The 42,548-nt window shown below is 72.1% G+C and carries 36 protein-coding genes; 16 read left to right on the forward strand and 20 right to left on the reverse strand.

Going from position 1 to position 42,548, the window contains the following annotated elements:
• The 3 genes from V7793_RS08590 to V7793_RS08600 form a co-directional block, all read right to left on the reverse strand.
• The coding region (locus tag V7793_RS08590) for an SPFH domain-containing protein (protein WP_336003866.1) at positions 1-973 on the reverse strand (973 nt) is incomplete at its 3' end.
• Positions 974-1,150: 177 nt separating this feature from the next.
• Positions 1,151-1,351, reverse strand: coding sequence for a hypothetical protein (locus V7793_RS08595; RefSeq protein WP_336003869.1), 201 nt, complete (start codon positions 1,349-1,351; stop codon positions 1,151-1,153).
• Positions 1,352-1,373: 22 nt separating this feature from the next.
• Positions 1,374-2,870, reverse strand: coding sequence for a YibE/F family protein (locus tag V7793_RS08600; protein ID WP_336003872.1), 1,497 nt, complete (start codon positions 2,868-2,870; stop codon positions 1,374-1,376).
• Positions 2,871-3,064: 194 nt separating this feature from the next.
• Here V7793_RS08600 and thiC point away from each other — a divergent pair, with 194 nt between their 5' ends.
• A complete protein-coding gene (thiC, locus tag V7793_RS08605) occupies positions 3,065-4,825 on the forward strand; it encodes a phosphomethylpyrimidine synthase ThiC (RefSeq protein ID WP_336003876.1) in 1,761 nt (586 codons plus the stop codon).
• A 151-nt stretch (positions 4,826-4,976) separates the two neighbouring features.
• Here thiC and V7793_RS08610 read toward each other — a convergent pair whose 3' ends face one another.
• The 3 genes from V7793_RS08610 to V7793_RS08620 all read right to left on the reverse strand — a co-directional run bounded on the left by V7793_RS08610 (position 4,977) and on the right by V7793_RS08620 (position 8,652).
• Positions 4,977-5,876: a hypothetical protein gene (locus tag V7793_RS08610; RefSeq protein WP_336003879.1), complete on the reverse strand. Its 900-nt coding sequence runs from the start codon at positions 5,874-5,876 to the stop codon at positions 4,977-4,979.
• Between the two features lie 188 nt (positions 5,877-6,064).
• Positions 6,065-7,201: a metallophosphoesterase gene (locus V7793_RS08615; RefSeq protein WP_336003945.1), complete on the reverse strand. Its 1,137-nt coding sequence runs from the start codon at positions 7,199-7,201 to the stop codon at positions 6,065-6,067.
• A 341-nt stretch (positions 7,202-7,542) separates the two neighbouring features.
• On the reverse strand, positions 7,543-8,652 hold the full coding sequence (locus tag V7793_RS08620; RefSeq protein WP_168090785.1) for a LacI family DNA-binding transcriptional regulator: 1,110 nt from the start codon (positions 8,650-8,652) through the stop codon (positions 7,543-7,545).
• A gap of 379 nt (positions 8,653-9,031) precedes the next feature.
• Between V7793_RS08620 and hisC the strand changes: the two genes are divergently transcribed.
• The 6 genes from hisC (at position 9,032) to V7793_RS08650 (ending at position 19,719) form a co-directional block, all read left to right on the forward strand.
• A complete protein-coding gene (gene hisC / locus V7793_RS08625; RefSeq protein ID WP_336003886.1) occupies positions 9,032-10,111 on the forward strand; it encodes a histidinol-phosphate transaminase in 1,080 nt (359 codons plus the stop codon).
• Between the two features lie 312 nt (positions 10,112-10,423).
• The gene (locus V7793_RS08630) at positions 10,424-12,001 is read left to right on the forward strand and encodes a cytochrome ubiquinol oxidase subunit I (protein ID WP_336003888.1); all 1,578 of its coding nucleotides are present in this window, start codon (positions 10,424-10,426) and stop codon (positions 11,999-12,001) included.
• 39 nt (positions 12,002-12,040) lie between these two features.
• Positions 12,041-13,048, forward strand: a complete 1,008-nt coding sequence (gene cydB, locus V7793_RS08635) for a cytochrome d ubiquinol oxidase subunit II (RefSeq protein ID WP_336003890.1) — start codon at positions 12,041-12,043, stop codon at positions 13,046-13,048.
• A gap of 94 nt (positions 13,049-13,142) precedes the next feature.
• Positions 13,143-16,700: a thiol reductant ABC exporter subunit CydD gene (cydD, locus tag V7793_RS08640; RefSeq protein ID WP_336003893.1), complete on the forward strand. Its 3,558-nt coding sequence runs from the start codon at positions 13,143-13,145 to the stop codon at positions 16,698-16,700.
• Positions 16,701-16,794: 94 nt separating this feature from the next.
• The gene (locus tag V7793_RS08645) at positions 16,795-18,483 is read left to right on the forward strand and encodes a sensor histidine kinase (protein WP_336003949.1); all 1,689 of its coding nucleotides are present in this window, start codon (positions 16,795-16,797) and stop codon (positions 18,481-18,483) included.
• A 99-nt stretch (positions 18,484-18,582) separates the two neighbouring features.
• Positions 18,583-19,719 carry a M23 family metallopeptidase gene (locus tag V7793_RS08650; protein ID WP_336003895.1) on the forward strand — a complete coding sequence of 379 codons (1,137 nt, stop codon included), beginning with the start codon at positions 18,583-18,585 and terminating at the stop codon, positions 19,717-19,719.
• A gap of 40 nt (positions 19,720-19,759) precedes the next feature.
• Here the strand turns inward: V7793_RS08650 and V7793_RS08655 are convergent, their stop codons facing one another.
• On the reverse strand, positions 19,760-20,680 hold the full coding sequence (locus tag V7793_RS08655) for a Cof-type HAD-IIB family hydrolase (RefSeq protein ID WP_336003896.1): 921 nt from the start codon (positions 20,678-20,680) through the stop codon (positions 19,760-19,762).
• A gap of 114 nt (positions 20,681-20,794) precedes the next feature.
• On the opposite strand from V7793_RS08655, the gene V7793_RS08660 reads away from it, so the two are divergent.
• The 3 genes from V7793_RS08660 to pspAB all read left to right on the forward strand — a co-directional run bounded on the left by V7793_RS08660 (position 20,795) and on the right by pspAB (position 23,355).
• Positions 20,795-21,697, forward strand: a complete 903-nt coding sequence (locus V7793_RS08660; RefSeq protein WP_336003898.1) for an LLM class flavin-dependent oxidoreductase — start codon at positions 20,795-20,797, stop codon at positions 21,695-21,697.
• A gap of 103 nt (positions 21,698-21,800) precedes the next feature.
• Positions 21,801-22,730, forward strand: coding sequence for a zinc metalloprotease HtpX (htpX, locus tag V7793_RS08665; protein ID WP_336003900.1), 930 nt, complete (start codon positions 21,801-21,803; stop codon positions 22,728-22,730).
• A 40-nt stretch (positions 22,731-22,770) separates the two neighbouring features.
• The gene (gene pspAB / locus V7793_RS08670) at positions 22,771-23,355 is read left to right on the forward strand and encodes a PspA-associated protein PspAB (protein ID WP_336003902.1); all 585 of its coding nucleotides are present in this window, start codon (positions 22,771-22,773) and stop codon (positions 23,353-23,355) included.
• 66 nt (positions 23,356-23,421) lie between these two features.
• Here the strand turns inward: pspAB and V7793_RS08675 are convergent, their stop codons facing one another.
• The gene (locus V7793_RS08675; protein ID WP_336003905.1) at positions 23,422-23,964 is read right to left on the reverse strand and encodes an RNA 2'-phosphotransferase; all 543 of its coding nucleotides are present in this window, start codon (positions 23,962-23,964) and stop codon (positions 23,422-23,424) included.
• The gene (locus V7793_RS08680) at positions 23,964-24,491 is read right to left on the reverse strand and encodes a PadR family transcriptional regulator (protein ID WP_336003907.1); all 528 of its coding nucleotides are present in this window, start codon (positions 24,489-24,491) and stop codon (positions 23,964-23,966) included. Before V7793_RS08680 ends, V7793_RS08675 begins: the two co-directional genes overlap by 1 nt.
• A 114-nt stretch (positions 24,492-24,605) precedes the next feature.
• Between V7793_RS08680 and V7793_RS08685 the strand changes: the two genes are divergently transcribed.
• The gene (locus V7793_RS08685; protein WP_336003910.1) at positions 24,606-25,163 is read left to right on the forward strand and encodes a hypothetical protein; all 558 of its coding nucleotides are present in this window, start codon (positions 24,606-24,608) and stop codon (positions 25,161-25,163) included.
• 95 nt (positions 25,164-25,258) lie between these two features.
• On the opposite strand, the gene V7793_RS08690 is transcribed toward V7793_RS08685, so the two are convergent.
• Genes V7793_RS08690 through V7793_RS08705 form a run of 4 tightly spaced genes read right to left on the reverse strand, consistent with a single transcriptional unit; the run spans position 25,259 to position 29,876 of the window.
• A complete protein-coding gene (locus V7793_RS08690; RefSeq protein ID WP_336003913.1) occupies positions 25,259-26,299 on the reverse strand; it encodes a MerR family transcriptional regulator in 1,041 nt (346 codons plus the stop codon).
• A 12-nt stretch (positions 26,300-26,311) separates the two neighbouring features.
• Positions 26,312-27,226, reverse strand: coding sequence for a metal-dependent hydrolase (locus V7793_RS08695; protein ID WP_336003916.1), 915 nt, complete (start codon positions 27,224-27,226; stop codon positions 26,312-26,314).
• 20 nt (positions 27,227-27,246) lie between these two features.
• The gene (locus V7793_RS08700) at positions 27,247-29,031 is read right to left on the reverse strand and encodes an SDR family oxidoreductase (protein ID WP_336003919.1); all 1,785 of its coding nucleotides are present in this window, start codon (positions 29,029-29,031) and stop codon (positions 27,247-27,249) included.
• Positions 29,028-29,876 (reverse strand): M24 family metallopeptidase, encoded by an 849-nt coding sequence (locus tag V7793_RS08705; protein ID WP_336003921.1) that lies wholly within the window; start codon positions 29,874-29,876, stop codon positions 29,028-29,030. Before V7793_RS08705 ends, V7793_RS08700 begins: the two co-directional genes overlap by 4 nt.
• Positions 29,877-30,152: 276 nt before the next feature.
• On the opposite strand from V7793_RS08705, the gene V7793_RS08710 reads away from it, so the two are divergent.
• From V7793_RS08710 to V7793_RS08725, 4 genes are read left to right on the forward strand one after another with little or no spacing between them, the layout of a single operon-like run.
• A complete protein-coding gene (locus V7793_RS08710; RefSeq protein WP_336003923.1) occupies positions 30,153-31,127 on the forward strand; it encodes an ABC transporter ATP-binding protein in 975 nt (324 codons plus the stop codon).
• Complete coding sequence (locus V7793_RS08715; protein WP_336003925.1) at positions 31,117-32,016, forward strand: ABC transporter permease subunit; 900 nt, start codon at positions 31,117-31,119, stop codon at positions 32,014-32,016. Before V7793_RS08710 ends, V7793_RS08715 begins: the two co-directional genes overlap by 11 nt.
• Entirely contained in the window at positions 32,013-32,924 is a 912-nt protein-coding gene (locus tag V7793_RS08720) for an ABC transporter ATP-binding protein (protein WP_336003927.1), read from the forward strand. Before V7793_RS08715 ends, V7793_RS08720 begins: the two co-directional genes overlap by 4 nt.
• A 15-nt stretch (positions 32,925-32,939) precedes the next feature.
• Positions 32,940-33,659: an ABC transporter permease gene (locus V7793_RS08725; RefSeq protein ID WP_336003928.1), complete on the forward strand. Its 720-nt coding sequence runs from the start codon at positions 32,940-32,942 to the stop codon at positions 33,657-33,659.
• 40 nt (positions 33,660-33,699) lie between these two features.
• Here V7793_RS08725 and V7793_RS08730 read toward each other — a convergent pair whose 3' ends face one another.
• From V7793_RS08730 to V7793_RS08740, 3 genes are all read right to left on the reverse strand, one after another.
• Positions 33,700-34,647: an aminoglycoside phosphotransferase family protein gene (locus V7793_RS08730; protein ID WP_336003930.1), complete on the reverse strand. Its 948-nt coding sequence runs from the start codon at positions 34,645-34,647 to the stop codon at positions 33,700-33,702.
• Between the two features lie 62 nt (positions 34,648-34,709).
• Positions 34,710-35,984, reverse strand: a complete 1,275-nt coding sequence (locus V7793_RS08735) for a CynX/NimT family MFS transporter (protein ID WP_336003932.1) — start codon at positions 35,982-35,984, stop codon at positions 34,710-34,712.
• Between the two features lie 50 nt (positions 35,985-36,034).
• On the reverse strand, positions 36,035-36,745 hold the full coding sequence (locus V7793_RS08740; protein WP_336003934.1) for a FadR/GntR family transcriptional regulator: 711 nt from the start codon (positions 36,743-36,745) through the stop codon (positions 36,035-36,037).
• Positions 36,746-36,927: 182 nt separating this feature from the next.
• On the opposite strand from V7793_RS08740, the gene V7793_RS08745 reads away from it, so the two are divergent.
• A complete protein-coding gene (locus tag V7793_RS08745; protein ID WP_336003950.1) occupies positions 36,928-37,623 on the forward strand; it encodes a rhomboid-like protein in 696 nt (231 codons plus the stop codon).
• Here V7793_RS08745 and V7793_RS08750 read toward each other — a convergent pair.
• From V7793_RS08750 to efeB, 4 genes are all read right to left on the reverse strand, one after another.
• The gene (locus V7793_RS08750; RefSeq protein WP_336003936.1) at positions 37,595-38,413 is read right to left on the reverse strand and encodes an HAD family hydrolase; all 819 of its coding nucleotides are present in this window, start codon (positions 38,411-38,413) and stop codon (positions 37,595-37,597) included. The genes V7793_RS08745 and V7793_RS08750 overlap by 29 nt on opposite strands.
• Positions 38,410-39,687 (reverse strand): serine--tRNA ligase, encoded by a 1,278-nt coding sequence (gene serS / locus V7793_RS08755; protein ID WP_336003939.1) that lies wholly within the window; start codon positions 39,685-39,687, stop codon positions 38,410-38,412. Before serS ends, V7793_RS08750 begins: the two co-directional genes overlap by 4 nt.
• A gap of 669 nt (positions 39,688-40,356) precedes the next feature.
• Entirely contained in the window at positions 40,357-41,292 is a 936-nt protein-coding gene (pheA, locus tag V7793_RS08760) for a prephenate dehydratase (RefSeq protein WP_058045387.1), read from the reverse strand.
• Between the two features lie 141 nt (positions 41,293-41,433).
• A partial coding sequence (efeB, locus tag V7793_RS08765) for an iron uptake transporter deferrochelatase/peroxidase subunit (RefSeq protein ID WP_336003943.1) occupies positions 41,434-42,548 on the reverse strand: 1,115 nt, incomplete at its 5' end.

Raw genomic sequence — 42,548 nt, forward strand, 5'->3', positions numbered from 1 at the left:
CCAGCTCCGTCTCCCGGGCCCTCGCCTGGGCCGCGGAGATACGGGCGTCGCGCTCCGCCTCGGCCAGGGTGCGCTTCTCGTACGCCGCCGCGTCCGCAGGCTTGCGCACGTCCGCCTGGAGCTGCTGCTCCCGCCGGTGCGCCGCCAGCTCCGCCACCCGCGTCTCCTGGACCACGACCTCCTGCTGGGCCGCCGCCTCCGCCAGCGGACCGGCCTGCCGCGCCTTCGCCGCCGCGCTGTCCCGCTCCGCCTGATAGCCGGCCTGCAGGATCTCGGAGTCGCGCTGAGCCTGGGACATCCGGGCCGCGGCCTGCTGCTCCGCCTCGGTCGCCAGCCGGTCGGCCTCGGCCTGAGCGATGCGGGCGTCCCGCTGCACCGCCGCCGCGTGCGGCGCGGACAGGTTCTTGATGTAGCCCGTCGGGTCCTGGATCTCGTGGATCTGCAGCGAGTCGATGATCAGACCGAGCTTCTCCATCTCGGTGCCCGAGGCGGCCCGGGTCTCCCCCGTCAGCCGCTCGCGGTCACGGATCATGTCCTCCACGGTGAGCCCGCCGACGATCGAGCGCAGATGGCCCGCGAAGACGTTGTGCACCCGGTCGCCCATGAACTTCTGCTGGTCCAGGAAGCGGCGGGCGGCGTTGGCGATCGACACGAAGTCGTCGCCGACCTTGAATATGACCACGCCGTGGACCTTGAGCGGGATGCCCTGCTTGGTCACACAATCCACATGGAGATCCGCCTCATTGAGGTCGAGCGACAGCTTCCGGACCACCTGGACCCCGGGCAGCACGAGGGTCCCCCGCCCCGTGACGATCCGGAACCCCATCCCCTCCTCCAGGCCCTCGGTCCGGTGCTTGGAACCGGAGATGACGAGCGCCTCATTGGGCTCGGCCACTCGCCACATCAGTTTGAACAGCCCGACCACGACGGCCACGGCGACGAGGACGATCCCCGCCACGATGCCGATGAGCATGCGTGCAGCCCCCCTTCGGGACCCCACGACGGGGCCCCTCAAATCCCTTCTGCCCCGGCCGTATCACCCGTAAGCGGCCGGACCGTGCATACGCAGCCGTGTCATGCATACGCAGTCGCGTCATGCGTAAACAACCGCGTCATGCGTAAACAATCGCGTCGTGCGTAAACAGCCGGGTCACGCGTAGGCAGCCGTCACGTACACCGTGCGCGGGGGCTGGTACTCCATGACCACCACCAGCGCCCCGCGCTCGATCCGCTCGCCCGGCTCCACCGCGTAGGCCAGGAAGGCCTCGGCCCCGCCCCGGACCCGCACCATCACTTCGCCGACCAGCCCCGGGCCGACCGTGCCCGTCACCCTGCCCTGCGCCCCCACCACCGGCAGCTCCCCCCTCGTGCGCTCACTTGGCCCGGCGGCGCCGGCCACCCTTCGACCTGGCGCGCCCCCCGGCCCGCGAACCGATCCCGGTGCCGGCACCCGGCCCCGTACTCGCATTGTGCCGGTCGGCACTGACAACGAGGGCCGCCAGCGCGGTCGTCACGGGCACGGAGGCCACCAACCCGATGCTGCCGACGAGCGTCCGTATGATCTCCTCGGCCACGATTTCGCTGGTCGCGACCGTTCCGACGCCGCTGTCGGCGATGGAGAACAGCAGCAGCAACGGCAGCGAGGCGCCCGCGTAGGCCAGCACCAGGGTGTTCACGACCGACGCGATGTGGTCCCGGCCGATGCGCATCGCCGCCCCGTAGAGCTTCCGCCAACTCGCGGTCGGGTCCGCGTCCTTCAGCTCCCACACCGCCGACGTCTGCGTCACCGTGACGTCGTCGAGCACGCCGAGCGAGCCGATGATGATGCCCGCGAGCAGCAGTCCGCGGATCTCGATCTCCGGGTAGAGGCTGTGCACGAGCCCGGTCTGGTCGTCGGTGTTGCCCGTCAGATGGGCCCAGCTGGTGAAGATCGTTCCGAGCAGGCCGATCAGCAGCAGTGAGGTGAGCGTTCCGATGACCGCCACGGACGTGCGTGCTGTCAGGCCGTGGCACATGTACAGCGCGATCAGCATGATCGCGCTGCCGCCCATGACGGCCACCACCAGCGGATCGGAGCCCTGGAGGATCGCAGGGAGGATGAACAGCGTCAGCACTCCGAAGCTGATCACCAGCGCGATCAGCGCGAAGAGCCCGCGCAGCCTGCCGACGACCACGACGGCCAGCGCGAACACCGCCGCCAGTATCGCCATGGGCAGCGTCCGGTTCACGTCGCTGACCGAGTACTGCAGGTTCTTCGGCGCCTTGGGGGCGTACGCGAGGACGACCTCCTGGCCGACCGTGTAGCGGCGCGAGGCGCTCGGCTGGACGAGCTCGGTGAACGTCCGGCCCTTGTCCGGGCCCGACGTCACCTCGATGTCGGACTTCTCGCAGGGGCCCTTCGGCTTGGCGGGCCCGCCGGGGCCTCCCGGACCGCCCTGCTGCCCGGGAGGCGGCTGCTGCTGGCCGCCGCCCTTCGCGCAGTCGACCTCCTCGATCTTCACGACCCGGCCCGACTCCGTCTTCTGGTCGAGACCGAGCCCGGAGTGCTCGTGCGGGGGCGCACCGCCGGGCCACAGCACGACCAGGCCGGTGATCACGGCGGCCGCGAAGGGGATGAGGACCGCGGCGATCACCTTGCGCAGGTGCGCGGAGACGGGGGAGGCGGGGCCGTGGGAATGGCTGTGCCCATGGCCGTGCCCGTGCCCATGGCCGGGGGCGTGTGCGTGGCTTTGAGGCTGGGTCTGGGTCCGGGTCTGGGCCGGGGTCTCCTCCTGGGCCCGGCCTTCGCCATGGCCTTGCGGGTGGATCCGGGCGTGCGGATGCCCGGGGCTGTGGGGGTGGTCTGGGAAATCATGGTCCGTGGGGGTCACGCCCCGATCATTGCAAGCCCCCCTGGTCCTTCGGACACGAGAGGCGCTAGCGTGGTGGCACCTTTGCAATCGCGGGAGCTCGGAGCACCGGGCTGAGAGGGCGCTGACCTCCGTACGGAGATTCGTACGGAAGACCGCTGCGTCGACCGCCGAACCTGTTACCGGGTAATGCCGGCGTAGGGAGTTCTGGTCTCATGACCTCGCAGGATGCACGCACGTCCGAAACCGGCCGGGAGATCGGCTGGCACAAGGACTACGTGACCGGCTCGCGTCCGGACCTTCGGGTGCCGGTTCGGCGGGTCCACCTCACCAACGGGCAGGACGTCCAGCTGTACGACACCTCCGGCCCGTACACCGACCCGGCGATCGAGACGGACGTCCGGCGCGGCCTCCAGCCGCTCCGGGAGAACTGGATCATCGGCCGTGGTGACACCGAGGAGTACGCCGGGCGCCCGATGCGCCCGGAGGACGACGGCATCAAGCACACCTCGCCGCGCGGGGGGCTGAAGAACCTCGACGCGGTCTTCCCGGGCCGCCCGCGCCAGCCCCGCCGGGGCCGCGGCGGGCAGGCCGTCACCCAGCTCGCGTACGCCCGCCGCGGTGAGATCACCGAGGAGATGGAGTACGTGGCCCTCCGGGAGAAGGTTTCTCCCGAGACCGTCCGCGAGGAGATCGCGGCGGGCCGGGCGGTCCTCCCTGCCAACGTGAACCACCCGGAGATCGAGCCGATGATCATCGGCAAGAAGTTCCTGGTGAAGGTCAACGCCAACATCGGCAACTCCGCGGTCACCTCCTCCATCGAGGAGGAGGTCGAGAAGATGACGTGGGCCACCCGCTGGGGCGCCGACACCGTCATGGACCTCTCCACCGGCCGCAACATCCACACCACGCGCGAGTGGGTGCTGCGCAACTCCCCGGTGCCGATCGGCACCGTGCCGCTCTACCAGGCCCTGGAGAAGGTCGACGGCAAGGCCGAGGAGCTCACCTGGGAGATCTACAAGGACACGGTCATCGAGCAGGCCGAACAGGGCGTCGACTACATGACCGTGCACGCGGGCGTGCTGCTGCGCTACGTCCCGCTCACCGCCCGCCGCAAGACCGGCATCGTCTCGCGCGGTGGTTCGATCATGGCCGCGTGGTGCCTGGCGCACCACAAGGAGTCGTTCCTCTACGAGAACTTCGAGGAGCTCTGCGAGATCCTCGCGGCCTACGACGTGACGTACTCGCTCGGCGACGGCCTGCGCCCCGGCTCCATCGCGGACGCCAACGACGAGGCGCAGTTCGCCGAGCTGAAGACCCTCGGCGAGCTCAACACCATCGCCAAGCGCCACAACGTCCAGACGATGATCGAGGGCCCGGGCCACGTCCCGATGCACAAGATCAAGGAGAACATCGACCTCCAGCAGGAGATCTGCGAGGAGGCGCCGTTCTACACCCTCGGCCCGCTGACGACGGACGTCGCACCCGCGTACGACCACATCACCTCCGGCATCGGCGCCGCGATGATCGCGTGGTGGGGCACGGCGATGCTCTGCTACGTCACGCCCAAGGAGCACCTGGGCCTGCCGGACCGCGATGACGTCAAGACGGGTGTGATCACCTACAAGATCGCCGCCCATGCCGCGGACCTCGCCAAGGGCCACCCGGGGGCGCAGGAGTGGGACGACGCGCTCTCGGACGCGCGGTTCGAATTCCGCTGGGAGGACCAGTTCAACCTGGCCCTCGACCCGGAGACGGCACGGGCCTTCCACGACGAGACGCTGCCGGCCGAGCCGGCGAAGACCGCGCATTTCTGTTCGATGTGCGGTCCGAAGTTCTGCTCGATGAAGATCTCGCAGGACATCCGGCGCGAGCACGGCGGCGATCTCGCCGTGGACCCCGAGGCCGGGATGGCGGAGAAGTCGAAGGAGTTCGCGGCGGCGGGCAACCGCGTCTATCTGCCGATCGCGGACTGACCGGGCAGGCGGCGGACCGGGATCCGGAAGTCCACCGGATTCCGGAAGCCCACCTGATTCCGGAAGTGCCCCTGATTCCGGAAGTGCCCCGGATTCCGGCGGGGGGCCGGGGTCCGGCCCCGGCCGCCGGCGTCCGGAGGGCCGCCCGGAGTCACTCCGGGCGGTGGTCCGGGCCGCCGTAGTCCGGGCTGGTGAAGTCCGGGCTGGTGTAACCGGCGCGGGTGCCGGAGCCGGAGTCGCTGTCCGGGCTGGTGAAGCCGGGCCGGGAGTACCCCAGGTGGGGCGTGCGGCCGTGGCCCTCGCGGCGCCTGGGGACGACCGGGGCGGATCGCCCGGCGCCCCCGCCGGGGCCGGCGGGGGCGTTGGCCAGGGCCTCGCGGACGAAGGGCAGCAGACCGCGGTGGATCAGGGCCTGCCGCCACGCCTCTCTGGCCCGCTCGGCATCCTCTTTCACGCGCACCCCTCGCGCATCACTCCCCTCGGAGGAGCCGTTGCGCAGGGCCGTGAGCAGGATGCCGACCATGGCGATGAACACACCGGCGGCCGTGAGGCCGGCGAACCACCAGCCGACGTTGACCATCGGGTCCGCGACGGCCGTGTTGGAGCCGACGGTCCGCAGGGCGTAGCCGATGGCCAGGAAGATCAGGGCGGCGATACCGGCGAGGACCGGGGCCAGGACGGCGAGCACCGCTCCGGCGCCCGCACCCGAGGACTCCTCCGGCTCTCCGTCCGCGGCAGCGGGGGCGGCCGCGCCGGAGGGAGCGCTTTCGGAATCGGGTGCGCCCCCGGCGCCTACGGTTTGGGGGCGCGCCGTCTCGGAGAGCGCGCGCAGTGCATCGCGCGCCCTTACGTAGTTCTGGTATTCGATCGTTGCGCAAGCCGAGATGGCGGGCATGGCGTCAAGAGCCATCTCGCGCAGCTGTTCTGTATTGAGCCGCTGTCCTATCGCGGCGGCAAGTTCCGGGTCATGGTTCGCGGTACGCAGCGCCTGGTCGAGAACCCGCTCGAATTCCGGGTGGTCCTCGGCCAGCAGATGCGGAGCGCTGTTCATGTGCATCCCCCGATGCTCCGTAGGGCCGTGGTGCCGGCTTACACCGGGCAGTGGGCGGAAACGGAGGAGAGCCTGCTACGGATAAGCCGATGGTAGAGCCGTACCGGCGCGAGGTGACAGTGTGTTTCCCGAATTACCCCCGCGGCGGTGGAACTCCCTACCTGCCCGTCCGCCTGCCCGCTGAACCCTCAGTCAGCCAGAGGAAGTTGCACGACCAGCAGTTTTCCGGCCATCGTGACGCCGCCGTCCATGGCGAGGGCGAGCCCGTCGGCGTACAGGTGCGGGCCGTCCACCAGCGGCGCTCCGTCGTCCTCGGCGTCCGGCTCCTCCGTGCCGACCTCCCCCAGGAGGTACGGGATGGGGCTGTGGCCGTGCACGATCCGGCCACCGCCGTAGGTGCCCAGCAGCTCGCGCACGGCCGGCGGGCCGGCGTCCTCGTCACGGAAGGCGAAGCGCTTGGTGAACTTCCGGAAGAGGTCCCAGACCTCGTCCGGGTCGTTGCGCTGCAGGGCCTCGGTGATCGCGTCGTTGACGTCCTCGATGGAGTCGCCGAACTCCAGGTAGGCGGTGGTGTCGGAGTGCACCAGCAGGTGCCCGTCCTCCTTCGCCATGGCGTCGAGCCGGGACATCCACTGCAGGTGGTGGTCCTCCAGGCGCTCCATGTCGCTGCGCTGGCCGCCGTTGAGCAGCCAGGCTGCCTGGAAGGAGGCCGTGCCGGCGCCCGAGTTGACCGGCGTGTCGGCGAACCGCTTCGCGCCGATGATCAGCAGCTCGTGGTTGCCCATGAGGGCCTTGCAGTAGCCGCCCGCGGCCGCGGCCTCGGCCGACAGCCGCATGACGAGGTCGATCACGCCGACGCCGTCCGGGCCGCGGTCGGTGAAGTCACCGAGGAACCACAGCCGGGCGTTGCCCGCGGCCCAGTGGCCCGCCGCGTCGATCAGGCCCTCCGCGGCCAGCGCCTCGTAGAGCTCGTCCAGATAGCCGTGGACGTCGCCCACGACGTACAGCGGGCCCAGGCCGGGGCGCTGCGGGGCCGGGGGGTGCGGGTCGGTGAGCGGGGTCAGCTCGACCGTCGGGACGTCCTGAGGGGCCCTCTGGGGGGCGCCACGGCCGATCACCGGGAGGTCCCGCGCGGTCGGCGTGTAGCCGTCGGGGGCGTCCATCGGCGGCTGCACGGGGGGCGCGGACTGTGCGTACGGCGCCACGGGGCCAGGGGCCACGGGAGGCGCAGGAGGCGCGGCGTAGCCGGGGAAGGGCGGGATGCCCGCCGTGTGCCGTGCCGCGGGTCCTTGACCGGCCCCCTGAGTCATCGACCCCTCCACCATCGCGCCGCCGTGCACCTTGTGGACCTTGCCTGGTCGACGGCGGTCCGTGGTGTCGTGCGCCCATCATAGGAATGACCGTCGCGGCTTGTGACGCACCAGGGGCCGCGAATCGGGGCAGGAGAGTGCGCACGACGGGTTTTTCTCCCCAATTGAGCCATTCGCCCAGGGCCCGTGCGCCCCCCGAGCGCCCTCACGGCGTCCCGGTGAAGGCGGTGGAGACGGGGAACGGTGCGTTGACCGCGCGGCGGGCGGCGGCGGCCGGGCACCTCCGGTCGGCGCCGCCGTCCGTCCGCCACTGCCGGAAGCGGTGGCGGACGGACGGCGGACGCGGAGCTTCCGGATCAGCCGGCGGGGCCGCGCGGCGGGCTGACCGTGGTGCGGGGCGGACGGCGCTGCGAGGAGGTGCGGACGATCAGCTCGGTCGGTATCACCTGCTCGACCGGCCGGCCGCTGTCCAGACCCTCGATGGCGTCGATGAGGAGCTGGACCACCGCGGTGCCGATGCGCCGCGGCTTGAGGGAGAGCGTGGTGATGGGGGGCTCGGTGGTGGCGTAGACCGTGGACTCGCTGCAGCAGACGAGCAGCAGATCGTCCGGGACGCGCAGCCCGTAGCGCCGGGCGGCGGCCAGCAGGTCGGTGCCGTTGGGGTCGAACAGGCCGTACACCGCGTCGGGCCGGTCCGGGCGGGCGAGCAGCCGGTCGGCCGCGACGGCGCCGGCGCAGGGGTCGTGGGCGGGGTACTTCTCGTAGACCGGGTCCTGGCCGACCCGCTCGCACCAGTGCAGGTAGGCGTGGGTGGAGAGCCGGGTGTACGTGTCGGTGCTGGTGCCCGTCAGCAGGCCGATGCGGCGGGCTCCGGCGGCGGCGAGGTGGTCGAGGATGCCGAGGACGGCGGCCTCGTGGTCGTTGTCCACCCATGCGGTCACGGGGAGGGTGCCGGCGGGGCGCCCGTCGGAGACGACGGGGATGCCCTGGCGGACGAGGTCGGAGACCACGGGGTCGTGGTCCGAGGGGTCGATCACGACGGTGCCGTCGAGGGCCACGTTGGACCACACGTCGTGACGGGAGGTGGCGGGGAGGATGACCAGGGCGTAGCCGCGGGCCAGCGCGGCGGAGGTGGCTGCCCGGGCCATTTCGGCGAAGTAGGCGAATTCGGTGAAGGTGAAAGGTTCATCCCCGTACGTGGTCACCGTCAGGCCGATGAGGCCGGACTTGCCCGTACGGAGGGTGCGGGCCGCGGCGGACGGGCGATAGCCCAGCCTGTCGGCGACCTCGCGGACATGGCGGCGGGTCGCGTCCGGTAGCCGGCCCTTGCCGTTGAGCGCGTCGGAGACGGTCGTGATCGAAACCCCGGCGGCGGCGGCCACGTCGCGGATGCCCGCGCGTCCATGCCGGCTGCCCCTGCGGGATGGTTCCGCCCGGCTCACCTGATGCTTCCCTGCTGCTGTCATGGCGAGCCGATAGTAGGGCTCGGGTGGTCCGTTGGCAGGGCGGCATATTTGACTGTTGACAGGCACGTTTCTGCAAGAGGAATTCCCTTCAATGACCATGGAAACGAAGCCAGTTGTGGGCTACGGCAGGGTGCCGGGGGCCTGTGGCATATCCGCGCCTGGTGAATGGTCCAGGTCTCGAAGAGGTCTCAACTCACCTTCATGGGGGATGCGCGCCACGGCGCCCGCCACCGGCGCACGCCATTTACGGAAGCGCTCCCCCTGCTCTGGACGCCGACCCGGTGAATCCTCTTAAGGTGTGCAGTATTCATGTCCGCTATTCGTGTGCGGCTCGTCCCGTGCGGCAGCGAGCGCACGGGATGTCTGAGGAGGACCTGCGGTGACCGAGAAGACCCCCAAGCTGCGCGCTGCGCTGGACGGCGTGCCGACCTACAAGCCGGGCAAGCCCGCCGCTGCCGACGGCCCGGTCGCGTACAAGCTGTCCTCCAACGAGAACCCGTATCCGCCGCTCCCGGGCGTGCTGGAGCGGGCGGTCGCCGTGACGGGCTCCTTCAACCGCTACCCCGACATGGCCTGCACCGGCCTGATGGCCGAGCTGGCCGAGCGCTTCTCGGTGCCGGTCTCCCACCTGGCCACCGGCACCGGTTCGGTGGGCGTGGCCCAGCAGCTGGTGCAGGCCACGGCCGGCCCCGGCGACGAGGTGATCTACGCCTGGCGTTCCTTCGAGGCGTACCCGATCATCACCCGGGTCTCCGGCGCCACGCCGGTGCAGGTGCCGCTGACCGGTGACGACGTCCACGACCTGGAGGCGATGCTGGCGGCGATCACCGACCGGACCCGGCTGATCTTCGTCTGCAACCCCAACAACCCCACCGGCACCGTGGTGCACCGGGCCGAGCTGGAGTCCTTCCTGGACCGGGTGCCCTCCGACATCCTGGTGGTGCTCGACGAGGCGTACATCGAGTTCGTCCGCGACCCCGAGTTCCCGAACGGGCTCGAGCTCTACCGCGACCGGCCGAACGTCTGCGTGCTGCGCACGTTCTCCAAGGCCTACGGCCTGGCGGGCCTCCGGGTGGGCTTCGCGGTGGCGCACGAGCCGGTGGCGGCGGCGCTGCGCAAGACGGCCGTTCCGTTCGGCGTGAGCCAGATCGCCCAGGAGGCGGCCGTCGCCTCGCTGCGCAGCGAGGACGCCCTGCGCGAGCGGGTGGACGCGCTGGTGGCCGAGCGGGCGCGGGTCGTCGAGGCGCTGGCCGGGCAGGGCTGGACGGTGGCGCGGACGCAGGCGAACTTCGTCTGGCTGCGGCTCGGGGACCGGACGCTCGACTTCGCGGAGGCGTGCGAGCGGGCCGGTGTGATCGTGCGGCCGTTCCCCGGCGAGGGAGTGCGGGTGACGATCGGCGAGACCGAGGGGAACGACATCTTCGTGCGTGTGGCGGAGGAGTTCCGCAAGGAGCTCTGAGCGCGCGGGCCTTCCGGCCCGGTCGTCTCCGATGCCGCGCATCCCTGTCCGGGGTGCGCGGCGTTCGCATGTCCGGAGGGGGCGGGTGCGAGGGGCCGGCGCCGGGCCCGGCCCGTCCGGCCGTCCGGGCGGCGGGCGCTAGGGCCGAAGGGGGTACCCCCCTCACTTGTCCGAAAAGCTGGTGCGCCATAATGCTTGTGAATGTGAACGCGTTCACAAGCGCGCCCTATTGTCCTGCTTCACCTGGGGCATACAGGTGCATAACGCCGACGACCCGTGTTGCCGGCGACGCGAGAGGCAAGGAGAGACCGAGTGAATCTGGCTTTGGCTCCTGAGACGCTGGCCCGCTGGCAGTTCGGCATCACGACCGTCTACCACTTTCTCTTCGTCCCGCTCACGATCAGCCTTGCCGCGATCACCGCCGGGCTGGAGACCGCCTGGGTCCGCACGGGCAAGGAGAAGTACTTCCACGCCACGAAGTTCTGGGGAAAGCTCTTCCTCATCAACATCGCGATGGGCGTGGTCACCGGCATCGTGCAGGAGTTCCAGTTCGGCATGAACTGGTCGGACTACTCCCGCTTCGTCGGTGACGTCTTCGGGGCCCCGCTCGCGATGGAGGCCCTGCTGGCCTTCTTCTTCGAGTCGACCTTCATCGGGCTGTGGATCTTCGGCTGGGACAAGCTGCCGAAGAAGATCCACTGCGCGTGCATCTGGATCGTCGCCGTCGGCACGCTGCTGTCCTCGTACTTCATCCTCGCCGCGAACTCCTGGATGCAGCACCCCATCGGCTACGCCGTCGACAAGGCGACCGGCAAGGCGCACCTGACCGACATCTGGGCCGTGCTCACCCAGAACACCACCCTTGTCGTCGTCTTCCACACCCTCACCGCGGCCTTCCTCACCGGCGGCGCCTTCATCGTCGGCATCGCCTCCTTCCACCTGTGGCGCGCCAAGCGCAAGCAGCTGCGCGGCGAAGAGCTGGGGGAGAAGCAGCGCAGCCAGGTCGGCGCGATGCGCGCCTCGCTGCGCGTCGGCCTGACGGTGGCGGTGATCGCCGGCCTGGGCACCGCGATCAGCGGCGACGAGCTCGGCAAGGTGATGTTCGAGCAGCAGCCGATGAAGATGGCCGCGGCCGAGGCGCTGTGGGAGACCAAGACGCCGGCACCGTTCTCGGTCTTCGCCGTCGGCGACGTCTCCAAGGGCCACAACAGCGTCGAGATAGAGATCCCGGGCCTGCTCTCCTTCCTCGCCCACAACAACTTCAGCGAGGCCGTCCCCGGCATCAACGACATCGCCGCCCGGGAGGCCGCGCTCTACGGCGGCGATCCCGAGGACTACATCCCCAGCATCTTCATGACCTTCTGGGGCTTCCGGCTCATGATCGGCTTCGGGATGACCTCCTTCGTCGCCGCGCTGATCGGGCTGTGGACCACCCGCAAGAAGTTCTGGCTCGCGCCCGAGTTCCGCACCGGCGAGAACGAGGTCCCGCGGCTGATGCTGACCCGGACCCGCGAGATGAGCCCCTTCTTCACCGCCTGGTCCTGGCGGATCGGCGTCCTCACCATGGGCTTCCCGCTGATCGCCAACTCCTTCGGCTGGATCTTCACCGAGATGGGCCGCCAGCCCTGGGGCGTCTACGGCCTGATGAAGACCGCCGACGCGGTGTCGCCCGGCGTCAGCCAGGGCGAGGTGCTCACCTCCATGGGCGTCTTCACGCTGCTGTACGGGGTGCTCGCCGTCGTCGAGGTCAAGCTGCTCGTGAAGTACGCCAAGGCCGGACCGGACACCGACGAGAAGCCGCCCGCGAAGGACCCCCGGCTGCGGCTGCCCTCCGGCGGCGCGGGCGAGAGCCCCGAGGACGCCGACAAGCCGCTGACCTTCGCCTACTGACGCGCTCACCCGCGTAAGCGGCGGAACGGAGAACCGACCATGCACCTCCACGACTTCTGGTTCCTGCTGATCGCCGTCCTGTGGACCGGCTACTTCTTCCTCGAAGGGTTCGACTTCGGCATAGGCGTGCTGACCAAGCTGCTGGCCCGGGACCGCACCGAGCGCCGGGTGCTGATCAACACGATCGGCCCCGTCTGGGACGGCAACGAGGTCTGGCTGATCACCGCGGCCGGTGCCACCTTCGCGGCCTTCCCCGACTGGTACGCGACCCTCTTCAGCGGCTTCTACCTGCCCCTCCTGGCGATCCTGGTGTGCCTGATCGTGCGCGGCGTCGCCTTCGAGTACCGCCACAAGCGCAGCGGGGAGCGCTGGCAGCGCAACTGGGAACACGCGATCTTCTGGTGCTCGCTGCTGCCCGCCTTCCTGTGGGGCGTCGTCTTCGCGAACATCGTCCGCGGGGTCCCGATCGGGCCGGACAAGAACTTCACCGGCACCCTCGCCGACCTCTTCGGCCCGTACGCGCTGCTGGGCGGCCTCCTGACCCTCGTGCTGTTCACCTTCCACGGCGCGGTCTTCGCGGCGCTGAAGACGGTGGGCGACATCCGCGACCGCGCTCGTTCCCGCGCCACCGTGCTGGGCATGACCTCGGGCGTGCTCGCCGTGGCCTTCCTCGGCTGGACGCAGGCCGAGTCGGGCAACGGGCGCAGCCTGCCGGCCCTGATCGTCGCCGTGGCGGCCCTGGCCGCCGCGCTGGTCGTGAACCACTACTGCCGCGAGGGCTGGGCCTTCACCTTCTCCGGCGTGGCGGTCGCGGCGGCGTTCGCGCTGCTCTTCCTCGCGCTCTTCCCGGACGTCATGCCCTCCTCGGCCAACGCGTCCTGGAGCCTGACCGTCGAGGACGCCGCCTCCAGCCCCTACACGCTGAAGATCATGACGTGGGTCGCGGTGCCCATGACGCCCCTGATCATCGCCTACCAGGCGTGGACGTACTGGGTCTTCCGCAAGCGGATCGGCACCCAGCACATCCCGGCCCCCGCTGCCCACTAGACCCTTCGGGCCGCCGGTGGCTAAAGGGGCACCCGCCCTCAAGCCACCGGCCCCTCAAGTCACCGGCCCCTCAGGACGGATAGGACGGACCGCCATGAAGCCCGTCGACCCCCGGCTGCTCCGGTACGCCACCGCGACCCGCTTCTTCCTCGCCGCCTCCGTCGTGCTGGGGCTGGCGGGCGCCGGCCTCGTCATCGCCCAGGCGATGCTCATCGCGGAGATCGTCACCGGCTCCTTCCAGCACGGGCGGACGGCGGGCGGCCTGGGCCCGTCCCTGGCGCTGCTGGCGGCTGTCGCCGCCGGTCGCGCCGCCGTCTCCTGGCTCACCGAACTCACGGCCCACCGCGCGAGCGCGGCGGTCAAGTCCGAGCTGCGGGACCGCCTGCTGACGCACGCCACCCGGCTCGGCCCCGGATGGCTGGATGCGCGCAGGACAGGCGAGCTCACCACCCTCGCCACGCGGGGCGTCGACGCGCTGGACGACTACTTCGCCCGCTACCTGCCCCAGCTCGGCCTCGCGGTCGTCGTCCCCGTCGCCGTCCTCGCCCGTATCGTCTCCGCGGACTGGATCTCCGCGCTGATCATTGTCCTCACGCTGCCGCTCATCCCCCTCTTCATGGTGCTCATCGGCTGGGCCACCCAGTCGCGGATGGACCGCCAATGGCGGCTGCTGGCACGGCTTTCCGGGCACTTCCTCGACGTCGTCGCGGGGCTGCCCACGCTCAAGGTCTTCGGGCGGGCCAAGGCCCAGGCCGAGTCGATCCGCGCGATCACCGCCGACTACCGGCGGGCCACCCTGCGGACCCTGCGCCTCGCCTTCCTCTCCTCCTTCGCCCTCGAACTGCTCGCGACCGTGTCGGTCGCGCTGGTCGCCGTCGGCATCGGCATGCGGCTCGTCCACGGCGAACTGGACCTGTACACCGGGCTGATGGTCCTGGTGCTCGCGCCCGAGGCCTATCTGCCGCTGCGGCAGGTGGGCGCGCAGTACCACGCCGCGGCCGAAGGGCTGGCCGCCGCAGACGAGGTCTTCGCCGTCCTGGAGACCGAACCCGCCCCGGCCGGGACCGCGCCCGCCCCCGACGCGCGGCGGGCGACCCTGACCGTCGACCGGCTGGCGGTGCGGCACGCGGGGCGGGCCGAACCCTCCCTGCTCGAAACCTCGTTCGAGGTGCGGCCCGGGGAGACGGTCGCGCTCGTGGGACCGAGCGGCTGCGGCAAGACGACCCTGCTGAACGTGCTCCTCGGCTTCGCCCGCCCGGACGCGGGTCGGGTGCTCGTGGACGGTACGGATCTGGCATCGCTCTCCCCCGAAAGCTGGCGGGACCAGGTGGCCTGGGTCCCGCAACGACCCCGTCTCTTCGCCGGGACAGTCGCAGAGAACGTACGACTGGCACGGCCCGGCGCCACGGACGCGCAGGTGCGGGAAGCACTGCGCGCGGCCGGTGCGCTCGACTTCGTTTCCATGCTGCCCCACGGCACTGACACTCGCCTCGGCGAGAACGGAGCCGGGCTCTCCGCAGGGCAGCGCCAACGCCTCGCGCTGGCAAGGGCGTTCCTCGCCGACCGGCCGGTCCTGCTCCTGGACGAGCCGACGGCGAACCTGGACGGCGAGACCGAGGCGTCGGTCGTCGAGGCGATCCGCCGGCTGGCCGCGGGGCGCACCGTGATCATGGTGGTGCACCGGCCCGCGCTGCTGGCCGCGGCCGACCGGACGGTGCGGCTCGCCGCACCGGTTTCCAAGGCCGATGCGATGCCGGTCCAGCGGGGTGCCGGGGCGGAAGCGGGCGCGCAGGCGCAGGGTCAGGAGGCTCATGTTTCCGGTTCTCCGGCTGTTGCTGATGCGTCTGATGCGTCTGATGGGTCTGGTGTAACCGGTCTCGCCGACGGCCCCGGCGTCCTCGGGCGCGTACGGGCCGCCGCCCGCCCCCTGCGCGGCCGGTTCGCCCTGGCGCTGCTGCTGGGCGCCCTCGCCCTCGGCAGTGCCGTCGGGCTGATGGCCGTGTCCGGCTGGCTGATCTCGCGGGCTTCGCAGCAGCCGCCCGTGCTCTATCTGATGGTCGCCGTCACCGCGACCCGCGCGTTCGGCATCGGGCGCGCCGTCTTCCGCTACGCCGAGCGCCTGGTCTCCCACGACGCCGCCCTGCGGACCCTCGCGGGCCTGCGGGCGGGCGTGTACCGGCAGCTGGAGCGCCTGGCGCCCGCCGGGCTGCGCGACACCCACCGGGGCGACCTGCTGTCCCGGCTGGTGGCGGACGTGGACGCGCTGCAGGACTACTTCCTGCGCTGGCTGCTGCCGCTCGGCTCGGCCGTCCTCGTCGGCGGTGCCGCCGTCGGCTTCACGGCGTGGCTGCTTCCGGAAGCCGGCCTGGTGCTCGCCGCCGGGCTGCTGGTGGCCGGGGTGGCGGTGCCGGTGCTGTCCGGCGCGGTCGCCCGGCGCGCGGAACGGCAGTCGGCTCCCGCCCGGGGCGAGTTGTCGGTCCAGGTGGTCGATGTCCTCGCCGGTACCGACGAGTTGACCGTCGCGGGCGCCCTGCCGGCACGGCTGACCGGGCTGCGCGCCTCGGACGGTCGGCTCACCCGCATCGCCCGGCGTGCCGCCGCGGCCACGGCGCTCGGGTCCGGTCTGTCCGCCCTCGCGTGCGGCCTGACGGTGGCCGCCGCCGCCTGGACGGGAGTGACGGCCGTGCACGACGGCCGGCTGGACGGACTGTGGCTGGCGGTCGTCGTACTGACGCCCCTGGCGGCGTTCGAAGCCGTGGCGGGACTACCGCTCGCGGTGCAGTACCGGCAGCGCGTACGGAAGTCCGCTGAGCGCGTGTACGAGGTGCTGGACGCGCCCCTGCCCGTCCAGGAAGGGACGGCCGGCGCGCCCGGAACGCCCTTCCCGCTGCGGCTCGCGGACCTGACGGCGCGCTACCCCGGGCAGCCCGTCCCCGCCCTGGAGGAATTCGGGCTGGAGCTGGCGGCGGGCCGCAGGGTGGCCGTGGTGGGCCGGTCAGGCGCGGGCAAGACGACGCTCGCCCAGGTGCTGCTGCGCTTCCTCGACGCGGAGTCCGGCACGTACACCCTCGCCGGCCGGAACACCGTGCCGATGGCGGGCGACGCGGTGCGCGGGCTGGTCGGGCTGTGCGCGCAGGACGCGCACATCTTCGACAGCTCGCTGCGCGAGAACCTGCGCCTGGCCCGGCCGGACGCGAGTGAGGCCGCCCTGCGCGACGCCCTGCGGTCGGCGCGGCTGCTGGAGTGGGTCGACGGGCTCCCGCAGGGGCTCGACACCCTGGTCGGGGAGCACGGGGCACGGCTGTCCGGCGGCCAGCGGCAGCGGCTCGCGCTCGCCCGTGCGCTGCTCGCCGACTTCCCCGTGCTGGTGCTGGACGAGCCCGCCGAGCACCTCGACCTGCCGACGGCGGACGCCTTGACCGCCGACCTGCTGGCGGCCACGGAGGGCCGTACGACCGTGCTGATCACGCACCGGCTGACGGGCCTGGAAGCGGTCGACGAGGTGATCGTGCTGGAACGGGGCCGGACGGTGCAGAGGGGCTCGTACGAGGCGCTGGCGGCCGCCGACGGGCCCTTCCGGCGGATGCTGGAGCGCGAAGAGGCGGCGGACACCGGCCCGGAAGCCCTTTCCCTGACAAATGGTGCTTACTAGGCTCGTGGGTATGGCAGCCACGGCAAACGACTCCAGCCCGCGGGACACCGCCGGTCCCGGGGGCGCCGGGGCGCCCAGGAGAGGGCCGGGCCCGATGGACCCCCTGGCCATCGCCACGGAGGCCACCCGCAGCCTCCAGGGCATGTCCACGGAGCTCACCGCGCGCGTGCCGCAGCTGCTGGAGGCGATGCGCTCGGTCGGCACCGGCCTGGAGCTGCACACGACCCTCGACCGCATCGCCCGGACCGCCGCCGAGCTCGCCGACGCCCGCTACGCCGCCATCGGCATCATCGACTCCACCGGCGAGGGGCTGGCCGACTTCATCACGTACGGGGTGACCAAGGAGCAGCACGAGCGCATCGGCGCGCTGCCCGACGGCCACCACGGGCTGCTGGGCGCGCTCATCCACCAGCCCGCGCCCGTGATGCTCACCGACCTGTCCTCCGACCCGCGCTCGGCCGGGTTCCCGCCCGGTCACCCGCCGATGCGGACCTTCCTGGGCGTGCCCATCCGCGTCGGGGCCGAGATCTTCGGCAACCTCTACCTCACCGAGAAGCTCGGCGGCCGCGAGTTCAGCCTGGCCGACCTGAACATGGTGAAGATCCTCGCCACGGAGGCCGGCATCGCGATCGGCAACGCGCGCGTGCACGAAGAAGAGCGCCAGCGGATGCGCTGGATCGACGGCTCCGTGGCCGTCACGACGGCCCTGTTGTCGCGCGGTGACGCCGAGGACGCCCTGTCCGTCGTGGCCGAGCAGGCCCGCCGCCTCGCGGACTCCGCCGCCGGCATCGTGCTGCTGCCGGACGACGACGGCGGGCTGGAGATGGTGGCCGTCTCGGCCGACGACCCCGCCGGCCTGCTGGGGACGGTGATGCCGGCGCACAGCCCGGTCGTCGCGGACCTGCTGGCCGGGGAGCCGGTCTTCGTCGACGACTCCGCCACCGACCCGCGCATGATCACGGGAGTGGCCCCGCGCTTCGGGCCGAGCATGCTGCTGCCGCTCAAGAGCGGCGACCGCGTGCTGGGGACGCTCGCGACGCCGCGGGCGCGCGGCGCCCGCAAGTTCACACCCGCCGAGCGCACGCTCGCCGCCCAGTTCGCCGCCCAGGCCGCCCTCGCGCTCGTGATGGCCGAGGCGCAGCGCGACCGCGAGCGGCTGGCCGTCTTCGAGGACCGCGACCGGATCGCCCGCGACCTGCACGACCTGGTCATCCAGCGGCTGTTCGCCACCGGGCTGATGCTGGAGAGCGCGCAGCGCAACGCCGTCGTGCCCGACGTGAAGCTCAAGGTCGGCCAGGCCGTCGACGAGCTGGACGTGACGATCCAGGAGATCCGTACGGCTATCTTCGCGCTGCAGCAGGGGCCCGCCGAGGCGCCCGCGGGGCTGCGTACGCGCGTCCTGCGCGAGCTGGGCACGGCCGCCGTGCCGCTGGGCTTCCAGCCCTCCGCGAGCTTCGTCGGCCCCGTCGACGCGAAGGTCGGGGAGCTCACCGGCAAGAACCTCATCGCGGCGCTGCGGGAGGCGCTCTCGAACGCCTTCCGGCACGCCCGGGCGTCGCGCATGGAGGTGGTCGTCGACGCCACGGTCGTCCTCCCGGACGGCAGGCCCGCGGTGCGGCTGACCGTCGCGGACGACGGGGTCGGCATCCCGGAGGGCGGCCGCCGCAGCGGCCTGAAGAACCTCGCCAAGCGCGCCGAGTCGCTGGGCGGCTCCAGCTCGTACGGGCCCGGGCTCGGGGAGGACGGGGGCGGCACCAAGGTGGTGTGGGAGGCACCTCTTTAGACGAGGGCCTCACCTCGGATCGCCCGGGCGGCCGCAGGTGTTCCTCCGAACGGACCTCAGCGGGCGCGCCCGGGCAGGACACGCGACAAGATCGCGTCCATGCGACGCCTGTACCGCCCGATACGCGGACCGCGCCTGCTGCCGAGGGCCGGCGCCGTGGTCGTCTCCGTCATGTGCGTGCTGTGCGCCGTGTGCGCACTGGGCTTCCCGTCACTCCCGTCACTCCCCTCCGCCCCTCCCGAGACGGTCCGCGCGCCGGACCGTGCGACACGGGTCACCTCCGAGGTGCTCCGGCTGGCGCAGGAGAAGGAAGAGACGCGGAGGCAGTACGAGAAGGCGCTGCGCGCGGCAAAGGAGGAGAGGGAGCGGGCCCGGGAGATAGACCGTCTGCTGGAGGGCCGGAGGGTCGTCTCGGACACGCTGCGGGAGGACGTGGGGTCGGCCGCCCGCGAGCAGTACCGCACCGGCGGCTTCACCGCCGTCCCTCCGGATGAATCGGCTGCCGAGGATCCCCTCGAGCTGATGGCCGTGCAGGTGCCCGACGCCCGCCGCCGGGCGCGCCTCGCACGGATGGTGGACGAGGACGACCGCAAGAGCCGGAGGCTGGTCGCCGAGGGAGAGGAGCTCGCCCTCTCCCGGCCCGGGCTCGACAAGGACAGCGAGCGGCTGCGTGAGCAGGTGCGCACGCTCGAGGCCCGCCTGGTGGCGGCCCGGAGAGATCTCAACACCATGGCGGAGGCGGCGGTCGACAACGGCCGCTGCGTCCCGCTCCGACGCGCCGTCGCCGGCGGCGGGGGAACGGGTGCGGACCAGGCTGCGGCACAGGCGCCCGCGCGCTGGACGCGTCCGGTCACCTCGTACCAGCTGACCGCGGGCTTCGGGGGAGTCGGCGCCAACTGGGCGAGCACGCACAGCGGTCAGGACTTCGCGGTGCCCTCCGGCACTCCGGTGCGGTCGATCGGCGCCGGGACGGTGGTCGCGTCCGGGTGCGGAGGGGCGTTCGGCATCAGCCTCGTCGTGCAGCACGACGACGGCTGGTACTCGCAGTACGCGCACCTCGCGGCGACGTTCGTGACGCCCGGGCAGCAGGTGAGCGCCGGACAGTGGATCGGACTGTCCGGGACCACCGGCAACTCCACCGGACCGCACCTGCACTTCGAGATCCGCACATCGCCCGAGTTCGGGTCGGCGGTCGACCCGGTGCCCTGGCTGAACGCCCGTGGCGTGCGGCTGTAGGCGTACGCCACGGGCGTGCGGACTGCAGGCGTGCGGACCGCTAGGCCGAACGCCGGGCGGGGTCCGCGCCGGTGCCGGTGCCGGCGCCGGTGCCGGCGCGGAGGATCTGCTCGATGACGGCCGCGACGCCGTCCTCGGTGTTGGCGACGGTGTGGCGCGTGGTGACCGCCAGCACCTCCGGGTGGGCGTTGGCCATCGCGTACGCGGTGCCGGCCCAGTCGAGCATCTCCAGGTCGTTGGGCATGTCGCCGAAGGCCACGACCTCCTCCGGGGCGATGCCGCGCTCGGCGCAGCACCGGGCCAGGGTGCTGGCCTTGCTGACGCCCGGCCCGCTGATCTCCAGCAGGGCGGTGGGGCTGGACCGGGTGAAGGATCCGTGCGCGCCGGCGGCCTCGCGGGCGATGGCGAGGAATTCGTCCGGGGCCAGGTCGGGGTGGCTGGCCAGCAGCTTGAGGATCGGCTCGGTGTACCCGCTGTCCTCGGCCAGCAGCTTCTCCGCGGGGGCGACGACCGCTCCCGGGTCGAGGAAGAACGGCGGGTACTCGGGCTCGTAGTGGATGCCGGCGGTGCGCTCGACGGCGAACGAGGAGCCCGGGGCAGCGGCGCGCACGGCGTGCACGACGGCGAGGGCGTCGGCGCGCTCCAGCGGGCGGACCTCGACGAAGCGGGCGCCGTCGCGCAGGTCGACGACGGCGGCGCCGTTGGCGCATATCGCCAGGCCGTGGCCCTGCACGTGATCGCTGACCACGTCCATCCAGCGGGCCGGGCGCCCGGTGACGAAGAAGACCTCGATGCCCGCCGCTTCGGCCGCGGCGAGCGCCGCCACGGTGCGCTCGGAGACCGTCTTGTCGTCCCGCAGGAGCGTGCCGTCCAGGTCGGTGGCGATCAGCCGGGGCATGGCGGCGGGCCGCTGCGCGGCGGGGGTCTCGGGCTGCTCGGTAGCTGAAGTCACGGGTTCCATTCTGGGCCACGGGCATATGCGACGCACAGGTGTACGTAAGGCCGCGTATGCCTTCAAGCCGGTGTGCCCGTCGTCACCCCGGGCATGCCGGTCCCACCGCTTAGGCTCGGTGACATGCGACTGAGCACCGTGATCCTTCCCGACCGCCGCTGGTCCGAGGGCGGCCGGGCCGCCTGGCAGCGAGCCGAGGAGCTGGGCTTCCACGCCGCCTACACCTACGACCACCTGTCGTGGCGGACCTTCCGCGACGGGCCGTGGTTCGGCGCGATCCCCACGCTGACCGCCGCCGCCACCGCCACTTCCCGGATACGCCTGGGCACGCTCGTCACCTCCCCGAACTTCCGGCACCCCGTCACGCTGGCCAAGGAGCTCATCTCCCTGGACGACATCTCGGGCGGCCGCATCACGCTCGGCATCGGCGCCGGGGGCTCCGGCTTCGACGCCACGGCGCTGCTGAAGGACGGCCAGGAGCCGTGGACGCCGCGGGAGCGGGCCGACCGCTTCGGCGAGTTCGTGCCGCTGCTGGACCGCCTTCTCACGGAGGGCGTCGTCACGCACGAGGGCGAGCACTACTCCGCCTTCGAGGTGCGCAACATCCCCGGCTGCGTCCAGGGCCCCCGGCTGCCCTTCGCGGTCGCGGCCACGGGCCCGCGCGGTCTGCGGCTCGCCGCCCGTCACGGGCAGGCGTGGGTGACCACGGGCGACCCGAAGCTCTCCGAGACCGGCACGCCCGAGCAGTCCCGGGCGGCGATCGCGGGCCAGATCGAGAGGCTGGGCGCAGCCTGTGCCGAGCTGGGCCGGGACGTTTCGGAGCTCGGCAGGACCATGCTGACGGGCTTCAGCCCGGACCGGCCGCTGGACTCCCTGGACGCCTTCGTCGACTTCGCAGGCTCGCACGCGGAGCTCGGCATCGACGAGATCGTGGTGCACTGGCCCGTCGCGGACTCGGTCTTCGCGGCGGACGTCGCCGTCTTCGAGAAGATCGCGACCGACGGGCTCGCACAGCTCTCGCGCTGACCCGGTTCGCCGGGATTCCGGCACGGAGGGTGGGGAGGGAGAATCGGGGCATAGGCACCTACGGGGGGCGCGTTCCACAGAGAGCCGGCCTGGGAGGTTCCCCATGCACTCCTCGCACTCCTCGCGCTCCTCGTCGAGCACCCGGTTCGCCCCCGACCGGGGGCTCACGGCCCGCATGGTGGGCACGATGTTCTTCATCGGGCTGCTCTACGTGGTCTTCGTGGGCGTGCTGCTGGCGCTCCTGCGGGGAGCCTGGCCGGTCATCCTGCTCCTCGCGGGCGGCCTGTTCGTCGCGCAGTTCTGGTTCAGCGACCGGATAGCCGCCTTCAGCATGGGGGCGCGCGAGGTCACCCCCGAGCAGGCGCCCGAGCTGCACGGCGCCGTCGACCGCCTGTGCGCGCTCGCGGACATGCCGAAGCCGCGCGTGGCGATCGCCGACAGCGATGTGCCCAACGCCTTCGCCACCGGGCGCAACCGGAAGAACTCGCTGGTCTGCGCCACCACCGGGCTGCTGCGCAGGCTGGAGCCGGAGGAACTGGAGGGCGTCCTCGCCCACGAGCTCTCCCACGTCGCCCACCGCGACGTCGCCGTCATGACGATCGCTTCCTTCCTGGGCGTCCTGGCCGGGGTCATCACCCGCGTCGGCCTGTGGGGCGGCTTCCGCCGCGTGGGCGAGCGCGACAGCAACGCGGCCGTCCTGGTCGTGCTGATCCCGCTGATCAGCGCCGTCGTCTACGCGATCAGCTTCCTGCTCACCCGCCTGCTGTCGCGCTACCGGGAACTGTCGGCCGACCGCGCAGGCGCCCTGCTGACCGGCCGGCCCTCCGCCCTGGCCGCCGCCCTGACCAAGGTCACCGGTGAGATGGCCCGGATCCCCACCCGCGACCTGCGGCAGGCCGAGCCCTTCAACGCCTTCTACTTCGCGCCCGCCTTCTCCAAGGAGAGCTTCGGGCGCCTGCTCTCCTCCCATCCGACGCTGGAACAGCGGCTGGATCAGCTCGGCCGGATCTCGGCCCGGCTCGGTCGCGCCTGACAGCCCGACCGCCGCCCCCGCCCGGAAGGAGCGTGTGCCCGTGGGCTTCCTGGACGCCATCCTCGGCCGCAGCAAGCCGGTCCGCCCCGACCTCGACCAGCTCTTCGCCCTGCCCTCCGCCGCGGTCACCCTCCAGGCGGGCGCGGGGTTCGCCCCGACCGGGCTGGGCTCGGTCTGCTTCGCGAGCGTGGAGGGCGGGGCCTTCGTACAGCTGCAGCAGGACGTACGGGCCCTGCTGGACGCCGACACAGAGCGCGGCGGAGTGCCCGTGGAGTTCAGCAGGGACGCGTACGGCTACACCTGGCTGCTCGCACGGCAGCCGCCGGAGGACACGGCCGCGCTGGTCAACGACCTGCACGCGGTGAACACGCTGCTCCAGGACGGCGGGTTCGGGCCGCAGCTGCTCTGCTCCCTGATGGGCTTCCGCGACGCCGGAGGGCGCTCGCTGGCCCTGGTCTACCTCTACAAGCGCGGCACGTTCTATCCCTTCGCGCCGGTGGCGGGGGCGCAGGACAAGCGGGACAACGGCCTGGAACTGCAGGTGCGGGCGCTGCTGGCGGACGACCTGCGGGTCGAGGAGGACCTGGCACGCTGGTTCCCCGTGTGGGGCGCGCCCGGCCTGTGAGCGGGACGGGCCCGCCCCCGGGCGGCCGGGGACGGGCGGTCGGCGTCCCCGACCCGGGGCGAGGGTTCAGCCGGGGAAGAGCAGGAACTCGGCCGGTACGCGCTCGACCAGCCACACGCCGTTCTCGCTGACGCGGAAGACGTGCCCCGCACGGTGCATCCCCTGGGCGTCCACGGTCAGCACGACCGCCTTGCCGCGCCGGGCGCCCACGCGCGTCGCGGTCTCGCGGTCGGGGGACAGGTGGACGGCGTGCCGGGCCATGGGGAGCAGCCCCTCGGCCCGGATCGCGGCGACCGAGCGCGACACCGTGCCGTGGAAGAGCACGGCCGGCGGTTCGGTGGCCGGCAGGCCGAGCTCTACGGGCACGGAGTGACCCTGGTTGGCCCGGATGCGGTCGCCGTCGAGCGCGTAGCGCTGCTTGTCGCTGGCGGAGACGACCTCTTCCAGCTCGGCCCGGCTGAAGGGGAAGCCGTGCGCCGCGCTCGCCGCCAGCAGGGCGTCCACGGGCGTCCACCCCTGGGCGTCCAGGGTGATGCCGATCCGGTCCGGCTCGTGCCGCAGGTGTTTGGCCAGGTACTTCGAGATGCGCGTCGCGCGCTGGGAGTTCATCACCGCCTCCGGGCCTTGCCGAGCTCCTCGGCGGCCCAGCGGGCCCATTCCTCGCGCATGGCGGCGAAGCGCAGACCGTACTCGAGCGCCAGCCGGCCGTTCGCGGACAGCGCGTCGTCTCCCCAGTCGACATTGCGCTCGACTTCCTCCAGCGCCTGGTGGAGGCCCGCGGCCCGCTCGGCCTCGCCCATGAGGTAGGCAGTGGCTTCCACGGGCGTGAGGTGGTTGAGGAAGAAGACCCGCAGGAGGGCTTCGCTGCGGCGGCCCGTGCTGGGCGGGGTCTCGGTGAGCCAGTGGTGCAGCTCGGCGCGGCCCTCGTCCGTGATCGCGTACTCCTTGCGGCCGCGCGGGCCCTCCGCCGCGACCTCCAGCATGCCGGCCTTCGTGAGCTTGCCCAGCTCGCTGTAGACCTGGCTCTGGGTCGCGGGCCAGGCGTTGTTCAGCGAGGTCTCGAACCGCTTCATGAGGTCGTACCCGCTGGCGGGCTGGTCGGCCAGCAGGCCCAGCATCGCGTGTCTCAGGCTCATGCCTCCCACTCTACCTTCCACTGTTGACATGTCGAGTGAGGAGCTTCTATCTTTGACATGTCACAATTGGAATGTCGGCGGGAAGGCCGGCCCGGCCTCCCCGAGGAGACTTCGGTGAACTATGTGCGTGGCTTCATTCCGTGGATCGCCTTCGCGGTCGTCTCCTCCGCCGGCTGGCAATGGGGCGCGGTGGCCGGGCTCGTCGCCGGGGCCGGCCTGCTGGTCAAGGAGCGCAAGGCCGGAGCCGCGGGGAATTCGCTGATCCTGGAGGTCAGTACGGTCTGCTTCTTCGTCGCGCTCGCCGTCCTGGCCTTCGCCCTCCCGCACAGCGGGCTGCGGCACTTCGGCGGTGCCCTGTCCCTGGGATGGCTCGCGCTCACCGCCTGGGCCACGCTGGCCGCCGGCCGTCCGTTCACGACGGGCATCGCCAAGACGCAGGCGCCGCCCGAGGTGTGGGACACCCCGGTCTTCCGCCGCATCAATGTCGTGATCACGTCCGCCTGGGCCCTCGCCTTCACCGTGACGGCCGTCGCGCTGGCCGCCGTGAGCGCCGCCGGACTCGGCAACGCGATATCCGTCCCGGTCCAGGTCGCGGGCTTCGCCCTGCCCGCCGTCTTCACCGCCCGCTACCCCGAGCGCGCCCGCGCCCGCTACGCCCCGGCAGCCCGGTAGACCCCCTCGGCAACTGGCTCGCGGACCGCTGAAGCGGATCAACGTCCCGGTCACGGGCCTGATCACCGGCCTGATCACCGGCCTGTCGCCGGCGTCTATTCGTCCTCCGGGCGGGTGACCAGCGCGTCCATGGTGCGGGCCCGGACCTCGCGCTCCGCGGCAGCGGCGATGAAAGCGGCGACGTTCCCCGGCCCCACGAGAGCCGCCACGGCCCGGACGGTCTCCTCGGGGAGCCTGACGTCTCCCCGGGCGGACACCGGTGAGCCGGCAGCGGTCGCAGCGACGCTCGCCGTACCGCCGGCCGGCCCGGCCGCGCTGCCTGTGGACCCTCCGGCGGGGCCGGCCGCGTCGCCGTCCCCGCCGGCGGTGCCCATGGCGGCCTCGCCGTCCAGGTGGTCGCGGAGGTAGCGCGTGGCCATGGCGCGCATGGCGCGGGCCAGTTCGGCGTCGACCGTCTGCTGGGCCAGGGGGCGCAGGCGGCGCACCAGTGCGGCGGCCTCGGCGGCCTCCTCGTCGGTGGGCGCGTGGTCCAGGTACTGCCGGAAGACGTATTCGGTGGTGAAGTCCAGGAACCGGCCCGCTATGTGCTCGACCCTCGTGCGCAGTTCGCGCAGGTGGCCGGTGATGGCGGGCAGGGGCACCCCCGCGGCGTGGAGCTCGGCGGCGACGGCCAGCTCCTGCGGGCTCGGAACGAGGAACTCCTCGGGCGAGCCCGGTACGCGCACGAGGACGCCGAGCTGCACCGCATCCTCCACGGCGGCGTCGTCGGGGACGCCGCCGAAGCGGGCGTCGAGCTCCGCGCGGGTGATCCGGCCCGTCTCCTCGTCCGTCCACGGCCCGTCCACCTCGGCGACCAGCCCGAGGACCCCGCCCAGGCCGCGGCCGGTGTCCCAGGCGTCCAGCAGCTCTTTGATGCTGGCCAGGGTGTAGCCCCGGTCGAGGAGCCCCGCGACCTGGTGCAGCCGCGCCAGGTGCGCGTCCCGGTAGACGTTGGCGCGCCCGCGCCGCTCCGGCTTGGGCAGCAGCCCGCGGTCCTGGTAGGCGCGGATCGTGCGGACCGTGGCGCCGCTGCGGTGGGCGAGGTCCTCGATGCGGTATTCGTGGGGCCGCTCGGGTCGCCCGGGATGCTCGGACAAGTGGGTCGCTCCTTACGAGAGGGCCGCGCGGCCTATCGCGCCCGCCGCGGTCCGTGCCGCGGGTGAGGTCGCCAGATAGTCAACGGCCCTGCGCAGCGACCCCTCCTTCGAGGGATGGTACGACCGCCGGAGGTAGCGGGGCACCGCCGAGCCCAGCTCGCGCCAGCCCGGCAGCAGGCCCTTCGCCACGGCCCGGTTGTGCGCGCGCAGCGAATAGCGCATCCGTCCCACGAGCCGGGGGTCGTTGCGTATCAGGAACCGGGCGCCGTAGCCCCACAGGTAGAACAGCACGGGCGCCGTCACGGCCATGCCCAGGGCGCGGCGGGCGTAGCGCCCGGGGGCGTCCCCGCCGCAGTGCTCGTACATGTCGAAGGCGACCGCGCGGTGTTCGACCTCCTCGGCGCCGTGCCAGCGCAGCAGGTCCAGCATCACCGGGTCGGGCATGGCCCGGTCGAGGCCCTCGGCCTCCAGCACCCAGTTGCCCAGCACGGCCGTGAACTGCTCGATGGCGGCGATCAGCGAGAGCCGGAAGCGCAGCCACTCCGGTGCCGTCACCGGCAGGCCGAACGGCGGCCGCTCACCGAGCAGGACGTCGAAGAGGTAGTCGACGTGGCGGGTGTACGCGCTGGTGTCCAGACCCTGTGCGGCGAGGTGGCCGAGCACGTACGCGTGCTGCACGCTGTGCGTGGCCTCCTGGCCCATGAACCCCTTGACGTCCTTGAGCAGTGCCGGGTCCCCGACCAGCGGGAGGGCCTCCTTGAACACCTTGACGAACCACCGCTCCCCGGCGGGCAGCAGCAGGTGCAGGACGTTGATGACGTGGGTGGCGGTGGGCTCGTCGGGTATCCAGTGCAGGGGTGTCGTGTCCCACTGGAAGGAGACGCGGCGGGGGGCTATCGTGTGCCCGCCCGCGTGGCCGTCGGTCATTTCCGCTCCTCCGCCGTCCGCTACAGCGGCGGCTCGATCCGGGCGAGGGCCCGCTGCACCCACGGTGCGAAGCGGGACATGAAGTGGAGGCCGTGGGCCTCGGGGGTGACCGGCACGACCGCCTGGTTGCGGACCACCGCTCGCAGGACGGCCTCGGCGACCTTCTCCGGCGGGTAGTTGCGGCGGCCGTAGGCCCGGCTCGCCTTGGTGCGCATGCGCCGCTGCTCCTCTTCGGAGACCCCGGCGAAGCGCGTGGCGCTGGTGATGGGGGTGTTGACGATGCCGGGGCAGATGGCGGAGACGCCGATGCCCTGCCCGGCCAGCTCGGCGCGCAGGCACTCGCTCAGCATCAGCACCGCCGCCTTGGACGTGCTGTAGGCGGGAAGGGCCCTGGAGGGCTGGAAGGCCGCGGCCGAGGCCGTGTTGACGATGTGGCCGCCCTGGCCGCGCTCGGCCATCTGCTTGCCGAAGAGGCGGCAGCCGTGGATGACGCCCCACAGGTTGACGTCGAGCACCTTGCGCCAGTCCTCGGCCGAGGTGTCCATGAAGGATCCGGCGAGCCCGATTCCGGCGTTGTTGACCAGCACGTCCACCACGCCGTACTCGGCGGCGACCTTCGCGGCGAGCTTCTCCATCGCCGCTTCGTCCGAGACGTCGGCGCACTCGCCCCAGGCACCGGGGGAGCCGATCAGCCGGGCCATGTCGGCCGTACGGGCCGCGCCCTCCGGGTCCCGGTCGACGGCGACGACCCGGGCGCCCGCCTCGGCGAACGCGAACGCGGTGGCCCGGCCGATGCCGCTGGCCGCCCCCGTGACCAGCACCAGCCGTCCGGCGAACCAGCGGGCGTACGGGCCGGCGGGCCCGGTCTCCGCCGCCCGCCCGCCCTCTTGCCGGGACAGCGCGAACTCGGCGATCCACGCCGCCACTTGATCGGGCCGGGTGCGCGGCACCCAGTGCTTGGCGGCCAGATTGCGCCGCACCAGCCCGGGGGCCCACTGCTCCAGGTCGTCGTAGACCCGCTCGGAGAGATAGGCGTCACCGGTGGGGGTGATCAACTGCACGGGCGCGTGGGCGTAGGCGTCGGTGCGCGGGCGGCGCAGGCGGGCGCGGATGTTGTCCCGGTAGAGCCAGGCGCCGTGGGCGGCGTCCGACGGCAGGGAGGGCGTCGGATAGCCCGAGGCCGGGAGCTTCTCCAAGCGCGCCATCAGCTTGGGCCACTGCTTGCCCAGCGGGCCGCGCCAGGCGGCCTCCGGCAGCCCGGGGGTGTGCAGCGCGTACACGTACCAGGACCGGGCGCTCTGGCCGAGCATCTGGCTCACCCGTCGCGGCGTGGGCCGTGCCGCGCGCTTGCGGAACCACATCGCGAGGTGGTCGAGGGAGGGGCCGGAGATGGAGGTGAAGGAGGCGATGCGCCCCTCGGTGCGGGCGACGGTGGCGAACTCCCACGCCTGCACCGACCCCCAGTCGTGCCCGACCAGGTGCACCGGGGCGTCCGGGCTCACCGCATCCGCGACGGCCAGGAAGTCGTCCGTGAGCTTCTCCAGGGTGAAGCCCCCGCGCAGCGGCTTCGGCGCGGTGGAGCGGCCGTGGCCGCGCACGTCGTACAGCACGACGTGGAAGCGGTCGCGCAGCCGCTCGGCGACCTCGGACCAGACCTCCTTGCTGTCCGGATAGCCGTGCACGAGCACCATCGTGGGCAGCGAGGCGTCGCCCAGCTCCGCCACGCACAGCTCGACCCCGCCCGTACGGATCCGGCGCTCCCGTGCGCCCTCGAGTCCCGCGCCGTTGCCGGCGTTCTCGCTCATGCGGCCCTCTCCTCCTGCGTGCGCCGCACGTGCGGCAGGTCGTCGTCCAGCCAGAACGCGCTCTCCTCGGGATCCCGGGAGTCGGTGACCACCAGGAGCTCCTCGAACTTCGCGCCCGTCCCCCGGAAGCCGAGGTGGGGCTCGACCGCCCACAGGCCCGGCCGGGGAGGGTGGTCGGAGAACCGGTGCGGGCTCCACAGCGGGGACCAGCCCTCCCGGTGCCCGCGGAGCGCGTCGGAAGCGAGCCCCTTGAGCGCCTGCGTGCCGAACCCGAACACATGCGGCGACCACCGGCGCTCCCTGACCCGCCCCACCTTGTGCGCGATCACCCCGAACGGATAGGCGCGGTGCCGGTTGGCGTAGCCCTGGCGGACCATGAGCCGGTCCACGTCCTCGTATATCCCGCGCAGGGGGCGGCGCTCGCGCACCTCGCGCAGGACGAGCTCCCGGTGCTCCGCGAGATCGTCCATCAGGCGGTCGTGCAGCGGGTTCGGGCCCAGACAGCCGGAGTAGCCGATGTCGGCCGTGAAGCCGCGGTGGACCGGGGCCATGTCGAGGATGAAGGGCATCCCCGGCTCCAGCCGCCGGTCGGTCGGGAAGAACTGCAGGGGCACCCGGAAGCCCGCGAACGCCGTGCGGTCCCCGAACCAGGCGAAGGGCAGGTGGAACCAGTCCCGCACGCCGCGCCGGTGCAGCCACTCCCGCTGCATCCGGGCCGCCTCCCGCTCGGTGACGCCCGGCCCGAGCTGTGCGGCCACCGCCTCCGCGCAGTCGTAGGCCAGCCGCTGGACTTCCCTGAAGCCCCGCAACCCGCTGCCGAGTTGCCGAGGCACTGCTGAGGTCATGGCCATTCGTCCGTCCCGTGAGCCGACTCCGGTACGCGTCCGTAACGTGACACGGACGAATGTGACAATGACCGGCGGCTGCGTCAAGAGTCGTGCACGGCCTGTGGAAAACCTCTTCGCCGCCCCGCACCCTCCGCCGGCCCCGCACCGGGCCCCGCACCCGGCCCACCCCTCCCTGCGGACCGTTCCCCTACGGGCACGTCAGACCCGAGGACTACACGGAACCAGCCGTCTGGTCTGACGCCTGGTGTGGTACGCGCCACTACCTTCGAAGGTGTGACTGTGATCGCTACCGAAAGCCTCAGCAAGCGGTTCCCCCGGGTGACCGCTCTTGACCGGCTGTCCGTCGACATCACGCCGGGCGTGACCGGCCTGGTGGGCGCCAACGGAGCCGGCAAGTCCACGCTGATCAAGATCCTGCTCGGGCTGTCCCCCGCCACCGAGGGCCGCGCCAGCGTGCTCGGACTCGACATCGCGACCGAGGGCGCCGCCATCCGCGAGCGGGTCGGGTACATGCCCGAGCACGACTGCCTGCCGCCCGACGTGTCGGCCACCGAGTTCGTCGTCCACATGGCGCGGATGTCGGGCCTGCCCGTCACCGCGGCCCGCGAGCGCACCGCCGACACGCTGCGCCACGTGGGACTGTACGAGGAGCGCTACCGCCCCATGGGCGGCTACTCGACGGGCATGAAGCAGCGGGTCAAGCTGGCCCAGGCCCTCGTCCACGACCCCCAGCTGGTCTTCCTGGACGAGCCCACCAACGGCCTGGACCCCGTGGGCCGCGACGAGATGCTCGGCCTGATCCGCCGCATCCACACCGACTTCGGCATCTCGGTGCTGGTCACCTCACACCTGCTGGGCGAGCTGGAGCGCACCTGCGACCACGTCGTCGTCATCGACGGCGGCAAGCTGCTGCGCTCCTCCTCCACCAGCGACTTCACCCAGGCCACGGCCTCCCTCGCGGTCGAGGTCACCGACTCCGACACCCACCCGGACGGCACGGCGGCCCTCGCCGCCGCGCTCGCCGCGGCCGGCCTCGCCGTCCAGCCCGTCGGCCAGGCCGGGGAGTTCGCGGCGGCCGGGTCCGGCCACGTCCTCCTCGTGGACGTCACCGGCGACGACACCTACGACACCGTGCGCGACGCGGTCGCCGATCTCGGCCTCGGCCTCATCCGCATGGAGCAGCGCCGCCACCGCATCGCGGAGGTCTTCCAGAGCGCACACGAAAGGGGCAGCACCGATGCCGCCTGAGACCGCCTCCGCGCCCGCGCAGGACGTCATCCACAACATCGGCTACCGCAACTACTCCGGTGCCCGCCTCGGCCGCTCCTACGCCCGCCGCTCGCTCTTCTCGCAGAGCCTGCGCGGCGCGTACGGCCTGGGCCGGTCGGCGAAGTCCAAGGTGCTGCCGATGATCCTGTTCGGCGTGATGTGCCTGCCCGCCGCCATCATGGTGGCCGTCACGGTCGCCACCAAGCTCAACAAGCTGCCGGTGGAGTACACGCGCTACGCGATCATCATGCAGGTCGTCATCGGCCTCTACGTCGCGGCACAGGCCCCGCAGTCCGTCTCGCGCGACCTGCGCTTCCGGACCGTGCCCCTGTACTTCTCGCGCCCCATCGAACGCGTCGACTACGTGACCGCGAAGTTCGCCGCGATGTTCTCCGCCCTGTTCATCCTCACTGCGACGCCCCTGCTGATCCTCTACGTCGGCGCCCTGCTCGCCAAGCTCGACTTCGCGGACCAGACGAAGGGGTTCGCCCAAGGACTGGTCTCCGTGGCACTGCTCTCCCTGCTCTTCGCCGGCATCGGCCTGGTGGTCGCCGCGCTCACCCCGCGCCGCGGCTTCGGCGTCGCCGCCGTCATCGCCGTCCTGACCATCTCCTACGGGGTGGTGAGCACCGTCCAGAACATCGCCCTGCAGCGCGACAACACCGACGCGATCGGCTGGATGGGCCTGTTCTCGCCCATCACCCTCATCGACGGCGTGCAGACGGCGTTCCTCTCCGCGACCTCCGCCTTCCCCGACGGCCACGGGCCGAGCACCGCGGCGGGCTTCGTCTACCTGCTCGTCCTCGCCGCCCTGATCGCCGGCTCCTACGGGGTGCTGATGAGCCGCTACCGAAAGGTCGGGCTGTGACCTCGATCCGCATCGACAACGTCTCCCGGTGGTTCGGCAACGTCGTCGCCGTCAACGACGTCTCCATGACCGTCGGCCCCGGCGTCACCGGCCTCCTCGGCCCCAACGGCGCCGGGAAGTCCACCCTCATCAACATGATGGGCGGCTTCCTCGCCCCCTCCACCGGCACCGTCACCCTCGACGGCGCACCCATCTGGCGCAACGAGCAGATCTACCGCCACATCGGCATCGTCCCCGAGCGCGAGGCGATGTACGACTTCCTCACCGGCCTGGAGTTCGTCCGCGCCAACGCCGAACTGCACGGACTGGGCGCCTCCGAGGCGCAGCGGGCGCTCGCCACCGTCGAGATGGAGTACGCCCAGGACCGCGCGATCAGCACGTACAGCAAGGGCATGCGGCAGCGCGTGAAGATGGCCTCCGCGCTCGTCCACGACCCCTCCGTACTGCTGCTGGACGAGCCCTTCAACGGCATGGACCCGCGCCAGCGCATGCAGCTGATGGAGCTCCTGCGCAGGATGGGCGCCGAGGGCCGCACCGTGCTCTTCTCCTCGCACATCCTGGAGGAGGTCGAGCAGCTGGCCACCCACATCGAGGTCGTCGTCGCGGGCCGGCACGCCGCCTCCGGCGACTTCCGCAAGATCCGCCGGCTGATGACCGACCGCCCGCACCGCTATCTCGTGCGCTCCAGCGACGACCGCGCGCTTGCCGCGGCCCTCATCGCCGACCCGTCGACGGCGGGCATCGAGGTGGACGTCCAGGAAGGCGCCCTGCGCATCCAGGCCGTCGACTTCGGGCGCTTCACCGCGCTGCTGCCCCGGGTCGCCCGGGAGCACGGCATCCGGCTCCTGACGGTCTCGCCCTCGGACGAGTCCCTGGAATCGGTCTTCTCGTACCTCGTCGCGGCCTGAAAGGAGCCCAGCGCCATGTACAACGCCACCGTCGCACGGCTCACCTACCGGGGCCTCCTGGGCCGCCGCCGTGCCTTCATCCTCTTCGGGCTGCCCGCCCTCCTGATCGGCGTCTCCGTCGTGGTCCGGGTCCTCGTCGGCGCCGACGACGGCACCGCGGGCAGCGTGCTGGGCGGCCTCGCGCTGGCCACCATGGTCCCGCTCATCGGCGTCGTCGCCGGGACCGGCGCGATCGGCCCGGAGATCGACGACGGCTCCGTGGTCTACCTGCTGTCCAAGCCGGTCAAGCGCCCCACGATCATCCTCACCAAGCTGATCGTCGCGATCGCCGTCACCGCCGTCTTCTCGGCCGTTCCCACGCTCATCGCCGGCTTCGTGCTCAACGGCAACAGCCAGCAGATCGCGGTCGCCTACGCCGTCGCCGCGGTCGTCGCCTCCATCGCCTACAGCGCGATGTTCCTGCTGCTGGGCACCCTCACCCGGCACGCCGTCGTGGCGGGCCTGGTCTACGCCCTGGTGTGGGAGTCGCTCTTCGGCAGCCTCGTCCCCGGCGCGCGCACCCTGAGCGTCCAGCAGTGGTCGCTCGCCCTCGCCCAGCGCATCGGGGCGGAGGGCGCCGTCTCCTCGGACGTGGGCCTGCCGCTGGCGCTGTCCCTGCTCGCCGGCGTGACGGTGGCGGCGACGTGGTTCGCGGGCCAGAAGCTGCGCTCCCTGACGCTCGCCGGGGAGGAGTGAGCCTCATCCCCCTGAGGCTCACTCCGCCGGCACCCGAGCCTCAATCCCGTACGGCATGACGCTGCAGCGCCCGGGCGATCTCCACCTGCTCGGGCGCGAGTGCGTCCTCGCCGTCCTCGACGTCCCACAGGGCGTTCTGCAGCACCCTGCCCAGCGTCCAGCGCGCCGCCCGCCGCCGGTCCAGCCCCAGGACGTCGGTCATCAGGTCGAAGCGGCGCAGCACCGCCCGCCGTACGTCACCGGTCGCGGTGATGTCGTCCCACCGGTCGTGCAGGGCGGGCAGCAGTTCGAAGCCGGCGTCGCCCACGAGCGGCTTGGGGTCGATGGCGAGCCACGGCTCGCGCGCGGAGCCCGGCACGGGGGCGAGGACGTTGGCGTAGTGGAGGTCCCAGTGCAGCAGCAGGCCGCCCGGCTCGCCGACGACCTCCCGGACGGCCTCGGCGCACATCTCGACCAGCCGGCGCTCCGAGGGGTCGCGCAGCTCCGGCAGCGCCGTGGGGACGTCCTTCAGCATCGCCCCGGCGACGTCCCCGAGGGAGCGCAGCCCGGCGGGCGCGGGAGCCTTCAGGAGCCGCCCCAGCAGTTCGGCGAGCGTCTGCAGTGAGGCTTCGGCATCCGGTATGGACAAGAGTGAACGATGGGCGTCCAACCGTTCCAGCAGCATCGTGCCGGTCGCGGCGTCGTGGTCGAGGAGTGCGACCGCCCCGTCACCGTTCCAGGCACCCAGGGCGGCCGGCTCCCCGGCGCTCTCGTCGGTGACCGGCTGGAGCTTGAGCGCCGCCGGGGTGCCGTCCTCCCGCAGCACGGGCAGGACGAGGGCGACCATGCCGTGCGAGGCCGGCCCGTCGATCCGCAGGCCCCAGCGGTTGAGGAAGCGGGCCGCGAGCTCCGGCAGGGCGGCGACCCAGGAGCGGCCGGCCTCCCCGTCGAAATCCTCGTGGAACCCGGCGAGTTCCGCCGGGACGGTGATGTGGTGAGCGGCGTGCATGGGCGACGGTCTCCTCACGACGGGTGGGGAGGCCCCGGAGGGCCTCCTGTCCACCCAACGTCTCAGATCTTCCGATCGCGCCCGGCGCCCATGGCGAGAAGCAGCAGTGCCGCGCAGGCGACGAGCAGCAGGGAGACGGGAAGCGTCCAGCTGTCGGTCGCCTGGTGGACCGCACCGATCGCGAACGGGCCGACGGAGGCGAGCAGGTAACCCCACGTCTGCGCCATGCCCGACAGGCGGGACGCGGTGTGGGCGTCGCGCGTGCGCAGCACCATCAGCGTCAGGGCGAGGCCGAGGAGACCGCCCTGGGCGACGCCCATCAGCGTCGCCCAGACCCACGCGCCCGCCACGGGAGCGGTCAGCAGGCCGGTGACCCCGGCGGCCATGAGGACGACGACCCCGGCGCCCAGCAGGCGCTGGTCGCGCATCCGGCCGGCGACCATGGGCACGACGAACGAACCGGCCATCTGCACCAGCGTGTAGAAGGCGTAGACCATGCCGGCCTCGTTCTTGCTCATGCCCCCGTCGGTGAACACCGTGGGCATCCAGGCGATGCACACGTAGGCGATCAGCGACTGGGTGCCCATCATCAGCGTGACCTGCCAGGCGATGGGCGACCGGGTCAGCTTCGGCCCGCTCTGCGCCGTCTGCACGGGCGTGGCGGCCGCACTGCCGTGCCGGGTGCCGCGCCGTGCGAGGACGGCCTGCGGGACCCACACGACGGCCGCCACGGCCGCGAGCAGCGACCAGGAGGCCAGGGAGCCCTGCCAGCCGCCCAGGGCGTTCTCCAGGGGCACGGACAGGGCGGCCGAACCGGTGGCGCCGAGGATCAGCGTGGTCGAGTACAGGGCGGTCATGCTCGCGGCCCGGTCGGGGAAGTCCCGCTTCACCAGGCCGGGCATCAGCACGTTGAGGAGGGCGATCGCCGTGCCGACGAGCGCGCAGCCGACGAAGAGGGCGACGACCGGGGGCGCGATGCGCAGCAGGATGCCGCCGCACAGCAGCAGGAGGGCACCGCACAGGACGGTCTCCGTGCCCCAGCGCCGGGCGAGCTTCGGGGCGACGATCGAGCCCAGGCCCATGAAGACCAGCGGGATGGTGGTGACGAGGCTGCTCGCCGCGGCCGCCAGGTGGAAGTGGTCACCGATCTCGCCGATGAGGGGCGAGACGCCGGCGAGCGCGGCCCGCATGTTGAGCGAGGCGAGGACGATGCCGGTCATGACGAGCGCGGGGTGGGCGCGCAGGGTGCGGCGCGCGGCGGCCACCGGGGGCGTGGGGGCCGTGTTCTCTTCCGCGTCTATCAGGGGGTCGAGTGTGTCCGGCCTCGTTTCCGACATGGGGGTGCCTTTCCAGGGACGTGCGGTGGGGTAGCGAGGGGTGGTGCGGGTCAGCTCTCGGCGAGGAGGCTCTCCACGGCCTGTTTCGGGCGCTCCAGGAGGGCCCGGGCGGCCCGCGCGGCGGCCTCGGGGTCGCCGGAGGCGATGGCGTCCATGAGGGCGTGGTGGTCGCCGTGGATGATGCGCGGCATGTCGCGGTCGCCGAGCGCGGTGACCAGCGCCTCGCGCACGGAGCTGCTGAACCAGGCGTAGGTCGCGGTCAGGGCGCTGTTGTGCGCGGCCTCCACGACGGCGCGGTGGAACTCGACGTCGTGGTCGGCGTAGAGCTCCAGGTTGCCGGAGTCGGGCTGGCCCTCGGGGTCCTCGAACGCCGTCTGGGCGTCCAGGGCGGCCTTCATCCGGGCGAGGTCGGCGGCCTCGTGGCGCACGGCCGCGAGACGCGCGGCCTCGGCCTCCAGCGCGATGCGCAGCTCCAGTACGTCACGCACCCCGGCGCGCTGCACGCCGCGCATGATCTCGGCCGGGTCGGCCATGGAGACCACGAACGTGCCTTCGCCCTGCCGCGAGCGCAGCATTCCGGCGTGCACGAGGACGCGGACGGCCTCGCGGACCGTGTTGCGGCCGACCTGGAGCTGCTCGGCGAGCGCGTGCTCGGTCGGGATGCGGCTGCCGATCTTCCACTCGCCGGCCGCGACCTGGGCGCGCAACTGATCCACGACGGTGTCCACGAGGGACTGCCGTCCCGCTGCCCGCAGTGCCATTCGTCCTCCGGTCCCGGCCTCGGCCGCACATGATTCACCCGATTGCCCAGTCATCCTACAACTGCGCGCACGAGGCGCCCAGGGTGCCGGACGGCTACCGTCGAAAGGTGCGTGGACGGAAAGGGCGCCGCGGCTCCGGCACGCCCGGCCGGTGGCCGGCCGTCGCCGCCCGCGCCGCTTCCCTGGCCCGCTCCGGGATCCGTTCCTGGATCCGCTCCTCGCCGGGGACGCACATATGGCTGCTCGTCATCGGCATCACCAGCCTCGTCATCGCCGCTGCGAGCCAGGACCTGGAGACGTTCCTGCTGCACCGCACCAGCAGCAACATCCAGCAGCTCACCGAGCACCCGTGGCAGTCGCTGCTGATCAGCGGGTTCTGGATCGAGAACCCCTCGTCGTTCCTGCTCTACGCCGCGCTCTTCGAGGCGCTGCACGCGAACGTGGAGCGCTGGACCGGCACCGCCCGGTGGCTCTTCACCGTCGGCTTCGCGCACATCGCGGCGACGCTCATCAGCCAGGAGATCGTGCTGATGTCGATAGAGGACCACTCGCTGCCGCGGTCGATGAGGAGAGTCGTCGACATAGGCGTCTCGTACGGGCTCGCGGCCTCCGCCGGGATCCTCACCTACCGGATGCCGCGGCCGTGGCGGTGGCTCTACCTCGCCGGAGTGGTGCTCTTCTTCGGCATCCCGCCGGCCACGGGCGGCACTTTCACCGACGTGGGGCACGCGATAGCCGCAGCCATCGGGCTGGGCTTCCGGCAGTTCACGCACGGCCGCCCGGCATGGGACTTCGCGCGCGTGCCCGAAGCCCTGCGCCGGGCGGCCGCGGCCGTCAGGCCGGGCCCGGTCAGCCGAAGAGACGCTCCAGGACCGTAGCGATCCCGTCGTCCTCGTTCGACCCGGTGACCTCGTCGGCGACGGCCCGCAGCTCCGGATGGGCGTTGGCCATGGCCACGCCGTGGGCCGCCCAGCCGAACATCGGTATGTCGTTGGGCATGTCGCCGAAGGCGATCGTGTCGGCAGGCTTCATCCCGAGCCGGCGCGCGGCCAGGGACAGACCGGTGGCCTTGCTCAGCCCCAGCGGCAGCAGCTCGACGATGCCCGCGCCCGCCATCGTCACGCCGACCAGGTCGCCCGCCGCCGCCCGCGCGGCCTCGGCCAGGGCGTCGTCGCCGAGCTCCGGGTGCTGCAGGTAGAGCTTGTTGAGCGGCTCGGCCAGGAGCTCGTCCCGGTCGTGGGCCGGGACGGCCGGCAGGGGGCCTTCCTGGATGCGGTAGCCGGGGGTGACGAGCACCTCGCCGTCGAGGCCGTCGCGGCCCGCGGCGAGGTGCAGCGGGCCGGTCTCGGCCTCGATCTTGGCGATGGCCAGACCGGCGAGCCGCCGGTCCAGCGTCACCGACGTCAGCAGCCGGTGCTCGCCCGCGTGGTAGACCTGCGCGCCCTGCCCACACACCGCCAGGCCCTGGTAGTCCAGCTCCTGAAGGATGTGGCGCGTCCACGGGACGGCCCGGCCGGTCACGACGATGTGCGCGGCACCCGCCTCCGTGGCCAGCTTCAGGGCGGACCGGGTGCGCTCCGAGACGGTCTCGTCGGAGCGCAGCAGGGTGCCGTCGAGGTCGGTTGCGACGAGACGGTAGGGCAGCGGGGAGGCGGGGCCGTCACTCACTTGGCGACGGGCTCCAGCACCTCGCGCCCGCCCAGGTACGGACGGAGCACCTCGGGCACGCGCACCGAGCCGTCGGCCTGCTGGTGGTTCTCCAGCAGCGCCACGATCGTGCGCGGCACCGCGCACAGCGTGCCGTTGAGGGTGGCCAGCGGCTTGACGGCCTTGCCGTCGCGCAGGCGGATGGACAGCCGCCGCGACTGGAACTCGTTGCAGTTGGAAGTCGAGGTCAGCTCGCGGTACTTGCCCTGGGTCGGGATCCACGCCTCGCAGTCGAACTTGCGCGAGGCGGACGCGCCCAGGTCACCCGTGGCGACGTCGATCACCTGGTAGGGCAGCTCGAGGCTGTTCAGCCACTGCTTCTCCCACTCCAGCAGGCGCGCGTGCTCGGCCTCGGCGTCCTCCGGCGCGACGTACGAGAACATCTCGACCTTGTCGAACTGGTGGACGCGGAAGATGCCGCGGGTGTCCTTGCCGTACGTGCCGGCCTCGCGGCGGAAGCACGGCGAGAAGCCGGCGTAGCGCAGCGGGAGCTGCGAGGCCTCGACGATCTCGTCCATGTGGTACGCCGCGAGCGGCACCTCGGACGTGCCCACCAGGTAGAAGTCGTCCTTCTCCAGGTGGTAGACGTCCTGCGCGGCCTGGCCGAGGAAGCCCGTGCCCTCCATGGCGCGCGGCTTGACCAGGGCGGGCGTCAGCATCGGGGTGAAGCCGGCCGCCGTGGCCTGGGCGATGGCGGCGTTGACGAGCGCGAGCTCCAGCAGGGCGCCGACGCCCGTCAGGTAGTAGAAGCGCGAGCCGGAGACCTTGGCACCGCGCTCGACGTCGATCGCGCCGAGCAGCTGGCCGAGCTCCAGGTGGTCCTTGGGTTCGAAGCCCTCGGCGGCGAAGTCGCGCGGGGCGCCGACGGTGTCCAGGACGACGAAGTCGTCCTCGCCGCCGCGCGGCACGTCGGGGTGGACCAGATTGCCGATCTGCAGCAGCAGGCGCTGCGCCTCGGCGGCGGCCTCGTCCTGCTCGGCGTCGGCGGCCTTGACGGCGGCGGACAGCTCGCCGGCCTTCTTCAGCAGCGCGGCCTTCTCGTCGCCGGCGGCCTTGGGGATGAGCTTGCCGAGCGCCTTCTGCTCGGAGCGGAGTTCGTCGAAGCGGACGCTGGACGACCTGCGCCGTTCGTCGGCGGAGAGCAGTGCGTCGACGACGTCGACATCCTCTCCACGGGCGCGCTGGGAGGCGCGCACACGGTCGGGGTCCTCACGAAGCAGGCGAAGGTCAATCACCCCTCCAGGCTACCGTTGCGGACGCGATCACTCGACGGCATATTCCTCTTGGTGGTGTTTTGCCCCATTTTGGACACTTGGAAAAGGCTGTGAATAATCAGAGCCGCGGGTGATCGGGAAGGTGCTGAAAAGTCGTCGGAGCGGACGGCCGGGGAATGGCCGCGCTTTTGCCGAAAAGGGGGCATAGCGGTGGCCCGAGCGGCCGATCCGCTTGCGGACGGCGGGAGTTGGGCCGCTCCTTGTCCACAGGAAGGCGCCCCTCCGCTTTCTTTGTCCACAGGCTGTGCGTGAAATCTGTGGACGCCGGAATCGAACGTTCCGTCCGCTTCTGTCCTGCGCCGTGTATTCCTTGGTCAAACCTCGCTTGGCCACTCATTCGGGTGGTATTGCCTCGCTCCAAAGGGTTATTCGCAGACATTCCGCTGACGAGTGTGCTGCGGGCAGCCCGATCGGGCGAACCTAGGTGCTGTGGATGACGGTCCAATGGCTAGAGCGATTTGTCGACCTTGACCGATTCCCGGAGCGGTGCAGGAGCCTCGATCTGTCGACTTATCCCCAGGTCGAGAACCCCCTGTGGATAACTCTGGGGATGTCCGCGCCGACGGCTACCGTCGAGACGTGGACACCAACGACTCCCGCTTACGCGCGGCCGGCCCGGGTGCGGCCGGCTCAGGCCCGGCCGTCCTGGCAGCGCACCAGCCAGTCCGCCGCCGTCACGAACTCCTCGTCCGACGTGCCGTAGCGCGCCGGGCCCACCTCCGCCGGATCCACGCCCGCCCGGGGATACGAGCCGAGGAAGCGCACCTGCGGGCAGATCCGCTTCAGCCCCATCAGCGCCTCGCCCACGCGCCGGTCGGTGATGTGCCCCTCCGCGTCGATCGCGAAGCAGTAGTTGCCGATGCCCTCGCCCGTCGGGCGGGACTGGATGAGCATCAGGTTCACCCCGCGCGTCGCGAACTCCTGCAGCAGCTCCAGCAGGGCGCCGGGGTGGTCGTCGCGCAGCCACACCACGACGGAGGTCTTGTCCGCGCCCGTCCGCGCCGCGGGCCGCGCCGGGCGGCCCACGAGCACGAACCGGGTCTGCGCGTTCTGCGCGTCGTGGATGTCGGTGACCAGCGGCTCCAGCCCGTACGTGGCCGCCGCGAACTCCCCGGCGAAGGCGGCGTCGAAGCGCCCCTCCTGCACCAGGCGCGCACCGTCCGCGTTGGAGGCCGCCGACTCCCAGAGCGCGTCCGGCAGATGCGCGGCGAGCCACTTGCGCACCTGCGGCTGCGCCACGGGGTGGCCGGTCACCGTCTTGATGTCCGCCAGCCCGGTCCCCGGGCGCACGAGCAGCGCGAAGGTGATCTGCAGCAGCACCTCGCGATAGATCATCAGCGGGGCGCCGGTGGCGAGCTGGTCGAGCGTCGCGGTGACGCCGCCCTCCACCGAGTTCTCGATGGGCACGAGCGCGGCCGCCGCCTCGCCGTTCCGCACGGCGTCCAGCGCCGCCGGCACGGACACCATCGGCACCAGCTCCCGCGTCGCCGCCTCCGGCAGCGTCCGCAGCGCGGCCTCGGTGAACGTGCCCTCGGGGCCGAGATAGGTGTAGCGGCTGGCCGACATCACGCTGGCTCCTCGATCGTCTGGGGGCTCGCCACGATACCGAGCGCCCCTGTGGCGGGCCCCGCGCGCTGAGCGCCGGCCCGGTCCGTCCCCTCCGGCGAGGAGCGCGGCCGGGCCCCGCGGCCCTCAGTCTTCCGGCCCCTAGCCTTCCAGCAGCCGCTGCCCCACGTACTCGCCCGGCGCACAGCCGCCCGGCACCGCGTAGAGGCCGCTCGACTCGTGCCGCAGGAAGCGGGAGAGGCCGTCACCGCGGTCCAGCTTCCGCTGCACCGGCACGAAACCCTTCAGCGGGTCCGCCTGCCAGGCGACGAACAGCAGGCCCGCATCCGGAGCCCCGTCATCGAGGAAGCCGTCATGGTAGGAGAACGCCCGCCGCAGCATCGTCGCGCCCCGGTTGGACGCCGGCGACGCGACGCGGATGTGCGCATCGCCCGCGATCGCCAGCGACCCGTCCTCGCGGAACTTGTTGAGGTCCACGGGCGTCGTCTCCGTGCCGCCGGACAGCGGTGCCCCGTCCGACTTGCGGCGGCCGATCACCTTCTCCTGGCGCTCCAGGGAGAGGTTGTCCCAGCTGTCGAGGAGCATGCGGATGCGCCGCACCACCGCGTACGAGCCGCCCGCCATCCAGGCGTCCGCGCCGCCGCGGTCCTCCGGCACGTAGACGTGGCCCGCGAAGCGGGGGTCCGACGGCTTGGGGTTGTTGGTGCCGTCGACCTGGCCCATCAGGTTCCGGGCGGTCATCGGCTGCGCCGTGGCCCCCGGCGTCCGGTTGAAGCCGTTCATCTGCCAGCGCAGCCGCGCCGCGCTCCCGGCCTGCTGCTGGAGCAGCCGCAGCGCGTGGAAGGCGACGAGCGCGTCGTCGGCGCCGATCTGCACCCACAGGTCGCCTTCGCTGCGCTTGGGGTCGAGCGCGTCGGCGGTGAAGGCGGGCAGCGGCTCCAGGGCGGCGGGCCGCTTCGCGGCGAGCCCGGTCCGGTCGAAGAACGTCCGGCCGAAGCCGAAGGTGACGGTCAGCGAGCAGGGGCCCGCGTCGAGCGCGACCCCGGAGTCGTCGCCCTTGGGAGTCCGCCCGGCCATGAGGTCGGCAGCGGTCGCCGACCACCGCCGCAGCAGCGCGGCCGCGGCCTTGCGGTCGGCGCCCGGCGCGAGGTCGAAGGCGGCCATGTGGCCGCACGTCTGCGCGGGATCGGCGATCCCGGCCTGGTGGGCGCCGTGGAAGGGTCTGCTCGCGGAGCCGACGCCGTTCAGCGGGGCCG

Source organism: Streptomyces sp. KLMMK, assembly GCF_036961605.1.
Taxonomy (GTDB): Bacteria; Actinomycetota; Actinomycetes; order Streptomycetales; family Streptomycetaceae; genus Streptomyces; species Streptomyces telluris.

Excerpts from the sequence above, each read along its gene's own strand:
- thiC (WP_336003876.1), top strand. The coding sequence starts at position 3,065 with ATGACCTCGCAGGATGCACGCACGTCCGAAACCGGCCGGGAGATCGGC.
- V7793_RS08610 (WP_336003879.1), bottom strand. The coding sequence starts at position 5,876 with ATGAACAGCGCTCCGCATCTGCTGGCCGAGGACCACCCGGAATTCGAG.
- V7793_RS08615 (WP_336003945.1), bottom strand. The coding sequence starts at position 7,201 with ATGGTGGAGGGGTCGATGACTCAGGGGGCCGGTCAAGGACCCGCGGCA.
- V7793_RS08620 (WP_168090785.1), bottom strand. The coding sequence starts at position 8,652 with ATGACAGCAGCAGGGAAGCATCAGGTGAGCCGGGCGGAACCATCCCGC.
- cydB (WP_336003890.1), top strand. The coding sequence starts at position 12,041 with ATGCACCTCCACGACTTCTGGTTCCTGCTGATCGCCGTCCTGTGGACC.
- cydD (WP_336003893.1), top strand. The coding sequence starts at position 13,143 with ATGAAGCCCGTCGACCCCCGGCTGCTCCGGTACGCCACCGCGACCCGC.
- V7793_RS08645 (WP_336003949.1), top strand. The coding sequence starts at position 16,795 with ATGGACCCCCTGGCCATCGCCACGGAGGCCACCCGCAGCCTCCAGGGC.
- V7793_RS08650 (WP_336003895.1), top strand. The coding sequence starts at position 18,583 with ATGCGACGCCTGTACCGCCCGATACGCGGACCGCGCCTGCTGCCGAGG.
- V7793_RS08655 (WP_336003896.1), bottom strand. The coding sequence starts at position 20,680 with ATGGAACCCGTGACTTCAGCTACCGAGCAGCCCGAGACCCCCGCCGCG.
- V7793_RS08660 (WP_336003898.1), top strand. The coding sequence starts at position 20,795 with ATGCGACTGAGCACCGTGATCCTTCCCGACCGCCGCTGGTCCGAGGGC.
- htpX (WP_336003900.1), top strand. The coding sequence starts at position 21,801 with ATGCACTCCTCGCACTCCTCGCGCTCCTCGTCGAGCACCCGGTTCGCC.
- V7793_RS08675 (WP_336003905.1), bottom strand. The coding sequence starts at position 23,964 with ATGAACTCCCAGCGCGCGACGCGCATCTCGAAGTACCTGGCCAAACAC.
- V7793_RS08680 (WP_336003907.1), bottom strand. The coding sequence starts at position 24,491 with ATGAGCCTGAGACACGCGATGCTGGGCCTGCTGGCCGACCAGCCCGCC.
- V7793_RS08695 (WP_336003916.1), bottom strand. The coding sequence starts at position 27,226 with ATGACCGACGGCCACGCGGGCGGGCACACGATAGCCCCCCGCCGCGTC.
- V7793_RS08700 (WP_336003919.1), bottom strand. The coding sequence starts at position 29,031 with ATGAGCGAGAACGCCGGCAACGGCGCGGGACTCGAGGGCGCACGGGAG.
- V7793_RS08705 (WP_336003921.1), bottom strand. The coding sequence starts at position 29,876 with ATGACCTCAGCAGTGCCTCGGCAACTCGGCAGCGGGTTGCGGGGCTTC.
- V7793_RS08715 (WP_336003925.1), top strand. The coding sequence starts at position 31,117 with ATGCCGCCTGAGACCGCCTCCGCGCCCGCGCAGGACGTCATCCACAAC.
- V7793_RS08725 (WP_336003928.1), top strand. The coding sequence starts at position 32,940 with ATGTACAACGCCACCGTCGCACGGCTCACCTACCGGGGCCTCCTGGGC.
- V7793_RS08730 (WP_336003930.1), bottom strand. The coding sequence starts at position 34,647 with ATGCACGCCGCTCACCACATCACCGTCCCGGCGGAACTCGCCGGGTTC.
- V7793_RS08735 (WP_336003932.1), bottom strand. The coding sequence starts at position 35,984 with ATGTCGGAAACGAGGCCGGACACACTCGACCCCCTGATAGACGCGGAA.
- V7793_RS08740 (WP_336003934.1), bottom strand. The coding sequence starts at position 36,745 with ATGGCACTGCGGGCAGCGGGACGGCAGTCCCTCGTGGACACCGTCGTG.
- pheA (WP_058045387.1), bottom strand. The coding sequence starts at position 41,292 with ATGTCGGCCAGCCGCTACACCTATCTCGGCCCCGAGGGCACGTTCACC.